This window comes from Chromobacterium sp. LK11, from assembly GCF_001043705.1.
Lineage (GTDB): Bacteria > Pseudomonadota > Gammaproteobacteria > Burkholderiales > Chromobacteriaceae > Chromobacterium > Chromobacterium alkanivorans.
In genome coordinates this window covers 1-57,671 of the sequence record NZ_LDUR01000001.1, presented here as the reverse complement: position 1 = coordinate 57,671, position 57,671 = coordinate 1, and the positions used below count along the sequence as shown (strand labels likewise).

39 protein-coding genes (1 of these 39 running past the window's edge) are annotated in these 57,671 nt (G+C 66.8%); 21 read left to right on the top strand and 18 right to left on the bottom strand.

Annotated elements, in window-relative coordinates; translation table 11 throughout:
- Positions 1-117, top strand: the final stretch of a protein-coding gene (locus VK98_RS00195) for a YceI family protein (RefSeq protein ID WP_048412213.1). It extends 453 nt beyond the left edge of the window; 117 of the gene's 570 nt are visible here — the last part of the coding sequence; its start codon lies off the left edge, out of view; it ends in the stop codon at positions 115-117.
- A 76-nt stretch (positions 118-193) separates the two neighbouring features.
- On the opposite strand, the gene VK98_RS00190 is transcribed toward VK98_RS00195, so the two are convergent.
- From VK98_RS00190 to VK98_RS00170, 5 genes are all read right to left on the bottom strand, one after another.
- Complete coding sequence (locus VK98_RS00190; protein ID WP_048412106.1) at positions 194-763, bottom strand: hypothetical protein; 570 nt, start codon at positions 761-763, stop codon at positions 194-196.
- Positions 760-1,413 (bottom strand): DUF484 family protein, encoded by a 654-nt coding sequence (locus tag VK98_RS00185; protein ID WP_048412105.1) that lies wholly within the window; start codon positions 1,411-1,413, stop codon positions 760-762. The genes VK98_RS00190 and VK98_RS00185 overlap by 4 nt, the downstream gene beginning before the upstream one ends.
- A 70-nt stretch (positions 1,414-1,483) precedes the next feature.
- Positions 1,484-2,314, bottom strand: a complete 831-nt coding sequence (gene dapF, locus VK98_RS00180; protein ID WP_048412104.1) for a diaminopimelate epimerase — start codon at positions 2,312-2,314, stop codon at positions 1,484-1,486.
- Positions 2,315-2,459: 145 nt separating this feature from the next.
- Positions 2,460-2,891, bottom strand: coding sequence for a hypothetical protein (locus VK98_RS00175; protein WP_156187709.1), 432 nt, complete (start codon positions 2,889-2,891; stop codon positions 2,460-2,462).
- 62 nt (positions 2,892-2,953) lie between these two features.
- Complete coding sequence (locus tag VK98_RS00170; RefSeq protein WP_048412102.1) at positions 2,954-3,604, bottom strand: hypothetical protein; 651 nt, start codon at positions 3,602-3,604, stop codon at positions 2,954-2,956.
- Between the two features lie 312 nt (positions 3,605-3,916).
- On the opposite strand from VK98_RS00170, the gene VK98_RS00165 reads away from it, so the two are divergent.
- Positions 3,917-4,777, top strand: coding sequence for a methionyl-tRNA formyltransferase (locus VK98_RS00165; protein ID WP_048412101.1), 861 nt, complete (start codon positions 3,917-3,919; stop codon positions 4,775-4,777).
- Between the two features lie 33 nt (positions 4,778-4,810).
- On the opposite strand, the gene blaCRH is transcribed toward VK98_RS00165, so the two are convergent.
- Positions 4,811-5,683 (bottom strand): CRH family carbapenem-hydrolyzing class A beta-lactamase, encoded by an 873-nt coding sequence (blaCRH, locus tag VK98_RS00160; RefSeq protein WP_048412100.1) that lies wholly within the window; start codon positions 5,681-5,683, stop codon positions 4,811-4,813.
- A gap of 227 nt (positions 5,684-5,910) precedes the next feature.
- Here blaCRH and VK98_RS00155 point away from each other — a divergent pair, with 227 nt between their 5' ends.
- Both VK98_RS00155 and VK98_RS00150 read left to right on the top strand, forming a co-directional pair.
- Positions 5,911-6,321 carry a CesT family type III secretion system chaperone gene (locus VK98_RS00155; RefSeq protein WP_048412099.1) on the top strand — a complete coding sequence of 137 codons (411 nt, stop codon included), beginning with the start codon at positions 5,911-5,913 and terminating at the stop codon, positions 6,319-6,321.
- Between the two features lie 440 nt (positions 6,322-6,761).
- Entirely contained in the window at positions 6,762-7,022 is a 261-nt protein-coding gene (locus tag VK98_RS00150) for a hypothetical protein (RefSeq protein WP_048412098.1), read from the top strand.
- A gap of 809 nt (positions 7,023-7,831) precedes the next feature.
- Here the strand turns inward: VK98_RS00150 and VK98_RS00145 are convergent.
- The 7 genes from VK98_RS00145 to VK98_RS00115 all read right to left on the bottom strand — a co-directional run bounded on the left by VK98_RS00145 (position 7,832) and on the right by VK98_RS00115 (position 21,023).
- The gene (locus VK98_RS00145; RefSeq protein ID WP_231589175.1) at positions 7,832-9,223 is read right to left on the bottom strand and encodes an efflux transporter outer membrane subunit; all 1,392 of its coding nucleotides are present in this window, start codon (positions 9,221-9,223) and stop codon (positions 7,832-7,834) included.
- A gap of 5 nt (positions 9,224-9,228) precedes the next feature.
- Positions 9,229-12,327 carry a multidrug efflux RND transporter permease subunit gene (locus VK98_RS00140; protein WP_048412096.1) on the bottom strand — a complete coding sequence of 1,033 codons (3,099 nt, stop codon included), beginning with the start codon at positions 12,325-12,327 and terminating at the stop codon, positions 9,229-9,231.
- Entirely contained in the window at positions 12,324-15,425 is a 3,102-nt protein-coding gene (locus tag VK98_RS00135) for an MdtB/MuxB family multidrug efflux RND transporter permease subunit (RefSeq protein WP_048412095.1), read from the bottom strand. The genes VK98_RS00140 and VK98_RS00135 overlap by 4 nt, the downstream gene beginning before the upstream one ends.
- A 15-nt stretch (positions 15,426-15,440) precedes the next feature.
- Complete coding sequence (locus VK98_RS00130; RefSeq protein ID WP_231589174.1) at positions 15,441-16,694, bottom strand: MdtA/MuxA family multidrug efflux RND transporter periplasmic adaptor subunit; 1,254 nt, start codon at positions 16,692-16,694, stop codon at positions 15,441-15,443.
- Positions 16,695-16,809: 115 nt separating this feature from the next.
- On the bottom strand, positions 16,810-18,063 hold the full coding sequence (locus tag VK98_RS00125) for a nucleotide disphospho-sugar-binding domain-containing protein (RefSeq protein ID WP_053077149.1): 1,254 nt from the start codon (positions 18,061-18,063) through the stop codon (positions 16,810-16,812).
- Positions 18,064-18,270: 207 nt separating this feature from the next.
- Complete coding sequence (locus VK98_RS00120) at positions 18,271-20,007, bottom strand: L-tyrosine/L-tryptophan isonitrile synthase family protein (RefSeq protein ID WP_048412093.1); 1,737 nt, start codon at positions 20,005-20,007, stop codon at positions 18,271-18,273.
- Between the two features lie 35 nt (positions 20,008-20,042).
- Entirely contained in the window at positions 20,043-21,023 is a 981-nt protein-coding gene (locus tag VK98_RS00115) for an isocyanide synthase family protein (RefSeq protein ID WP_048412092.1), read from the bottom strand.
- Between the two features lie 802 nt (positions 21,024-21,825).
- Here VK98_RS00115 and VK98_RS00110 point away from each other — a divergent pair.
- The 7 genes from VK98_RS00110 (at position 21,826) to VK98_RS00080 (ending at position 28,673) form a co-directional block, all read left to right on the top strand.
- On the top strand, positions 21,826-23,352 hold the full coding sequence (locus tag VK98_RS00110; protein WP_048412091.1) for an amino acid permease: 1,527 nt from the start codon (positions 21,826-21,828) through the stop codon (positions 23,350-23,352).
- 240 nt (positions 23,353-23,592) lie between these two features.
- Positions 23,593-24,312 (top strand): MarC family protein, encoded by a 720-nt coding sequence (locus tag VK98_RS00105; RefSeq protein ID WP_369700237.1) that lies wholly within the window; start codon positions 23,593-23,595, stop codon positions 24,310-24,312.
- 98 nt (positions 24,313-24,410) lie between these two features.
- Entirely contained in the window at positions 24,411-25,541 is a 1,131-nt protein-coding gene (gene yiaY / locus VK98_RS00100; protein ID WP_048412090.1) for an L-threonine dehydrogenase, read from the top strand.
- A 137-nt stretch (positions 25,542-25,678) separates the two neighbouring features.
- Positions 25,679-26,101 carry a DUF488 domain-containing protein gene (locus tag VK98_RS00095; RefSeq protein ID WP_053077148.1) on the top strand — a complete coding sequence of 141 codons (423 nt, stop codon included), beginning with the start codon at positions 25,679-25,681 and terminating at the stop codon, positions 26,099-26,101.
- A 19-nt stretch (positions 26,102-26,120) separates the two neighbouring features.
- A complete protein-coding gene (locus tag VK98_RS00090) occupies positions 26,121-26,549 on the top strand; it encodes a MarR family transcriptional regulator (RefSeq protein ID WP_048412089.1) in 429 nt (142 codons plus the stop codon).
- Positions 26,550-26,619: 70 nt separating this feature from the next.
- Entirely contained in the window at positions 26,620-27,270 is a 651-nt protein-coding gene (locus VK98_RS00085) for a response regulator transcription factor (protein ID WP_048412088.1), read from the top strand.
- On the top strand, positions 27,267-28,673 hold the full coding sequence (locus tag VK98_RS00080; protein WP_048412087.1) for an ATP-binding protein: 1,407 nt from the start codon (positions 27,267-27,269) through the stop codon (positions 28,671-28,673). Before VK98_RS00085 ends, VK98_RS00080 begins: the two co-directional genes overlap by 4 nt.
- 83 nt (positions 28,674-28,756) lie before the next feature.
- Here the strand turns inward: VK98_RS00080 and VK98_RS00075 are convergent, their stop codons facing one another.
- Genes VK98_RS00075 through VK98_RS00060 form a run of 4 tightly spaced genes read right to left on the bottom strand, consistent with a single transcriptional unit; the run spans position 28,757 to position 32,937 of the window.
- Complete coding sequence (locus tag VK98_RS00075; RefSeq protein WP_197082916.1) at positions 28,757-30,154, bottom strand: efflux transporter outer membrane subunit; 1,398 nt, start codon at positions 30,152-30,154, stop codon at positions 28,757-28,759.
- An 8-nt stretch (positions 30,155-30,162) separates the two neighbouring features.
- Positions 30,163-31,083 (bottom strand): HlyD family secretion protein, encoded by a 921-nt coding sequence (locus VK98_RS00070; RefSeq protein WP_048412085.1) that lies wholly within the window; start codon positions 31,081-31,083, stop codon positions 30,163-30,165.
- The gene (locus VK98_RS00065; RefSeq protein ID WP_048412084.1) at positions 31,080-31,799 is read right to left on the bottom strand and encodes an ABC transporter ATP-binding protein; all 720 of its coding nucleotides are present in this window, start codon (positions 31,797-31,799) and stop codon (positions 31,080-31,082) included. Before VK98_RS00065 ends, VK98_RS00070 begins: the two co-directional genes overlap by 4 nt.
- Positions 31,800-31,809: 10 nt before the next feature.
- Complete coding sequence (locus VK98_RS00060; protein ID WP_048412083.1) at positions 31,810-32,937, bottom strand: ABC transporter permease; 1,128 nt, start codon at positions 32,935-32,937, stop codon at positions 31,810-31,812.
- Positions 32,938-33,766: 829 nt separating this feature from the next.
- Between VK98_RS00060 and VK98_RS00055 the strand changes: the two genes are divergently transcribed.
- The 10 genes from VK98_RS00055 to VK98_RS00010 all read left to right on the top strand — a co-directional run bounded on the left by VK98_RS00055 (position 33,767) and on the right by VK98_RS00010 (position 56,572).
- Positions 33,767-40,477 (top strand): type I polyketide synthase, encoded by a 6,711-nt coding sequence (locus tag VK98_RS00055; protein ID WP_048412082.1) that lies wholly within the window; start codon positions 33,767-33,769, stop codon positions 40,475-40,477.
- Between the two features lie 241 nt (positions 40,478-40,718).
- Positions 40,719-45,038, top strand: a complete 4,320-nt coding sequence (locus VK98_RS00050; protein ID WP_048412081.1) for a beta-ketoacyl synthase N-terminal-like domain-containing protein — start codon at positions 40,719-40,721, stop codon at positions 45,036-45,038.
- Positions 45,039-48,131 carry a PfaD family polyunsaturated fatty acid/polyketide biosynthesis protein gene (locus VK98_RS00045; protein ID WP_082158694.1) on the top strand — a complete coding sequence of 1,031 codons (3,093 nt, stop codon included), beginning with the start codon at positions 45,039-45,041 and terminating at the stop codon, positions 48,129-48,131. It begins immediately after the preceding gene.
- Positions 48,128-48,892 (top strand): SDR family NAD(P)-dependent oxidoreductase, encoded by a 765-nt coding sequence (locus VK98_RS00040; protein WP_048412080.1) that lies wholly within the window; start codon positions 48,128-48,130, stop codon positions 48,890-48,892. The genes VK98_RS00045 and VK98_RS00040 overlap by 4 nt, the downstream gene beginning before the upstream one ends.
- Positions 48,893-48,956: 64 nt before the next feature.
- Complete coding sequence (locus tag VK98_RS00035; RefSeq protein ID WP_048412079.1) at positions 48,957-50,213, top strand: thioester reductase domain-containing protein; 1,257 nt, start codon at positions 48,957-48,959, stop codon at positions 50,211-50,213.
- A gap of 211 nt (positions 50,214-50,424) precedes the next feature.
- Complete coding sequence (locus VK98_RS00030; RefSeq protein WP_048412078.1) at positions 50,425-51,057, top strand: hypothetical protein; 633 nt, start codon at positions 50,425-50,427, stop codon at positions 51,055-51,057.
- Positions 51,039-51,818: an amidohydrolase gene (locus VK98_RS00025; RefSeq protein ID WP_043592171.1), complete on the top strand. Its 780-nt coding sequence runs from the start codon at positions 51,039-51,041 to the stop codon at positions 51,816-51,818. The genes VK98_RS00030 and VK98_RS00025 overlap by 19 nt, the downstream gene beginning before the upstream one ends.
- 94 nt (positions 51,819-51,912) lie before the next feature.
- Positions 51,913-52,860, top strand: coding sequence for an ABC transporter ATP-binding protein (locus tag VK98_RS00020; RefSeq protein ID WP_019102765.1), 948 nt, complete (start codon positions 51,913-51,915; stop codon positions 52,858-52,860).
- Positions 52,853-53,962, top strand: coding sequence for an ABC transporter permease (locus VK98_RS00015; RefSeq protein ID WP_048412077.1), 1,110 nt, complete (start codon positions 52,853-52,855; stop codon positions 53,960-53,962). Before VK98_RS00020 ends, VK98_RS00015 begins: the two co-directional genes overlap by 8 nt.
- A 444-nt stretch (positions 53,963-54,406) precedes the next feature.
- Complete coding sequence (locus VK98_RS00010) at positions 54,407-56,572, top strand: penicillin acylase family protein (RefSeq protein WP_156187708.1); 2,166 nt, start codon at positions 54,407-54,409, stop codon at positions 56,570-56,572.
- A 2-nt stretch (positions 56,573-56,574) separates the two neighbouring features.
- On the opposite strand, the gene VK98_RS00005 is transcribed toward VK98_RS00010, so the two are convergent.
- A complete protein-coding gene (locus VK98_RS00005) occupies positions 56,575-57,507 on the bottom strand; it encodes a LysR substrate-binding domain-containing protein (protein WP_048412076.1) in 933 nt (310 codons plus the stop codon).
- Positions 57,508-57,671: the final 164 nt, after the last annotated feature.

The following is a 57,671-nucleotide window of genomic DNA, read 5'->3' as shown; positions in this document are numbered from 1 at the left end:
TGCGGCGCGGACGCCACCGCCACCATCAAGCGCAGCGAATTCGGCGTCGGCGCCTACGCGCCGGCGGTGGGCGACGATCTGCAGCTGAACATCACCATCGAAGCCGGCAAGAAGTAAGCGCATTCTTGCCCGGCGTTAAAAAACCCGAGTCGAAGGACTCGGGTTTTTTCATGGGCGCAGGCGGCGAAGCCTGTCAGGTCAGGCCCAGCACGATGGGGGCCAGCCAGTCGGACAGCCACATCACCAGCAAGGGGCTGATCACGGTCATGCCGCCGAACACCATCCAGGGCAGGCGCGCCTCCGGCTGGCGGCGCATCACGAACCACAGCGCGCGGTAACAGGCGTAGCTGACCACCATGATCAGCGGCGGAGCCATCAGGTAGGACAGCAGCGGTCGCCAGTCCAGCAGCCGCGAAAAGGCGACGATGCCGAGGTGCAGGCTGAGCTGGCTGGCCATCAGCGCCGCCAGCTGCGGCTGGCGTTCGGGGAAGGCCAGGCCCAGCCGGCTGACCTTCAAGCTGCTGGCGGACCACAGCACGGCCGCAATGCCCAGCCAGGCGTAGGCGTAACAGAAGGGCAGCAGCACCGGCGACAGCGCGGTGAGGAAAGGATCAGCGCGGAAGATCAGCGCCAGGATGAAGAACGACGCCGCGAAGCATAGCTGGGCGATGCCGTCGCGGCTGGCGATCAGCCGCCACAGAATGTGCAGGTAGAACAGCGCGACCAAGGCGAGCAGGAACCAACCGGTGGGCGTCGCCGTCATTGAGCCTCCAGTACGCGAACCAGAACGGCGGACACCTGCTCGCCAATCTGGGCCAGGTAATGGGTATGCATGTCGAAGGTGAAGCGTTGCGGATCGTCCGACGCCAGCGCCAGCAGGCCGAAGGCCTGGCCCTTGCCGTCGCGCAGCGCCAGCTGGGCGAAGGACTGCAGCACCGGCGCGGCGGGGAACCAGGCCAGCACGTCGTCGTTGACGTAGGGCCCGCAATAGGGCGCGGACAGATTGCGCGCCAGCGCGGCCACCTCGCTGCGGGCGTCGTAGGCCGGGCCGGCGGACTCCGCCGCCGGGTGCCACAGCCGCAGCGCCACGCGCTTCAGTTTGAAATGTTCGGCGAAGCAGGCCGGCAGCGCGCTCAGCACGTCTTGCAGGCTCAGGCAGGCTTGCAGCGTCAGCGCCAGTTGATGGGCGCTGGCGATGATGCGGTCGTTGGCTTCGCTGTGGCGGATCAACTGCTGCAAACGCGACTCCAGCTGGCGGTTGCGGTCCTTCAGGTCCAGCATTTGGCGTTCCGCCAAGGAGACCACCACGCGGTCCTGCGGCGCGCCGCCCGGCTTCAGGCCGAGGCGCTCGGCGTGATGGGCGAGAAAGTCCGGGTGTTGGTCCAAAAACGCCAGCACATCATCTGTCTGCATGATTTATAGCCCCCTATACGGCTGTGTTGTTGTTGCGAGCCCGCTGCCGTCTTGCGCCGACGGCGGGCCGTTAAATCTCGATTTCGCCCTGGAACACGGTGACGGCGGGGCCGGTCATGGTGACCGCGGCGTCGTCGGCCAGCCATTCCACCGTCAGTTCGCCGCCGCGGGTGTGCACCCGCACGCGCCGGTCCAGCAGGCCGCGGCGAATGCCGGCCACCACCGCCGCGCAGGCGCCGGTGCCGCAGGCCAGCGTTTCGCCGGCGCCGCGTTCGAACACGCGCAGACGGATTTCATCGCGGGCGAGCACCTGCATGAAGCCGGCGTTGACGCGTTCCGGAAAGCGGGGATGGTTTTCGATGGCCGCGCCGACGCGCGTCACCGGAGCCAGGGCTACATCTGCGACTACCTGCACCGCGTGGGGGTTCCCCATCGACACCACGCTGACCGACAAGGTCGCATCCTCGACTTGCAAATCATGGCATACCGCCTCGCGCTCGGCCTGGAACGGAATCTCGTCCGGGGCGAAGCGCGGCCGGCCCATGTCCACCCGCGCCTGGCCGTCGCCCAGGTATTCCGGCGCGATCACGCCCTTGGCGGTTTCCACCCGGATCCGCGATTTGGCGGTCAGGCCGCGGTCGGACACGAATTTGGCGAAACAGCGCGCGCCGTTGCCGCATTGCTCCACCTCGCCGCCGTCGTTATTGAAGATGCGGTAGCGGAAATCGTTGTCCGGAGAATGCGGGGGCTCCACCAGCAACAACTGATCGAAGCCGATGCCGAAATGGCGATCGCCCAGCTGACGGATGCGCTCCGCGCTCAAGGGGATGGTTTGACTCACGCCGTCGACAACCATGAAGTCGTTGCCGAGGCCGTGCATTTTGGTGAAGTGCAATTTCATTGGCGCGCCAGATCCTGCGTAAACAATCGGCCCGCAGCCGGGCCGGCGGTCGGGCGGCGGGCTGCGCGCGCCGAAGCGCGGACGGGGCCCCGCCGCCAATAAGGCAGGTTAGCACAGTGGCGTAGATAGAGGTACAGGCGCGCGCTCAGGCGCTGGTCAGCGGCTTGCCGGGCGCGGCCGCGGCGCCGGCGTAGGCTTGCAGGGCCGCGCTGGACGCGGCTGTTTGCGGCATGGCCTCGTCGCCGGTCTGGACGGAGGCGGCTTGCGCGTCGGAGGCGGCGGACTGGCCGACATCGTCGATCAGCGAGCCGGAGGAAGACGTCGGCGCGTTTTGTCCGGTGGCCAGCTTGAGCGTGTCCTCGGCGGCGTCGCCGGGCTGACTGAGCTTGAGCTGCATTTGCATCAGCAGCAGCCGCACCAGCGCGGCCATGTCCAGGCGCGGGCGGCTGGCTTGAGCGGGTTCCGGCGTCGGCTCCGGGGCGGCCGGCGCAAGCTCGGGGTCGAAGGCGGCGGCGTCCGCCGCGCGGGGTGCTGGGGAATAAGAGGGCGGGTTTATCGGCGTGGAATGGATTTTCATCTCGGCTTAAAAAAGAATGAGCCGGACCCGGCGTCAGCCGCGGTCCGGCGGGGAAGGGGCGTTCAGCCCGCGGAGGCTTGCGCCTGGCCGGCGTCGCCGTTATTGGCCTGGTAAGCGGCCAGCGCCGCCTGAACCTGCGCGCCGCCATGGTGATGGTGGCGATGGTGGGGGGGCTGGCTTTGCGCCGCCGTCTGCAAGCTTTGCTGCAATTGCTGGTAATCCTGTTGCGCCTGGCTGAGATTGCCGCTGCTCAGATCCTGGCCCAGGGTGTTGAACAGCGAGTTGGGCGAGGAGGCCGAGGCGGCGCCGGTCAGCGCGCTCAAGGCGTCGCTCGCGCTGCTATCGCCGGAGCCGCCGAAACTGCTGGCTTGCAACTGACTGAGCATCTGCTGGAACAGCACTGCCAAGTTGTCGCTGGAACTGGTCTGGCTAGAGGCGGCGTCGCTGTCGCCTACGCTGCCGTCGGTCCGCATGGCGTTGACCAGGCTGGCGAAATCCTGCCCGCCGCCGTTCGACGCGCTGGAATCGCCTGCCGTGTTGCCGGACGCCGCGGTCTGCAGGCTGGCGAGCGCCTGCTGCGCGCCGCTCAGATCGCCTTGCCGCACGTCGTCGATCATGGTCTGGAAATCCTGGCGGCGCTGTTGATGAACCGCCCGCCGTTGTTGCCAGGCGTTGCCGCCGGCGTCGATGCTGCTGGTATTGCTGACTGACATGGATGTTCTCCCGCAAAGTCATGATGGAGTTGTCGGTCGTGAGCCTCACGGAGCAGCTCGACTTCCATTGTCGGTCCGGTTCCGGCGCTTTGCCGGCGCGGGCGGCAATCCATGCCGCCGCAGCGGAGGGAATTGCCGTCTGGCGGCGAATTTGGCCTGTTTTCGCGTCAGAACAAGGACTTGACCCGCTGTTAGACGCAAAGGGCGTGCCAGCAAGGCGGGGAGATTCTGTTAATTTCCGTGAGACATTCTGTCGTGTTCAGATGGTCTTGTTATAAACAAGTCAGCCCTCTGAACCGCCGGGATGCCGTCATGCGTTTTGCCATTACCTTGTCCGATCGTTTCAAGCCGGTGCTGGACGTGTTCCTGCACGCCGGCTGGCAGCCGTTGAAGTTGTTCTGCACCCCGGTGGACCATCGCATGCATCACCACAAGGAGTCGCTGGCGGCGGCGGAGCGCCTGGGCGTGCCGGTGCAGCTGTCGCGGATGCGCGAGCGCGACTTGCTGGAGCTGGCGGAGCAGGATTGCGAAGTCTTGCTGGTGGCCAGCTACAACTGGCGGGTGCCGGACTGGGAGCCTTATCTGAATTACGCGGTCAACTTCCACCCGTCGCCGCTGCCCGTCGGCCGCGGACCTTACCCCATGGTGAGGGCGATCCTGGACGGCCATCGGCAATGGGGCTGCAGCTGTCATCAACTGAGCCGGGAAATGGACGCCGGCGATGTGCTGGCGCAGGAGCAGTTTGCGCTGCGCCCGGACGAAACCCATGAATCGCTGGACGCGAAACTGCAACTGGCGCTGTACCGGCTGGCGGGGCGAGTGGCCGGCGACTTCGCCTCCTTGTGGGATCAGGCCCAGCCGCAAGGCGAGAACAGCAGCTATTGGCCGCTGTGGCGGGACGAAGAGCGGATGCTGGACTTCAGCCTGCCGGTGGAGGACCTCATGCGCCGAGTGCGCGCCTTCGGCGATTTCGAATGCCTGGCCGCGGTCAACGGCGTCACCGTGCACGTGCACCGCGCGCAAGCCTGGCGCGAGAGCCACGCCTATCCCCCGGGCTCCTTGATCCTGTCCAATGCGCTGAGCCTGTTGGTGGCCGCCGCCGACGGCATGGTGCTGATCAGCGAATGGAGCCTGAACCCGCCCGGCGGCGTCAGCGGCCGGCTGCGGGGATGAGGCGCGGCGTCTCAGCCGCGCCTGGTTTCTGTCTTACTTCTTCACCTTGAACGCTTCCAGTGCCGCCCGCGCCGCGGCGGCGATCACTTCGTTGCTGTGCTTGGCTTCTTTCTTGGCGTGCTTGGTGTAAACCGCCAGCACGATGGGCGCGCGCTTGGGCGGCCAGATCACCGCGAAGTCGTTGGCGGTGCCGTAGACGCCGCAGGTGCCGGTTTTGTCTCCCACTTCCCAGCCGGCCGGCACCGCGGCGCGGATTCTGGCGTTGCCGGTGGTGTTGCCCTTCAGCCAGTCTGCCAGTTGTTGGCGTTGCGCTTCCGGCAGCGCCTTGCCCAGCGCCAGTTTTTGCATGCTTTCCGCCACCGCCTTGGGGGTGGAGGTGTCGCGCGGGTCGCCGGGGATGGCGGAGTTCAGTTCCGGCTCCAGGCGGTCCAGGCGGAAGCTGGCGTCGCCGATGGAGCGCATGAAGGCGGTCAGGGCGGCGGGGCCGTTGATTTCCTTGAGCAGCAGGTTGGCCGCGCCGTTGTCGCTGTATTGCACGGAGGCGGCGTTGAGCTCGGCCACGGTCATGCCGTTTGCCTGCTGTTTGGTGGTAATCGGGGACCAATTAGGCAGAGCCGTCTTGCTGTAGCGAATGCGCTTGTCCAGCAGGCCGGGTTGTTGTTGGCTTTGCGCCAGCACCCCCGCCGCCAGAAAGCCTTTGAAGGAGCTGCACAGGGGAAAGCGCTCGTTGGGGCGGTTGGCCACGGTGGCGCCGGAGCCGGTGTCGATGGCGTAGACGCCGATGCTGCCGCCAAAATCGCGTTCCAGTTTGGCCAGCTTGTCGGCGGCGACGGCGAGCGGATCGGCCGCCACGGCCTGGGTCAGCGGTGCGGCCAGCGATGCGAATAAAATCAGATGCTTGAACATGGTTTGCTTCCTTCTGCCTGGTTGAGAGTGTGGCGCTATCCTGATGGCGAAGGCTTGGGCTGTAAATCGCGGAAACTGTAACGTCTGTAACTTTTCGCGCCAGAGGCGGCGTTGAAACAGGGTGCCGCCGCCTGGCGTCAGCAGGCGCGCTTGGGCGAATTCTGGAAGTGCGCGGCGGAGGGGCGAGGGTATAAAGCGGCATTCGCCATTTCGCTTGTAGGATCTTCATGCCGGACCTGATCGCCTTTCATCGCTGTGTCGCGGAGCTGTTGCAACACCTGGGTTTTGACGCGCCGGAGCTGGCCGCGGATCAGGAGGTGCTCAGTCTGCAGCTGGAGCAGCGCTTTTCCCTCCATTTTGTTTATCTCGATCAGGATAGCTGGTTCATGCAGGCGGACCTTGGCGACGCCTTGCCGTCTCCCGGTCCCGCTGTGTTGGCGCAGGCTTTGCGCCGCAATCAGCTGGCGCTTCAAGCTTGGCAGCCGGTGGTGAGCCTGGATCAGGACGAGCGGCTGAGTTGCTGGCTGCGGCTGCCGTGCCAGGGTTGCGATTTGCCGTCGATGGCGGCCGCTCTGGACGCGGTGATTGTCTGCGCTGAGGAACTGTTGTCGGCGGAGGACGAGCTTGTCGTCTGTTAAGCCGCTGCTCCGCATATAAGTCCTGAGTGGCGTGCTCCCGCATGGGAAGCACGCCGTTTGGCTTTCTTTCCGCCCGCGACGCCGGCGCCTTGACGCTGCTTGTCCGGCTCAGTACCCTGTGGCTCGCGCTGCGCCCAATCACGCCGCGCCGGGTTTGGAAGCCCAAAATCGTTTTGACCGCAGACAGGAAGTGCCCGCTTTGGCACTTCCACGTCTGCCGCCACGCATGCCCATTCCGGGCGGGCCGTGGCAGGGAGCCTTAACTGGCTACCGGTCTTTGGTCAAACGAACCGGTCTTCCAACCTTGTCACGTGCCTGCTCAAACCTGCTGCACGAGCGGGCCTTCTCTCCGGAAACGACTTGGAGGCCGCGATGCGATTCTTCCTTTTTTTCCTTTCTCTGTCCCTTGATCCGCTGTCCTGGCTACAGGAGGCTTGGCGATGACTTCCTTGTGCGATGTGAACGAGCGGCGGCGCTTGCTGGGCGAGGTGCTGGACGCCAGCCAGCTGGGGCTGGAGGCTTTGGATTTGGTGATCCCCGCGGTGGAGGCGGCGGAGCGCTTGTGCCTGAGCCTGGGCTCCGAGGACGGCGAGCCCATTGCCGGTTTGTGCCGCTTGGTGCGCTGGGCGATGGAGGACTATCACGGCATGCTGGACAATGTTCGCGAGGAAGCGGCCACGGCCTTGAACCATGCGGTTTGACAGAGGCTGCGCTTGCGATCTCGCGACCCAGAGCGAAACAAGGCGCGAAGCACCGAGACCGCTGGCGGGTATCGCCTACGGCTCCTCCCACCCTACGTGTGGCGCCGGTCATGGGTAGGGTGGGAGGAGCGCAGCGATACCTACGCGGAGGTTATTTGCAGGGGTTGGAGCGTCTTGGATGCAGGGCTTGTTTATAGCTGCCAGGTAATCGCAAACCGCGCGCGTCTCCTGTCAGCCGCTCCACGGCCCAGAGCGAAACGGCGGTGCTGGAGCGGGCGAAGTATAGGGATCGCTGGTGGGTATCGCCTACGGCTCCTCCCACCCTACGTGTGGCGCCGGTCATGGGTAGGGTGGGAGGAGCGCAGCGATACCCACGCGGAGGTTGTTTGCAGGGGGTTGGAGCGTCTTGGATGCGGGGCTTGTTTATAGCGGCCAGATAATCGCAAACCGCGCGCGTCGCCTGTCAGCCGCCTCGCGGCTCAGGGTGAAAGAAGGCGTTGCCGGAGCGGGCGAAGCATAGGGATCGCTGGTGGGTATCGCCTACGGCTCCTCCCACCCTACGCGCGGCCGCCGGTCATGGGTAGGGTGGGAGGAGCGCGGCGATACCCACGCGGAGGTTGTTTACAGGTGGGTGGAGTGTCTTGGGTGTGGGGTTTGTTGGCAGCGGCCAGATAATCGCAAACCGCGCGCGTCTCCCGTCAGCCGCTTCGCGGCTCAGGGTGAAAGAAGGCGTTGCCGGAGCGGGCGAAGCACCGAGACCGCTGGCGGGTATCGCCTACGGTTCCTCCCACCCTAAGCGCGGTCGTTCGTCACGGGGCGGGTGTCGCCTCCTGCCAGCCGCCGCCCAGCGCGGCGATCAGTGCCACGCTGGCGGCGTATTGCCGGTTCTTCACGTTCCACAAGGTAGTTTCCGCGTTGATGCGGCTGCTTTGCGCGGTCAGCAGATTGAGGTAGCTGACGGTGCCGGCGCGGTATTGGTTCTGGGTGATGGTTTCCGCGCGCCGGGCGGCGTCCAGCGCGGCTTGTTGCGAGGCGGCTTCTTCGCCCAGCAGCCGCTGCGCGGCCAGGTTGTCTTCCACGCCCTGGAAGGCGGACAGCACGGCCAGGCGGTAGCCGGCGACGCTGGCGTCGTAAGCGGCGATGGCTTGTTCTTTCTGGGCGCTGCGCAGGCCGGCGTCGAACAGGCTGAGCGCCAGCGCCGGGCCCAGCGACCAGACGCGGTTGGGCAGGCTGACCCAGTCTGCGAAGCTGGCGCCGCGGTAGCCGCCGCTGGCGGACAGGGTGAGGGTGGGGAAGAAGGCGGCCTGGGCGACGCCGATTTCGGCGTTGGCCTGCGCCACCGCGCGCTCGGCGGCGGCGATGTCCGGGCGGCGTTCCAGCAGTTGCGAGGGCAGGCCGGCGGGGAGGCTGGGCAGCCGCGGTTCGGCGCCGGCCGCCGGCAGGCTGAAGCTGGCCGGCGTCTGCCCCAGCGCGGCGGCGATGGCGTGTTCCAGCTGGGCGCGGGTCAGCTGCTTGTCCGCCCGTTGCGCCTGGGCGCTTTGCCATTGGCTTTCGGCCTGGGCCACGTTGGCGTCTGAGACGATGCCGGCCTGGTATTGATTGCGGGTCAGCTTCAGCGTTTCCGCCAGCGCTTGTTCATTGGCCTGCAGTTGCCGCAGTTGCAGGTCGGCGACGCTGATTTGCAGATAGGCGGTGGCCAGCTGCGCCTGGGTGCTGAGGCGTATCGCCGCCAGTTGCGCGGCGCTGGCTTGGGCTTTGGCGGAGCCGGCGTCCACCGAGCGGCGCAGCCCGCCCCACAGGTCCAGTTCCCAGCTGGCGTTGGCGCTCAGGTTGTAGCTGGTGGAAGCGGCTTGGCCGGGGGAACTGACGCCGCGGCTTTGGCCGGCGCTGAGGCCCAGGCTGGGGAAGAGCCCGGCTTCGGCCTGTTTCAGCAGCGCCTGGGCCTGGCGGTATTGCGCTTCGGCCTGGGCGATGCCGGGGCTTTGCCGGTTCAGGGTGTCCATCAGCTGGTCCAGCCGCGGGTCTTGGTAGATGCGCCACCAGTCGCCGCGGGGGATAGCGTCTTGCGGCTGGGCGCTTTTCCAGCGGCCGTCTTCTTTGTAGGCGGCCGGCACGTCCAGCTTGGGTTTGGTGTAGTCCGGGCCCAGCGCACAGCCGGCCAGCAAGAACGCGCAGGCCAGCGTAAGGCTTTGTGTTTTCATGGGTTTCATTCCTCGGCTCCGCGGTTCAGCGCGGCGCGCGCGGGCCGCCAGCGGCGGCACCACAGCCGGAAGCGGTCCAGATACAGGTAGACGACGGGGGTGGTGTACAGGGTCAGCAGCTGGCTGAGCAGCAGGCCGCCGACGATGGAGATGCCCAGCGGGGTGCGCAGCTCGGCGCCGTCGCCGCGGCCCAGCGCCAGCGGCAGCGCGCCGAACAGCGCGGCCAGCGTGGTCATCATGATGGGGCGGAAGCGGAGCAGGCAGGCCTGGCGTATCGCCTGTTCCGGCGTCATCTGCTGTTCGCGCTCGGCGTTGAGCGCGAAGTCTATCATCATGATGGCGTTCTTTTTGACGATGCCGATCAAGAGCAGCACGCCTATCAGCGCGATGACGTTGAATTCGCCGCCGGTGGCGATGATGGCGAGCAAGGCGCCGACGCCGGCCGAGGGCAGGGTGGAGAGAATGGTGACCGGGTGCACCACGCTTTCGTACAGCATGCCCAGCACGATGTAGACGGCGATCAGCGCGGCCAGAATCAGCAGCGGCTGGCTGTCCAGCGAGGCCTGGAAGGTCTTGGCGCTGCCCTGGAAGCTGCCGTGGATGCTGCTGGGCAGGCCTACGCCGTCCAGCGCCTGATTGATGGCGTCGGTGGCGTCGGACAGCGCGGCGCCCGGCGGCAGGTTGAAGGAGACGGTGGCGGCGGCGAACTGGCTTTGGTGGTTGACCGACAGCGCGGTGTTGCCGGGCGCCCAGCGCGCGACGGCGGACAGCGGCGTGGGCTGGCCGCCCGGCGTCTGCAGGAAGATACTGTCCAGCCCGTCCGGGCCTTGCCAGTATTGCGGCGCCACTTCCATCACCACGCGGTATTGGTTGAGCGCGTTGTAGATGGTGGACACCTGGCGCTGGCCGAAGGCGTCGTTGAGCGCGGCGTCCACCTGGGCCTGGGTCAGACCCAGCCGCGCCATGGCGTCGCGGTCGAAGACCAGGGTGGTTTGCAGGCCTTTGACTTCCTGGTCGGTGTTGACGTCGGCCAGCATCGGCAGCTTCATCAGCGCTTGCTGCACCTTGGGCGTCCATTCGCGCAGTTCCGCCAGGTCGTCGCCTTGCAGGGTGTACTGGTACTGGGCGTTGCTGGAGCGGCCGCCGATGCGGATGTCCTGCACCGCTTGCAGGAAGAGCTGGGCGCCGGGTTCGCGCGCCAGGGTCTTGCGCAGCCGGGCGATGACCTGGTCCGAGCTTTCCTGGCGTTGGCCCAGCGGCTTGAGGCTGACGAACATATTGGCGCTGTTGCGCTGGCCGCCGCCGGTGAAGCCCAAGACTTTGTCCACCGCCGGGTCCTGGCTGACCACGGTGATGAAGCGCTGCAGCTTTTGCTGCATGGCCTGGAAGGAGATGTTCTGGTCCGCGCGTATCATGCCGCTGAGCCGGCCGGTGTCCTGCTGCGGGAAGAAGCCTTTGGGCACCGCCAGGTAGAGGTAGACGTTGAGGCCTATGGTGGCGGCCAGGATCAGCATCATCAGCGGGCCGTGGCGCAAGGCCCAGTCCAGGCTGCGGCGGTAGCCGTCCAGCATGGCGTCGAAGACGCGCTCACTCCATTGAAACAGCCGGCCGGGCGGCCGTTCTTCGCGCGGCTTGAGCCAGCGCGCGCACAGCATGGGCGTGGTGGTCAGCGAGACCAGCAGCGACACCAGGATGGCCACGGACAGGGTGACGGCGAATTCGCGGAACAGCCGGCCGATGACGCCGCCCATCAGCAGGATGGGAATGAAGACGGCGATCAGCGAGACGCTCATGGACAGCACGGTGAAGCCCACTTCGCGCGCGCCGCGCAAGGCGGCCTGCATCGGCTTCATGCCGTCTTCGATGTGACGGGAGATGTTTTCCAGCACCACGATGGTGTCGTCGACGACGAAGCCGGTGGCGATGGTCAGCGCCATCAGGCTGAGGTTGTTGAGCGAGAAGCCGGCCAGGTACATCACGGCGAAGGCGCCCACCAGGGACACCGGCACGGTGATGGCGGGAATGGCGGTGGCGCGGCCGTTGCGCAGGAACAGGAAGACCACCAGGATGACCAGGGCCACCGAGATCAGCAGCGAGCGCTCCACTTCCTGCAGCGAGGCGCGGATGGTGGGGCTGCGGTCCATCACCACCTGCATGTTGATGGCGGCGGGGATGGAGGCCTGCAGCTGCGGCAGCAGCGTCTTGACCCGGTCTATGGTTTCGATGATGTTGGCGCCGGGCTGGCGGAACAGCATCAGCATCACCGCCGGCTGCCGGCCCAAGAGGCCGGCGTTGCGCAGGTCCACCACCGAGTCCTTGACCTCGGCCACGTCGGCGATGCGCACCGCGGCGCCGTCTTTGTAGCTGACGATCAGCGGCAGGTAGTCGCTGGCCTTGTTGGCCTGGTCGTTGGCCTGCACTTGCCAGTGGCGCTCGTCGTTTTCCAGGAAGCCCTTGGGACGGTTGGCGTTGGTGCCGGCGATGGCGCCGCGCACGGTTTCCATGCCTATGCCGTAGTGGTTGAGCTGGCGCGGGTTCAGCTCCACCCGCACCGCCGGCTGCGCGCCGCCGCCCACGTTGACGTCGCCTATGCCTTCCACCTGGGCCAGCTTCTGGCCGAGTATGGTGTCGGCGGCGTCGTACATCTGGCCGCGGCTCAGGCTGTCCGAGGTCAGCGCGATGATCATGATGGGCGCGTCGGCGGGATTGACCTTGCGGTAGGTGGGGTTGGACGGCATGCCGGTGGGCAGCAGGGAGCGCGCGGCGTTGATGGCCGCCTGCACGTCGCGCGCGGCGCCGTCTATGTCGCGGTCCAGCTCAAACTGCAGGGTGACGCGGGTGGAGCCCAGTGAGCTGGACGAGGTCATTTCGGTGACGCCGGCGATGCGGCCCAGCGCGCGCTCCAGCGGGGTGGCCACGGTGGCGGCCATGGTTTCCGGGCTGGCGCCGGGCAGGCGCGCGCTGACGGAGATGGTGGGGAAGTCCACCTGCGGCAGCGGCGACACCGGCAGCAGCTTGAAGGCCAGCATGCCGGCCAACAGGATGGCCAGGGTCAACAGGGTGGTGGCCACCGGCCGGCGGATGAAGGGGGCGGACGGGATCATGCTTCGCCCTCGGCGCTCAGTTCCGGCTTGGCCTTGCGGCCGAGGCGGCGCGCCAGCCGGTCAAAGGCCAGGTAGATCACCGGGGTGGTGAACAGGGTGAGCACCTGGCTGAGCAGCAGGCCGCCCACCATGGCCACGCCCAGCGGCTGGCGCAGCTCGGAACCCATGCCGCCGCCCAGCATCAGCGGCAGCGCGCCCAGCAGCGCGGCCATGGTGGTCATCAGGATGGGGCGGAAGCGCAGCAGGCAGGCCTGGTAGATGGCGTCGCGCGGGCTCATGCCGCGTTCGCGCTCGGCCTCCAGCGCGAAATCTATCATCATGATGGCGTTTTTCTTGACGATGCCGATCAGCAGGATGATGCCGATGATGGCGATCACCGACAGATCGTTGCCGGACAGGAGCAGGGCCAGCAGCGCGCCGATGCCGGCGGAGGGCAGGGTGGATAAGATCGTAATGGGATGGATATAGCTTTCGTAGAGCACGCCCAAGACGATGTACATGGTGACGATGGCGGCCAGGATCAGCCACAGGGTGTTGGACAGCGAGGCCTGGAAGGCCAGCGCGGCGCCCTGGAACTTGGTGTCTATGCTGGCCGGCAGGCCCAGTTCGGCCTCGGCCTGGCGGATGGCGTCCACCGCCGCGCCCAGCGAGGCGCCTGGGGCCAGATTGAAGGACACGGTGGCGGTGGGGAATTGCCCCAGGTGGTTGATGGCGAGCGCGGTGGGGCGCTCTTCTATGCTGGCCACCGCGTCCAGCGGCACCGGGCCGCCGTTGGCGGTGGGCACGTACAGGCTCTTCAGCGACAGCGGGTCCTGCTGGTGCTGCGGGTCCACTTCCAGCACCACGCGGTACTGGTTGGTCTGGGTGAAGATGGTGGAGATCAGCCGTTGGCCGAAGGCGTCGTAGAGCGCGTTGTCGATGGCGGCGGTGCTGACGCCCAGCCGCGCGGCGGCGTCGCGGTTGATGTTGACGTAGGCTTGCAGGCCCTGGTCCTGCAAGTCGCCGGCCACGTCGGCCAGCTGCGGCAGCCGGCGCAGCTTTTCCACCAGTTTGGGCGTCCAGGCGGACAGGTCCTCGGCGCTGGTGGCCTGCAGCGTGAACTGGTACTGGGTGCGGCTGACGCGGGAGTCTATGGTCAGGTCCTGCACCGGTTGCAGGTAGAGCGCCATGCCGGGCACCGCGTCGGCCTGGCTTTGTAGCCTGGCCAGCACGGTGCGGATGTCGTCGCGCTGGTCCTTGGGCTTGAGGTTGATCAGCAGCCGGCCGTTGTTGAGCGCGGCGTTGTTGCCGTCCACGCCGATGAAGGAGGACAGGCTGTCCACCGCCGGGTCCTTGAGCAGCTGCTGCGCCAGCGCCTCCTGTTTGCGCGCCATGGCGCCGAAGGAGATGGACTGCGAGGCTTCGCTGACGCCCTGGATGGCGCCGGTGTCCTGCAGCGGGAAAAAGCCTTTGGGCATGGCCAGGTAGAGCGCGGCGGTCAGCGCCACGGTGGCCAGCGCCACCAGCAGGGTCAGCGTCTGCCGTTCCAGCTCCCAGCTCAGCATGCGGCCGTAGCGGGCGATCACCCGATCGAAAAAGCGGCCGCTGGCGTGATAGAAGCGGCCTTGCCTGTCTTCCGGCACATGCTTGAGCAGGCGCGCGCACATCATCGGCGTCAGCGTCAGCGAGATGAAGGCGGAGATCAGGATGGACACCGCCAGGGTGACGGCGAATTCGCGGAACAGCCGGCCCACCACGTCGCCCATGAACAAGAGCGGAATCAGCACCGCGATCAGCGAGATGGTCAGCGAGATGATGGTGAAGCCGATCTGCTTGGAGCCCTTGAGCGCCGCGGCCATCGGCGTTTCGCCGTCTTCGATGTAGCGCGCGATGTTTTCTATCATCACGATGGCGTCGTCGACGACGAAGCCGGTGGCGATGGTCAGCGCCATCAAGGTGAGGTTGTTGATGGAGAAGCCGGCCAGGTACATCACGCCGAAGGTGCCCACCAGGGACAGCGGCACCGCCACCGCGGGGATGACGGTGGCCGGCACATTGCGCAGGAAGACGAAGATCACCATCACCACCAGGGCGATGGCCAGCATCAGCTCGAACTCCACGTCCGCCACCGAGGCGCGTATGGTCACGGTGCGGTCGCTCAGCACCTTGACGTCCACCGCGCCGGGCAGGGTGTCGCGCAGCTGCGGCAGCAGGGATTTGATGCGGTCCGCCACCTGGATCACGTTGGCGCCGGGCTGGCGCTGCACATTGAGGATGATGGCCGGCGTGGCGCCGGCCCAGGCGGCCAGGCGGGTGTTTTCCGCCGAATCCACCACCTGGGCCACGTCGGACAGGCGGATGGGCGCGCCGTTGCGGTAGGCGATGACGACGCCGCGGTATTCGTCGGCGGACTTGAGCTGGTCGTTGCCGTCTATGGTAGAGGCCTGGTGCGGGCCGTCGAAGCTGCCCTTGGCCTGGTTGACGTTGGCGCTGGCGATGGCGGTGCGCACGTCTTCCAGGGTCAGGCCCAGCGCCGCCAGCTGGCGCGGATTGGTCTGGATGCGCACCGCCGGGCGCTGGCCGCCGCTGATGCTGACCAGGCCGACGCCGGGCACTTGCGACAGTTTCTGCGCCAGCCGGGTGTCGACCAGGTCTTCCAGCTTGGTCAGCGGCAAGGTGGGCGAGGTGACGGCGATGGTCATGATCGGGGTGTCAGCCGGGTTGACCTTGCTGTACACCGGCGGATTGGGCAGATCGGACGGCAGCAGGTTGCCGGCGGCGTTGATCGCCGCCTGCACTTCCTGCTCGGCCACGTCCAGGCTCAATTCCAGGCCGAACTGCAGGGTGATCACCGAGGCGCCGCCGGAGCTGGTGGACGACATCTGCGACAGGCCGGGCATCTGGCCGAACTGGCGCTCCAAGGGCGCGGTGATGGAGGAGGTGATCACCTCCGGGCTGGCGCCCGGGTATTGGGTCACCACCTGGATGGTGGGGTAGTCCACTTCCGGCAGCGCGGACACCGCCAGCATGCGCCAGGCGGCGAGGCCGGTCAGCAGGATGGCCACCATCAGCAAGGTGGTGGCCACCGGGCGCAGGATGAACAGGCGCGAGGGATTCATGCCGTCTCTCCGCGCTTACTGCGCCGCCGAGGCGCGGCGTTTGCCGGCAGGGCCGCTGCCGTCGCGCTTGTGGCGTCCGTTCTTGCCCGAGCCCTGGGTGGCCTGGCGGCTTTGCGCGGCGCGGTCCACCACGGTGACCTTGGCGCCGTCGCGCAGCTTGTCCAGGCCGTCCACCACCACGCGTTGGCCGGGCTTCAGGCCTTGCTCGACGATGACGATGTCGCCGACGCGCGCGCCGGCGCTCACTGGGTTCAGGCTGACGCTGCTGTCGGCGTTGACGGTGTAGACATAGCTGCCCGCCTTGCCCAGCTGCACGGCGGTGGCCGGCACGGTGACGGCGTTTTCCTGCTCGCCCAGGCTCAGGCGCACATTGACGAATTGATTGGGGAACAGGGCCTCGTCGGCGTTGGCGAAGCGAGCCTTGAGATTGACGGTGCCGGTGCTGGTGTTGAGCTGGTTGTCTATGGCCAGCAGCTTGCCGTCGGCCAGCTTGTTGCGGTTGTCGCGGTCCCAGGCTTCCACCGCGAGGCCGGGTTGGGCGCGGCTGGCCCGCAGCACCTGTCCCAGGCTGACTTCCGGCACCGAGAACAGCACGTTGATGGGCTGGGTCTGGGTGATCACCACCAGGCCGTTGGCGTCGCTGGCGTGGACGATGTTGCCCGGGTCCACCTGGCGCAGGCCGGCGCGGCCGGACACCGGCGCGCTGACGCGGCTGTAGCTGAGCTGCAGTTTGGCGTTGTCCACCGCGCCCTGGTCCAGCTTGACCGTGCCCTGGTACTGGCGCACCAGCGCCGCCTGGGTGTCCACCTGTTGTTTGGCGATGGAGTTCTGCTCCAGCAGCTGGCGGTAGCGGGCCAGGTCCAGCTGGGCGTTTTGCAGCAAGGCCTGGTCGCGCAGCAGCTGGCCTTCGGCCTGGGCCAGAGCGGCCTGGAACGGGCGCGGATCCAGCTCCGCCAGCAACTGTCCCTGTTTGACCGGCTGGCCTTCTTCGAAGTGCAGTTTGTCCAGCTGGCCGTCCACGCGGCTGCGCACGGTGACGGTGTAGGTGGAGTTGACGGTGCCCAGCGCGCTGATCTGCAAGGGCACGTTTTGCAGTTGAGCGGAGGCCACGCCCACGGCCGCCGGCGGCGCGGCGCGGCGTTGGCCCGCGGCGTCCGCGGCCGCGTGCTGTCGCCACCACCAGCCGCCGCCCAGAGCGAGCGCGACGACAAGGCCCCAGCACAGCGGGGAACGGTAAAACGGGCGGCGAGGCGCGGCGGATTGGGTCACGGCGGGGCTCCAGGAATGCGGCGTTGGAGCGGCGCGGGCCGCTCCGGATCGTTCGAAGGCGACCGCCGGCATGGATGGGCGGTTGGGGGCGCCGCAGCAGGCCGATGGTCGATGCTTACGGCATTGTGCGCTCCTTGTTTGAACCGGGTTTTACTTGCGCCGGCGATTGTATGTCGAATTGTTGCAAGACTTGACGGAAGGTAAGATCCGGCCGGGCGGCGGCGAAGTGCCAAGCCAGTTGCTGCGCGCGCTGGCGGTAGGACGGCGTGGCCAGCATGCGCCGCAGCAAGGGCGGCAGCCGCCCGGTTTCGATGTGGTGGCGGCGCAGCGCGACGCCGGCGCCGTAGGCTTCGATATGCCGCATCGCCAGCAGCTGGTCCATATTGGACGGGATGCCTATCACCGGCCGCCCTTGTTGCAGCGCCTGGTAGCTGGTGGGGCTGCCGCCGTTGCAAATGACCAGGTCCGCGCGGGCGGCGGCGGCCTCGCCGGGCAGGAAGTCGGCGCTGAACAGGCCGGAGCGCTGCGGCAGCCGCTGGCGGCTGCCGGTGCTGGCGATCACTTGCAGCCCTTCGCCCAGCAGCTGGTCAATCAGCGTGGGCAGCAGCGCCAGATTGCCGGAGGAGCCCAGCGACAGATAGACGGTGGGGCGGTTTTGCAGCTGCGGCCACCAGTCCGGCAGCGCGCCGCCCGGCGACCAGGTGACCGGGCCCAGGTAGCGGTGGTGGGCGGGCAGCGGGCCCAGCGGCACCAGTTCCGGCGAGTCGTAGTACAGCACTTGATCGCCGTGGCTCCAGGCCTCGAAGCAGTTGGCGAACGGCGCCAGGCCGTAATGGGCGCGGGCGCGGTTGAGCGAGCGGGCCAGCAGCCGGGTGGCCAGCGGGGTGATCCAGCGCATCAGCGAGGGCATGACGGGCAGGCGGTGCAGATTGATCTTGGCCAGTTCCGGCACCGGCAGCGGCGCCGGATGGCGGTGGGGGCTCCAGTAGGCGTTGATCAGATTGACCAGCGGTTTGCCGGCGAGCGCGGCGCTGATGCCCAGCGAGTGGCGGAAGTCGCCGACGATGACGTCCGGGTTCAGGCGTTCGATCAGGCGCAGTTCCTCTTCGACGTAGGCGATGATTTCTTCGCGGCGGTACAGCGCCTTGCCGTTGTCCACCGCGTGGAGGAAGTCTTCGCAGCTCTTGGTGATCAGCGGATGGTAATGGATGTCCTGGCGCTGGTAGAGATAGTCGAAGCGCGGCGCGGCGGCCAGGTGGATGTCGTAGTCCGCGGCGGGCAGCGCGGCGGCCAGGGTGTAGGGGCGGGCGACGTGGGCCAGGGTGACGGCCTCGCCGACGAAGAGAATTTTCTGCTTGCGTGGGTTCATGGCGGCTCAGGGGACGAGAGGTGGGGATGACGCCGTCCGGCGGGGCCGGACGGTGTGGAGCGGTCTTAGAACGTGTTTACGATCTCGTGAGCAAGGGCGAGACAAGGCGTTGCGGCTGAGAAAGCGGAATGTACATACGGTACATGAGCATTTCGAAGATGTTTTCAACGCCGTATCGCCGCAGCGCAGCAGATCGTAAACAGGTTCTTAGCCTTGGTGGACCTGGACGCGCCACAGCTCGCGCCTATGCGAGGCGCGCGTCATCGCGCGGCGGCCGTGCAGGCTGTTGTAGTTGTCTATCAACACCAGGTCGCCGTCGTGCCAGTCGTGCTCGATCAGGTTTTCCGGCGCGTAAGCCCGCTCCAGCAGTTCCTGCACCAGATTGGGGTAGTCGTCGGCGCGTTCTTCCACGTCGACGAAGAACTTCTGCAGTTCGGAGTTGCTGTTTTCCTGGAAGCGCAGCACGGATTCGCCGGTGTCAGGGTGGGTTTCCACCAGCGGATAGACGCGGGCGTCGCCGCCGAAATAGGTGAACTTGGTGTGGTAGCGGATTTCCAGTTTTTCCCATTCGGCCAGCGTGGCCGCCGGCACCTGGCGCAGGATGTTGCGCGCGTCCACCAGCGTGGTCTGGCCTTCGCCGCGCTGCGGCGCGGTCTTGCAATACAGCGCGAACAGGCTGGCGCTGAAGCGCGGGTTCTTGCGCACGAACTCATTGTCGGCCGGCAGCATGCTCAGGTCCCAGTGCAGCGGCAATTCCTCGAAGGAGTGGACGAAGCCGTCGGCGTCCTCTTCCGGCTTGACCTTGTGCACCGCGCCGAACTGCCAGATGTAGGGCGTGCCGAACTGGGCGCTGAAGTCGACCAGATTGTCCTCGTCGGCCACGGCGAAGCCGCGCAGCGCGACGAAGCCGAACAGCTGGGCCAGGCGGGCCAGGGCCGGACGCGGCAGCGACAGGCAGTTGGCGCCGGGGCGGCGGTTCTCGATCAGCAGGCCGAAGCGGCCGGCCAGCATCACCGACAGCTCGCAAGCCTCCCATTCGTCGCCGGCCTGCTCCAGATAGAGCCAGGGCTGGCCGTCGAAGCTCACCGCCTTGGCGCGGCGCGCGTCCAGCGCCTGGCGCCTGGAGACCAGTTCGCCGCGGCCGGCCAGGTTCAGCAGGTAGACGCGGTGCCAGGGCAGCGCCGCCTCGGCCTGGGCCGGCGACAGCCGGATGGGGAATTTGCCGCCGGGCGCGCCGGACTGGTGGATGGTCAGCCGGATGGCGTCCGGGAAATGTTCGGCCAGCATCGCGTCCAGCGCGATGCCGCGCCAGGCCAGGCGCAGCGCGCGCCGCGGCCAGTCTTCGGCCTCCGCGATGCCGCGCGCCGCGTTGTCCTCGCGCAGCAGGCTCAGCCATTGCGGCTGGCGGCCGGCCTGGTTTTCCGGCAGCGCTTGGGCGAAGTCGGCGGCCGCGGCGGGCAGGTAGCGGCGCAGCACGCTTTCGGCGCGGTCGCGCTGGCGGTCGAAGCCGGGCTGAACGCTGGCGTAGTCATGCCAGCGCAGCGCCGGGCTGGAGTAGAGCGCGCGCAGGCGGCGATGGTAGTCGTTGGCGGTGTCGCGCGGGATGTCCAGCAGATCGTGGAAGCTCAGGCCGTCGCTGAACAGTTCCAGCGCGCAGCCGGCCGGGTAGACGCGGCCAATGGCGCGGCACAGCTCGTCCAGCCGCTGCAGCGCCGCGTATTCGGCGTAGTCGGGGCGGTCCGACGCGGTCTTGTCCCGGGTATTGGGCGATTTCAGCGGAAAACCGGGCAGCAGCAGCTGCAGCGGCTGTTGTCGGCGCACGAAGCGCTCCACTTGGGCGCTCAGCGCCTGGCGGTGCGGCTCGCGCTGAGGGTGGTCGGCTTCGCCCTGGAAGGCGTCGAGCAGAATGGAGACGATGGAAGCGACAAGAGGTTCGTTTTGCATGGCGATACTCGAAATGAACGATGAAAGGCGGGGGGTCAGGCGGCGGTGGCGATGAAGTGGCTGGGGCGGCCGTCGACAAAGACCAGCGCGGATTGGTTTTCGTCGATGTCGCTGCGTTTTTTCAGCATCACGCCGTGTTCGTGCTTGATCGCGGCCGCGTGCCAGGGGGTCAGCCAGGCGTCGGCGCTGTCCACCAGCCGCACGCCTATCTTGGCGGATACGCGGAATTGCGGATGGATGGACAGGCGCAGGCTGTCCGGAAACGCGCGCTCCAGCAGCCGGCTCCAGGCGTTGCTGCGCTGGATCACCCGGTAGGCGTTGGCGCGCGCCATTTTCTGCAAGCTGGTCTTGCTGTGGCCGGCGAAGCGCTCCATGCCTTGCGCGTCCTCGAACAGGAAACGGGTAATGCCCTGGTACATCGCGCGCATCGCCGGCTCGTCCTGGCATTGGCGTTTGATTTGTTCGATGGAGTCGCTGTAAAGAATCAGCAGTTCTTCGCGTTGCGAATCCAGGTCGCCGATATAGCTGAAGTGGTCTTTCAAGTCGTAAAAGCTGAAGCTGTCGCCGTGGCGTTGCCGCGCGTAGCGAATCAAGTCGTCCATATAGGCGGCGACTTCGGCGTCCGGGATATACACCACGTCGGAAAAGCAGTAACCGTCCGAGCAAATGGCGACTTGAGCGCCCGGCGGGTAGAGGCTTTGAATGTCTCGGCAGAGTTGGTGCAGATTGTCCAGCGCGTGGCGCTCCGCCAAATCGGGCATCGCGCCCAGGGTTTTATTGCGATTGGGCGATTTGCCGGGGAAGGCCGGCAGAATCATTTGCAGCGGCTGGCGGCGGGCGACGGCGGCTTGAATCCTGGGCAGGTGCGGAGCCATCTCCGCGGCGAGGTCTTCCGGCGCGGCGAGGTCTTCCGGGTGGACGCGGCGCAGTTTGAAAACCCGCTCCAGTATTTGTTTGGCCAGATCCGTATCGGAAACTCCAAAAGGGTGAAAAACAGGATCGACAATAGCGTTCATGGTTTATCTCATTGGGTTGTGTAATCAAAAGCGATGGAATTGCGGCTTGCCCGCGTTCCTGCGCGGGCGGTTCGCTTATCGTTATGTGATGACCAAAATGTAAATAATGGAAAAGCACGATTCGCTTCAGCAAGCGAGGCCATTTTATGGCAGATGTTGGGCAGGGGCGAATAAATTAGCCGCTATAGAGTTATGAGCAATCGTTATATTGATATGGCGAACGGATTTATTGAATAAGCGGCGAGAGGTTTTTATTCGATTGGAGTGGATTTTTATTCAATGGGGAGGTGTGAAAATTGTAAATGCGATTGTGACGGTTTGTGATGTCTTATTTGTTTTAATTTGGATTAAATTTAAATTTCTCTTTGTATGACAAGGTCTTATTTGTCATTTTTGCAAATGAGATTCATTCTTATTTGTAAATGAAGGAAGACCGTCGTCGACTGTGAGTTTTCCCATGCAACCACGGTGCGGCGACGCGGTCGCGCCGGCTGCGCCGAGGCGGGCCGCGGTCGGCGGAGCAGGCGAAAACTGTATGATTCCCGCGACAGTTCCGCCGCGCGGCGCTCGCTAGACCTTGAGCGGGGCCATGGACGCAGTCCAACCGGGTGCGATATTCCTTTGCGAACATGACATTTTCGTTTTTTAAGCTTCAAAGCCATGTTTGACTAGTCAACAGTCGTGGTTGCTGTCATTCTTTTGCGTTTCGATTACGACTGCCTGTCGTAGCGACAACAGGCCGCCGGCTGGCCGCAGCGAGCCGAAGGCCATGTCGCCGAGCAGGCGCACTTGAGACAAAGAGATGGAAAAAAAGCAAGAAAGCCAAGAGCTTAGGCGCACCTTGCAGGCGCGCCACCTGTCGATGATCGCCATCGGCGGCTCTATCGGCACCGGCCTGTTCCTGGCTTCCGGCGCCACCGTGGCTTCGGCCGGCGCCGGCGGGGCCTTGATCGCCTACGCCCTGATCGGCCTGATGGTCTACTTCCTGATGACCAGCCTGGGCGAAATGGCCGCCTTCATGCCGGAGTCCGGTTCCTTCCAGGTATACGGTTCGCGCTTCGTCGATCCGGCCTTCGGCTTCGCCCAGGGCTGGAACTACTGGTACAACTGGGCCATCACCGTGGCGGTGGAACTGGCCGCGGCCGCCATCATCATGCATTACTGGTATCCGGCGGTGCCCGGCATCGTCTGGAGCGCCGGCTTCCTGCTGATCATCTTCGTGCTCAACTATTTCTCGGTGAAGGGCTTCGGCGAGGCGGAGTTCTGGTGCTCCATGCTCAAGGTGGCCACCATCGTCGCCTTCATCGTCATCGGCTTTTTGATGATCTTCGGCATCATGACCGACCCCAACCCGCAGCGCATCGCGCCGGGCTTGTCGGTGATGCAGCAGGGGCAGGGGCCGTTTGTCGGCGGCCTGGCCGCCTTCGTCGGCGTGGCCATGATCGTGGGCTTCTCCTTCCAGGGCACCGAGCTGATCGGCGTCGCCGCCGGCGAGTCCGCCAATCCGGGCAAGACCATTCCGCGCGCGGTGCGGCAGATCTTCTGGCGCATCCTGATGTTCTACATGCTGTCCATCCTGATCATCGGCCTGATCCTGCCGTACAACGATCCGCTGCTGCTGAAGAACGACATGAAGGACGTGGGCGCGAGCCCGTTCACCCTGGTGTTCAACCGCGCCGGTTTCGCCATGGCCGCCAGCCTGATGAACGCGGTGATCCTGTCCGCCATCCTGTCCGCCGGCAACTCCGGCATGTACGCGTCCACCCGCATGCTCTACACCATGGCGCGCAACAAGATGGCGCCCAAGCGCTTCGCCGAGCTGTCCAGCAACGGCGTGCCGCGCAACGCCTTGTACGCCACCAGCGTGATCGCCGCGCTGTGCTTTTTGACCTCCTTGTTTGAAACCAACGCGGTCTATCTGTGGCTGCTGAACTCCTCCGGCATGACCGGCTTCATCGCCTGGCTGGGCGTGGCCATCAGCCACTACCGCTTCCGCCGCGGCTACGTCAAGCAGGGCCACGATCTGGCGGACTTGCCTTACCAGGCCAAGTGGTTCCCGCTGGGGCCGCTGTTCGCCTTCGCGCTGTGCCTGCTGATCATGCTGGGCCAGAACTACGAGGCCTTCATAGGCGGCCATATCGACTGGAGCGCGGTGATCGCCACCTATCTGGGCATCCCGCTGTTCCTGGCGCTGTGGCTGGGCTACAAGTTCAAGCACAAGACCCGGATGGTGGCGCTGGAAGAGATTGATTTCAGCGAGGCCCTGGTCAAGGCCCGCGCCTTGCGCCAAGAGAACCAGGGCAGCAAGCTGGCCGCCGCCACGCGCTGACCCTCTGTGAATTCTGCCAGCCTTGGGCTGGCCGTCCGCTGACAGCCCGGCTTTGCCGGGCTGTTTTTGCGTAAGGGCTTGATTGTTTTGGGCGCGGCGGCGGCGAGGGCCGCGCGCGCGGCGCGCCGGAACCGAGGCGGGGCGCCGCAGTCCGAGCGAGAGCCGGCTTGCAATACTGATGAATTGTGTAATATGGCGGCTGGCGCGGCGCAGCCCGCCGCCGTTCCCGATCTGAATTCGATGGTTTCGGAGTCATTCATGCAGTTGCTGACAATATTCATAACAAAGTTTCTGTTTGTGATGGCTGCCCTGCTGCCTATCATGAACCCTCCGGGACTGGTGCCCATCTTCATCTCGATGACGGCGCGCAATACGCCGCAGCAGCGCCGCTATCTGGCGCGCCGCATCGCCATGTATTGCGCCTTGCTGCTGCTGGGCAGCATGTTCACCGGCGGCTATGTGCTGTCCTTCTTCGGCGTGTCGCTGCCGGTGGTGCAATTGTCCGGCGGCCTGCTGATCACCTTCGCCGCCTGGCGCATGCTCAACGACGCGCCGCCGGAAAGCAGCCCCACCTCCACCGATCAGCCCATCCAGGCGGAGAACCACGATGCGCTGAAGCAGCGCGCCTTCTACCCGCTGACCTTTCCGCTGACGGTGGGGCCGGGTTCGATCTCGGTGGCCATCACCATGGGCGCTTCGCTGACCGACACCGGCAAGGGCATCGTCAAATACGCGATCTCGCCGCTGGCCGGCGGCTGCGCGGTGCTGGTGTGCAGTGTGCTGGTCTATCTGTGCTACCGCCACGCCGACAAGCTGCTGCGCTACCTGGGCCAGACCGGTTCGGTGGTGTTCCTGCGGCTGTCCGCCTTCATCCTGCTGTGCCTGGGGGTGCAGATCATGTGGGACGGCTTCGGCGCCTTGATCGTCCAACTGGCGCAGGACGTGTTGCCGCACAAGTGAGCGGCGCGATTGGACATCTTTTGATGTGAGGCAAATGCCGCATCGGCCAAATTGCGCATACTGCGCTTATGACAAATGTCTTAAGAACAGGAGTTGCCATGGCCACCAGCGCTTTCTTCATCCCCTCCGTCAACCTGATGGGCGCGGGCTGTCTGCAACAAGCCGTTGAAACCATGCGCGGCTACGGCTACCGCAAGGTCTTGATGGTGACCGACACCGGCCTGGTGAAAACCGGGCTGGCCGGCCGCGTCACCGAACTGCTGGGCGACGCGGGCATCGCCAGCGTGCTGTTCGACGGCGTGCACCCCAATCCCACCACCGCCAACGTCGGCGCCGGCCTGGCGCTGCTGCGCGAGCACGGCTGCGATGCCGTGGTGTCGCTGGGCGGCGGCTCGCCGCACGACTGCGCCAAGGGCATCGCCCTGGTGGCCGCCAACGGCGGCAAGATCCAGGACTACGAGGGCGTGGACAAGTCCGCCAAGCCGCAGCTGCCCTTGGTGGCGATCAACACCACCGCCGGCACCGCCTCGGAAATGACCCGCTTCTGCATCATCACCGACGAGTCCCGCCACATCAAAATGGCCATCGTCGACAAGCACACCACGCCGGTGTTGTCGGTCAACGATCCGGAAACCATGGCCGGCATGCCGGCGGGGCTGACCGCGGCCACCGGCATGGACGCGCTGACCCACGCGGTGGAGGCCTATGTCTCCACCATCGCCACCCCCATCACCGACGCCTGCGCCTTGAAGGCGGTGACGCTGATCGCCGGCCATCTGCGCCGCGCGGTGCGCAACGGCCTGGACATGGAGGCGCGCGAGCAGATGGCTTACGCGCAGTTCCTGGCCGGCATGGCCTTCAACAACGCTTCTCTCGGCTATGTGCACGCGATGGCGCATCAGTTGGGCGGCTTCTACGATCTGCCGCACGGGGTGTGCAACGCGGTGCTGCTGCCGCATGTGCAGGTCTTCAACGCCAAGGCCGCCGGCCAGCGGCTGGCCGACGTCGGCGCGGCGCTGGGCGTGGCCGCCAACGCGGAAGCGGCGATCGCCGCCATACGCCAATTGGCGGCCGACGTAGGCATTCCGGCCGGATTGACCCAGCTGGGGGTCAAGGAAGAGGATATCCCTGAGCTGGCCGCCAACGCCCTGAAGGACGCCTGCGGCCTGACCAATCCGATCCAGGCCAGCCACGAAGAGATTTGCGCGATCTTCAAGGCCGCGTTGTAGCGGCACGCGGCCGCGGTGAAGTCACCGCGGCCAAACTGGCGGCCCGGCCGCCTTTTTTTGACCATTAAATATCGTAATGCGATATTTCTGACGACGCCGCACCGCTTCCGCCGCCAGATGAAACCAGGAGTGACGCAATGGACGCAAAAATTCGCCTGTTGCCGGTGAACGAATACCGGCCGGGCCTGGACAACGCATTTTTGATCGAAGAAAACTGGCCCAAGGGCCTGCCGCGCCAGGGGCTGGACGCCGCCCACTGGCTGAAGGGCGTGGCGCCTGCGCCCGGCCTGCTGAAATGGCTGCGCCAGGACGAGCGGCATTGGTCCACGTTCTGCGAGGTGTACTGGGCGGACCTGGCGGCGAACCCGCAGCGCTGGTGGCCGCTGTGGAAAGCCAGCCGGCGCGGCGGCCTGGCCTTGCTGTATGTGCCGCAGGAGGGCGAGCGCCAGCCGGCGCAGGCCCTGGCGCAGTTCCTGGGCGACAAGCTGGACGAGATAGAACGCATCGAGGCGGGGGAGCTGGCTTCGCCGGTGTGCTACCGCGCCTTGCTGGACGGCTGAGCCGGACGAGGAGAGCCGCGTGTCCGAGCCCCCGAGTTTTTCCAAGCAGGATTTTGAACGGCTGGCGGATTTCCGCTACCGCTTGCGCCGCTTCCAGCGTTTCAGCGAGGAGGCGGCGCAGCGCCACGGCATCACCATGCTGCAGTATCTGCTGTTGTTGCAGATCAAGGGCTTCCCCGGCCGCGACTGGGCCACGGTGGCCGAGCTGGCCGAGCGGCTGCAATCGCACCACCACAGCGTGGTGGGCCTGATCAGCCGCTGCGAGCAGCAGCAATTGGTGGCGCGCAGCCCGGGGCGGGAAGACCGCCGCTGCGTGGAAGTGCGGCTGCAGCCCAAGGGGGAGGCGCTGGCGGAGCAGCTGGCGCGCGAGCATCGCGAGGAGTTGCAGGCCCTGCGGCGGCTGGGCGACGTGCTGTCGCTGGATCATCTGTTGCAGGCTCAGGACTGAGGCGGCGCGGTAGCTTTTGCCAGGTCGCTCTGGCATGATTTCGACATCATATCTGCGGCGGGTAAATGTCGTGAACATACTGTTGGTGGAAGACGATCTGGCGCTGGGCGAGGCGCTGGGACAGGCTCTGCGCCAGGCCGGTTTTCGCACCGTCTGGGTGCGGCGGCTGAAGGAGGCGCGCACCTTTCTGGCCGAGGAGCCGCAGGACGCGCTGCTGCTGGATCTGGGCTTGCCGGACGGCGAGGGCCTGCACTTGCTGCAGGAGCTGCGCGGCAACGGATCGACGCTGCCTGTGATCATTCTGACCGCGCGCGACGCGCTGGAGAGCCGGCTGGCCGGCTTGCACAACGGCGCCGACGACTACCTGGTCAAACCCTTCGCCATCCCGGAACTGCTGGCCCGGCTGCAGGCGGTGACCCGGCGCAGCAGCGGCTTCGTGTCGGCTAATTGGCAGATCGGCGATTTGTGCATCAACGCCGACACCCGCGAGCTGTCGATGAGCGGCGCGGTGGTGGCCTTGTCGCCGTCCGAGTTCGCGTTGATGTTTGAACTGGTGCGCAAGGCCGGCAAGGTGGTCAGTCGCGAGCATCTGGTCGAGCACCTGTGCTGCGAGTCCGACAACGCGCTGGAAGTGCATGTCCACAATCTGCGGCGCAAGCTGGGTTCGGACTGGATCCGCACCATACGCGGCGTCGGCTATCTATTGCCCAAGCCGGCATGATCATTCCCTCGCTGGCGCGGCGCTCGCTCTACCGGCGGCTGTTATGGACCAGCCTGAGCACCATACTGGCGGTATGGCTGGTCCTGTTCGCCTGGTTTTACTGGGAGGTGACCCGGGTGGGCTCCGGTTATCTGGACGGGGATCTGCGCGGGCTGGCGCGCACGCTGGCCACCGTCTACAGCGCCGACATCAAGGAGAGCGAGCGCGCCCGCGTCGTCGATCAGCTGATCGGCCAGTTCGGCCACGGCTACAGCGAAAGGCCGCCGGCCAAGAACGAGCTGGCCTATCGCATCGTCGACAAGCGGCAGCGCCTGCTGGCGGTGTCCGGCGCCTGGCCGGAACTGGAGCAGCCGCCCAGCGGCGGCGCGCCGGCCAACCAGGGCCGCTGGCGCATGCTGACGGCGAGCGGGGACGAGGTCCGGGTGCAGTTGGCGATCGCGCGCAGCTTTGTGCAGCGGGTGCAGGCCGAAATCCTGATCTTCTTCTTGCTGCCGCTGATCGCCGCGGTGCCCATCATCATGTTGCTGCTGCGGGTCGGCTACGGCCGCGCCCTGCAGCCCTTGGCGACGCTGGCCACCACCATCACCTCGCGCGACGTGCAGTCGACGGCGCCGCTGGCCTGCGCCGATCCCGAATACCAGGAATTACGGCCGGTGTTCAATTCCGTCAACGAGCTGCTGTCGCGGCTGGCGACCTTCCGCGAAGGCGAGCAACGCTTCTTCGCCGACGCGGCGCACGAGCTGCGCACGCCGCTGGCGGCGATAGGCGCGCAAGTGCACCTGCTGGCGCGCGCGGAATCCGAACAGGAGAGGGCGGCGCTGGCGGCGATGCTGGACGTCAGCATAGGCCGCAGCGGCGAACTGGTGGGCAAGCTGCTGACCTTGTCGCGGCTGGACGCGGAGTCGGCGCGGGTGCTGCCTTTGGCCTTCGACCTGGCGGCGCTGGCGCGCGCGGCCCTGGCGCGGCAGGTGCCGCGCGCGATGGAGCGCGACATCACCCTGGCTTACGACGGCGCGCAGACGGCGGCCTGCTGCGGCGACGCCAGCGCGATGGACAGCTTGCTGGACAATCTGCTGGACAACGCCATCCGCTACTGCCCGGACGGCGCGTCCATCAATGTGGAGGTGAGCGAGAGTTTCTCCAACCTGAGGCTGGCGGTGCTGGACGACGGGCCGGGCATCGCGCCGCAATGGCGCGAGCAGGTGCTGAAACGCTTCGTGCGCCTGCCGGACAATACCGTCACCGGCAGCGGCCTGGGGCTGGCCATCGTCAAGCGGGTGGTGGAGCTGCACGGCGGCAGCCTGTTGCTGACCGACGGCTTGCACGGCAACGGCCTGGGCGTGGAAATCCGGCTGCCGCGCTGCGCCGCGCCGCTGGCGGAGCGCGGGGCGCGGCCGGCCTGAGCCGGCCGGGTTTCTGCCTTGCCGATGCGCGGAGCCCGCTTGCGATCCGGCCGCGTCAGGCGCGGCGCATCGCAAGCGGACGTTCAAGGCGCGGCCTGATCCGCGCCCTCCCAGCCGCCGCCCAGCGCGGCGATCAGATTGGCCGCCGCCAGCAGCTGTTGGCGGCGCGCGCCTTGCACGCCTTGTTCCGCCTGCAGCTCTGCCAGTTGCGCGCGCCATTCCGCCTGGCCGTCGCTGAGGCCCACGCCGCGCGCGTCGCGCTCGGCGCGCAGGCGGCGGCTGGCGTCCAGGTACTGGCGCTGCCTGGCCTCCTGATCCGTTTTGGCGAAATGAGCGGCGGCCGCCGCGTCTTCCACTTCGTACACGGCGCGGGTGACGGCGCCGCGCCAGGCCGCGTATTGCTCGGCGGCGGCGGAGCGCGCGCGCTGGGCCTCGGCCTGGCGCTTGCCGGCGTCGAACAGCGGAATGTCCAGCTGCGGCAGCAGCGACCAGTGCAGCACCTTGTTGCCGCGCAAGCCGGACCAGCTGCCGGCGCTGATGCCCAGGCCGCCGCTCAGGGTCAGCGACGGCCAGCGGGCGGCTTCGGCTTCGTCGATGCGCGCGCGCGCGGCGTCGTAGCGCGCCTGGGCCGCGCCCAGGTCCGGCCTGCGCTGCAGCAGCCGGGCCGGCAGCTCGCCGCCCACTTCCGGCAGCCTGAGCTCGCGCAGCGGCCGCGCCGGCGGCAGCCCGCAGGCGTCCGGCATCCTGGCGGCCAGCTGGCACAGGCTGCGCTCCACCCGCTTCAGCGCGTCGCCTTGCTGGGCGACCAGGCGAGCGGCTTCGCTGGCCTCGCTGTCCGGCTCCAGCAGCTGCTTGCCGCTGGCGAGGCCGACGCGGCGCTTGGCGGCGACGCCGGCCAGCAGGCGCTGGCGCAGCCGCGCGGCTTCCCGGAGCAGTTCGATGTCGGCGGCCAGCTCCGCCCGCGTCAGCCACAGCTCGGCGGTTTGCCGCGCCAGGCTTAGGCCCAGCGCGTCGCGGTCGCCGCCGCTGGCCTTGAGGTCGGCGCGCCCGGCGCGCACCGCGGCGCTGACCCGGCCGCGCAAGTCCACTTCATAGCCCAGCGCCAGCCGCGTGTTGTAGCGGGTGCTGGGGTTGGCGGTGTCTTCGCCGACTTCGCCCAGGTCGAACTTGGACAGCTTGCGCCGTTCCACCGATTGCTCGAAGTCCAGCTTGGGATAACGGTCGGCGTTGAGCACGCCCAGTTCGGCGCGCGCGGCGTCCAGCCGCGCCAGGCTGGCGGCGAGATCGGTGTTGCCCTCGCGCACCGCGGCTATCCACTGGCCGAGGCCGGGGTCGCCGAAGCCGTCCCAGGCCTGGGCGTCCGGGCCGGGGCCGGGCAGGGTCTGGCCGTAGCGCTCCGGCAGCGCCGGCGCCGGGCGCGAGGGTTCCAGCCCGGCGCAGCCGCCGAGCGCCAGGGTCAGCAGCAGGGCGATCGGTCGCATCGCGCGCATCATGGCTTGCCCGCCTTGTCTTGTCGGGCGATGCGCACCAGCACCCGCTGGCCGATGCGGATTTCCGGCGCGTCCACCAGCGCCAGCACGCATTCGATCACCCGCACATCCTGTTTCTCATTGGGGTCGTCGTTGTCCGGACGGTTGCCGAACACCTGGCCCAGCCGCAGCACCTTGGCCTTGTAGACCTTGGTTTCGTCCGCCTCCAGCGTCACCTCGGCCGCCTGTCCCGGCGTCACCGAGCCGACGTAGCGTTCTTCCAGATCCGCGCGGACGATGCGCGGCCCGTTGGGGGCGAACATGAACAGCGGCGTCACGTTCAGCGTGGAAGTGCCGTCGCCGGGGCGGGCCTGGCGGCGGATGATGCGGCCGGCCAGCGGCGCGCGCACCACGTGCTGGTCCACTTCCAGCTTGCTGGCCGCCACTTGCGCGTCGGCGGTGGCCACCGCCGCCTGCTGGCGGGCCAGCTCGGACGCGCTGAGTTTGACCTGGTCGCGGGCATTGTCCTTTTCCTGCTTGGACACCACCTCGTCGCCGCTCAGCGCGGACACGCGCTGCAGTTCGCGCTGGGCGATGGCGTGCTTGACCTGCGTCAGCGCCAACTCCTGCCGCGCCTCGTCGCGTTCCTGCTCGCGCACCTTCATCGCCAGATTGGCCTCGCGGTCGTCGATGCGGGCCAGCACCGCGCCGGGCTTGACCTCGGCGCCTTCCTCCACCGACACCTCGCGGATGATGCCGGCGCGCGGCGCGGCGATATTGATCACCCCGCCTTCTATGCTGACGCGGCCCTTGGCGATGGCGGCCCACGGCGATTGCTGGACCGGCGCCGGAGGCGGCGGCTCGGAGCAGCCGGCCAGCAACAGGCTCAAGGCCAGCAGCGGGCCCAGGCGCAGCGGGGTCTTGGGAATAGGGCTGCTCATGCTACCTCCATCGGCGTGTTATGGACGCGCAGGTCTTTGACCACCTGGCCGTCTTCCAGGGTGATGACGCGGTCGGCGTGCTTGATCAGGCGATTGTCGTGCGACACGCCCAGCACCGTGGTGCCTTGTTCCTGGGCGATCTGGTGCAAGAGATCGATCACCACCTGGCCGTTGTGGCTGTCCAGCGCGCTGGTGGGCTCGTCGGCGAACATCAGCTTGGGCCGCTTGACCAGAGCGCGGGCGATGGCGACCCGCTGTTTTTCGCCGCCGGACAGCTCCATCGGCCGCAGCTTGGCGCGCGGGCCCAGGCCCACCAGCTCCAGGGCTTCCTGCGCGCGTTTTTCGGCTTCGGGCTTGGCGATCTTGGGGCCGTAGTTCAAGGGCAGCAGCACGTTTTCCAGCGCGGTCAGCGAGGCGAACAGATTGAAGCCCTGGAACACGAAGCCGCAATGCTCCAGGCGGAAGCGGCTCAACTCCTCGATGGAGCGCCGGGTCAGTTCCATGCCCAGCGCGGTGACGCGGCCGGAGCTGGGCGGCAGCAGGCCGGAGAGCACGGACAGCAAGGTGCTCTTGCCGGAGCCGGACGGACCGATGATCAGGGTCAGCTCGCCGGGCAGGATGGACAGCGAGATATCGGTGAGCACGGTTTGCTCGGTCTTGCCGTTGCTGAACGAGCGGTTCAGGTTTTCGCCGACGATGGCGGGGGAGGCGGACATGAAAGTCTCCTTATCGCAATAGGGTAGAGGGCTCGGCCTGGTTCAGCGCGCGCAGCGCGGACAGGCCGGACAGCAGAGCGATGCCCAGCACCAGGGTGCCGGTGGCCATGCAGCCCCACACCGGCACTTCCAGCGCGATGTGGGCGTGACGGGCGGCGACCACCAGCAGCGCGCCGACCACGGCGGTGATCACCAGGCCGGCCAGGCCGACCCAGAACGATTGCTCCAGGATCACGGCGCGCAAGGAGGAGGAAGACACTCCCAGCGCCCGCAGGGTGGCGTATTCGCGCAGCGCGGCGACGATGGCGGCCATCAGCGTCTGGCTGGTGATGACGATGCCGACCAGCAGGCCCAGCGCGGAGGAAAACAGGAAGCCGGAGCCGGCGCCGGACTCGAACAGCCAGTACACCTGGGACTGGATGGAGAACTCCTCGGCGGTCCACACCTGGAAGGGCTTGAAGCTGCCCGCCGGCTGCAGCTGGTCGCGCACCAGCTCGGCGCGGCTGGGATCGCGCAGCCGCGCCAGGAAGTAGTCGGTGGCGTCGTTGCGCAGATTGGGGTCGATGCGGCGCGCGGTGTTCAGCGAAGTCAGGATATTGGCGCCGCCCATCGCGCGCATGCCGTTGACGGTGCCGCCGATGCGCACCCGCTTGCCGCTGAGCTCGGCGTAGTCGCCTATCTTGACGCCCAGCTTTTCCAGATCGCTCTCATCCACCAGCACGGTGCTGGGCACCGTCAGCTCCTGGCGCAGCGCCGGGGTCAGCAGGGTGGCGAAGGTCATCGCCTGCGGTCGCGGGTCGATGCCGATCAGCACCGCGCTGAGCTTGCCGCCGCCGGGCCGTTGCCAGTCCGCCATGGTCCAGGTGAAGCGCTCCACCGAGGTGACTTCCGGGTGCGCCCACAGATTGTTCTCGGTCTTGCCGGGAATGGGCCGCGCCAGGTCCACGCTCTGGGTGGCCGGATAGCCGACCCAGAGATCGGCGCTGGAGCGGTCGATGTAGACGCCTACCGAACTGAACATGCCCAAGAGCAGGCTGAGCTGCACCTGGACCAGCAGGCCGGCGAAGGCCACCGCCAGCACCGCGGGCAAGAAGCGGCGCCACTCGTAAATCAGCGAGGCGCGGGCGAGGGAGACCATGGTCAGGCCTCCGCGTCGGCGCCGGGGCGGCGGGGGGGATGGGTGGACTGGGGCATGACTGTCTCCGGGATGAAATGGGGGCAGTATGCCTATTCCTGCTTAGGGTTTTCTGAGCGCGGGGAAGCAGTAATAACAGCGGCCGACAAACCCTTGATGCTGCATTGTGCCGACTTGCCGTACTCAAGTGCCGCCAGCGTCGGCGCGCCTTGCCTCGGCCGTGAAACTGATTTTGTCAGCCGCTTTTAAGGCGACGGCGAGGTACGGGTTTTCCCTAGTATTAATACCACTGGTATTAGTCTGGGCATTGAATTTGAATGCCGCGCCGATAAGGCACTGTTCTTATTGTCTGCTCAGATTCCCCTCAGTTTTCTTTTTTCAGCGCGGAAATTTTATTTTTCAGTAATGGATTTACTAAAAAATAATGACTTTGGCATTGGTGTGTCAATAAGGATACACATTGAAAATCAATGACTTAGTTTGTTCTGTATATATTTTTCTCCAGAACTGTGGAGGTAAATCAGTCAACTGCAAGAAAGCCCTAAGGAAACACTAAGATTTCAACGTCATAATTTTCCAAAACCGGATTTGACAGTTTGAGTTGTAAAGATTTTGTCAACTTTAAAGCGCGGTTTTTGATGTGGTTTGGGTAATAGGCAGCAGGCGCGTGCGGCGGTTTGGCCGGACGCGAATTCGATCCAGGCTTTGCGTGCGGGACCGGATTTAAAGAAAGGCAGTCGACCCTGGCCGTGCGGCCGGCGATTGCGCTTCCCGGTTGGTGCGCGGCGGCAAGCGAATGATGCGAAACAGCAGGTTCACCGCGGGAGGAGCAATGAGCAAGACCGTATCGAGCAGGATAGGACCGGGCACGGTGGATATCGCGATTGTGGGCATGGCCAGCCACTTTCCCGATGCGGCCACCTTGTACGATTTCTGGACCAATATCGTCGACAAGAAGGATTCCCTGACCGACATCGACCAGAAGAACGGCGATGAGTACTGGCGCAAGGAAGACTATTACAGCGCGGACCCGAGCGCCGCGGACAAGACTTACGGCCACCGCGCCGGCTTCGTGCCGGCCATCGATTTCGATCCGGTGGAATTCAAACTGCCGCCGCTGATGCTGGAGTCCATCAGCACCGCGCAGATTTTCGCGCTGCACGTGGCCAAGCAGGCGATGCTGGACGCCAGGCTGGTGGGCGACGACGCGCTGCCGGTGGACAAGGACCGGGTGGGGGTGATCCTGGGCGGCGCCGGCAACGGCAACACCTCCTTCTCGCTGGCCTTCCGCCAGCAGGAACCGTATCTGCGCAAGGTGCTGAACCACGCCGGCCTGCCCGGCGCGGTGGCCGACGAGGTGATAGACCGCGTCAACCATTTATATCTGGAATGGAACGAGGACAGCTTCCCCGGCTTCCTCGGCAATGTCGCCTGCGGCCGCATCGCCAGCTATTTCGATCTGGGCGGCACCTCTTACATGGTGGACGCCGCCTGCGCCAGCAGCCTGGCCGCGATCAAGGCGGCGGTGGGCGAACTGGTGGACGGCAGCTGCGACGTGGTGCTGACCGGCGGCGTCAACCTGGAAAACTCCATCTTCTCCTTCCTGTGCTTCAGCAAGACTCCGGCCCTGTCCAAGAGCAATCTGTCGCGCCCCTTCGACGAATCCTCGGACGGCATGATGCTGGGCGACGGCGTCGGCTTCCTGGTGCTCAAGCGCCTGGAAGACGCCGAGCGCGACGGCGACCGCGTCTACGCGGTGATCAAATCGCTGCAGGCGTCCAGCGACGGCCGCGCCAAGAGCATTTTCGCGCCGCGTCACGAAGGCCAGGTCAAGGCGATGCGCCGCGCCTACGAGCGCGCCGGCATCTCGCCGGCCGAGATCCAGCTGGTGGAGGCGCACGGCACCGGCACCCAGTCCGGCGACGAGACCGAGATCAAGAGCTTGCGCGCGGTGTTCGAAGCCGGCGGCGCTCAGCCCGGCTCGGTGGCCATAGGCAGCGTCAAGTCGCAGATCGGCCATACCCGCTGCGCCGCCGGCGCGGCGGCGATGATGAAGGCCGCGCTCAGCCTGTATCACAAGGTGTTGCCGCCCACCATCAACGTCAGCCAGCCCAGCCGCGAACTGGCGGACAGCGCCAGTCCCTTCTACGTCAACATCGACAGCCGGCCGTGGCTGAGCCCGGTGGGCGGCGCGCCGCGCCGCGCGGCCTTAAGCGCCTACGGCTTCGGCGGCACCAACTACCACGCCATCATGGAAGAGCACCAGGCGCGGCCGCAGGGCGATTTCCGCCTGAATCTGCGCCCGGAAGTGGTGCTGCTGCACGCTGACGGCTCGGAACAGCTGCTGGCGCTGGCCGAGCACAAACTGGCCGCTTTCCGCGCCGAAGACGCCGGCTATCAATTCCGTCTGCATCAAGGCGCCGCGGCGCGCGCGCCGGCCGCCTCCGCGCGGCTGGCCTTCGTCGCCGCCTCCGCCGAACAGGCGGCCGGCCTGCTGGACGAGGCGATCAAGCTGTTGCGCGCGCGCCCGGATCAGGACTGGGAACATCCGCTGGGCATTTACTACAAGCGCGAGGCGGCGCCGCTGGCCGGCCGCGTGGTGGCCTTGTTCCCCGGCCAGGGCGCGCAATACGTGAACATGGGCCGCGACATCGCCAACGATTACCCGGCGATGCGCGAAACCCTGGAAGGCCTGGACGCGGCGGCGCACGCCGACGGCCTGCCGCTGCCGTCCGCGGCCATTTTCCCGCCGCCGGCCTTCGACGCGGAGACGGCGGACCGCCAGATGGCGGAACTGACCCAGACCCGCACCGCGCAACCGGCGATAGGCGCGATCAGCGCCGGCTACTACAAGCTCTTGCGCGGCCTGGGCCTGCGTGCGGACTTCCTGGCCGGCCACAGCTACGGCGAAGTGACCGCCTTGTGGGCCGCCGGCGTGTTGAGCGACGAGGACTTCTACCGGACCTCGCTGGCGCGCGGCGCGGCGGTGGCCAGCCCGGTGCCGGGCGGCGAGCCGGGCGCGATGCTGGCGGCCTCGCTGCCGGAGAGCGAGGCCAGCGCGGTGCTGGAGCGCTTCCCCGAGCTGGTGGTGGCCAATTACAACTCGCAGCAGCAGCTGGTGTTCGGCGGCGCGAGCGACATCATCCGCCAGGCCCATGAATTCCTGAACGAGCGCAAGGTGCGCAGCCAGGTGCTGGCGGTGTCGGCGGCCTTCCACACCGACTTCGTGCGCCACGCCTGCGCGCCCTTCGAGGCCAGCCTGGCCGGCATCCCGTTCCAGGCGCCGCAGGCCGCGGTGTACTCCACCGCCAGCGGCGAGCGTCACGCCGACGACCCGGCCAAGATCAAGCAATCGCTGATCGGCCAACTGGTCAGCCCGGTGCGCTTCCAGCAAACCATAGAACGCATTCATCAGCAGGGCGGCTACCTGTTCATCGAGATCGGCCCCAAGGGCATTCTGGGCAAGCTGGTAGCGGACATCCTCAAGGACAAGCCGCACGCGGTGGTGTCGCTGAACCCCAGCGCCAACGGCGAGGAAGCGCTGCAATTCAAGCGCGCGCTGGCGCGGCTGGCGGTGGAGGGCGTGGAGCTGAGCTCCACCGATCCGCAGGCGGCCCTGCCGCTGGCGGCCGAGCCTAAGAAAAAGGCGCTGACTTACGCAATGAGCGGCGGTTTCTTCTACTCGGAGAAAGCCAAGCAGCGCCGCGCGCACGCCATGCGCAAGGATACGCGCGTCATCGACGCCTTCATCGACGAGCGGCTCGCCGCCAGCTCGCCGCCGCGGGCGCCGGAGACGGAGCGGGATAGTACGGTAGTGGTGGAAACTTTGGTCGACAACAGGGACGACATGATGTGGCTGGCGCCCGTTCATGTCATAAGCGGAGAGGGAATCATGCAACGCAGTAGCTCGGACAACGAAGTATTGAGCGTGTTGGACGCGCAGATCCAGGCGCAGAACATGCTCAGCCAGGTGCACCAGCAGTTCCAGCTGAATCAGAAGGACTACATTCAGCTGCTGGACTCGCTGATGACCAAGCAATACACCTTGCTGGAGAAATTCCAGGGCAGCCAGCAACTGACCGAAGTGGTGGCCAGCCTGGGCCAGAGCCTGCAGCTGCTGGACAAGAACCAGGAGCTCTACCACGTCAACCACGAGCATTACTTCGACAACCAGCAAGCCCTGCTGGGCGGCGACGTCGCCGCTCGCGGCGGCCAGGTGACGGCCCGCCTGCAACAGCGCGCCCCGCTGGAAGTGAGCCTGCCGACGCCGCGCGCCGCGGTGGAACTGCCGGCGGCCGCGCCTCTGGCGCAGCCCGTCGTCGTCGCCGCTCCGGCGGCGCAAGCGGCTGAGGTGCAAGCGCCCAAGCCGACGCTGCAGGAAATCCCGCAAGCCGTGGCTCCGGCAGCCGCGCCGGCCCCGGTCGCCGCCCCCGCCGCTGTAGCCGCCGCGCCCGCCGCCGCCGCGATCAGCGCCGAAGACCAGGCGCTGATCCAGCGCTTCGAAGCCCTGACCGAGGCCGACCTGATCAAGCAGCTGATCGCCATCGTCAGCGATCGCACCGGCTACCCGGCCGACATGATCAATGAGGAAATGGATCTGGAGGCCGACCTGGGCATCGATTCGATCAAGCGCCTGGAAATCTTCGGCGCCATGTTCGACCAGCTGTCCGCCGAAGTGCCGCACTTCCAGGACATGGAAAAGCAGAAGGACATGGAAACCTTCGACATCGACGCCTTCAGCAACATCCGCAAGATGGGCGGCTTCTTCAAGCAGACCATTTCCGAACTGCTGACCGAACTGAAGCAGGGCGGCGCCGCCGCGCCGGCCGCCGAAGCCGCTCCGGTTCCGGCCGCCGCGCCGGCCCCGGTCTCCAGCGAACCGGCCTTGCACGAAACCCCGGCGGCGGAGGCCAAGCCCCTGCGTCAGCTGGGCGTGGTGTCGTCGACCAAGAAACTGGTCGCCGACGTAGCCGTGGAGGACACCGCAGCAAAAAAATCCCTAGCTGAGCCCCGGGAGACGGCATCTGCCCTCGCTCAGCAATCCCCTGTAAGTGATGCCCATACGGTAACCGCGTCCATCCATCGTTTCCAGGCGCGGAAACAGGCCTTGCCCAAGCCGGACCTGTTGGAGCTGGCCGCCGGCCGGCTCTGGCTGCTGACCGACGACGGCAAGGGTTTAAGCGAAGAAGTGGCCAAACAGCTGCTGGCCCACGGCCAGCAGGTGGCGCGGCTGGTGTTCAAGTGGCAGCAGGCCAAGGGCCAGCGCAAGGCGATCAAGCACGTCAACGACTACGTGCTGGAACGCGCCGACGAACTGGCGCTGGAAGACGTGCTGTCGCGCATCGCGGTGGCCGAAGGCCAGGTGGGCGGCTTCATCCATCTGCAAGCGCCGGCCGGCAACGTCAAATCGCTGGCCAACGCCTTCGCCGCGGCCGAGTACGACACCGCTCAGGCCTTGTTCCTGCTGGCCAAGCTGCTGCAGCCCTCGCTGACGCAGCCAGGCCCGGGCCGCGCGTGCTTCTTCGTGGCCAGCCAGCTGGACGGCGAGCTGGGCACCGCCCGGCGCGCCGCCTTCCCGGTGGCCGCCGCCGGCGTCAGCGGCCTGAGCAAGGCGCTGAACATCGAGTGGGAAGACGTGTTCTGCCGCACCGTGGATTTCGATCCCAAATGCGGCAAGGGCGCCATCGCGGCGATGCTGCTGGAAGAGCTGCGCGACGTGCAGTCCGACGTGGCCGAAGTGGGCCGCGGCGTCAAGGGCGAGCGGATGACGCTGGGCTTCGAAGCAGCGCCGACCGACCCTCAGGCCGTGGCCAATATCGACGCCAAGACCGTGTTCCTGGTCACCGGCGGCGCGCGCGGCATCACCGCCGAGTGCGTGATCGCGCTGGCCAAGCGTTATCCGGCCCGCTTCGCGCTGCTGGGCCGCACCCGCATCGACGCGCCGCCGCCGGAATGGGCGGAGGGCGGCGGCGAGCTGGCCGAGCTCAAGGCGCGCGCCATCCGCCATCTGCAACAGCAAGGCGAGACGGTGACCCCGGTCAAGGTGGACGCCTTGCTCAAGGAAGTGCTGCAACTGGCCGAGGTGCGCGCCACCATCGCCGGCATCGAGCAGGCCGGCGGCCAGGCCATCTATCTGGCTTGCGACATCGGCGACGCCAAGGACGTGGCCCGGGCGGCGGCGGAGGCGCAGCGGCAGCTGGGCCCGATCCGCGGCATCATCCACGGCGCCGGCAATCTGGCGGACAAGCGCATCGAGAAAAAGACCCCGGCCGATTTCCGCTCGGTGTTCCACACCAAGGTCAAAGGGCTGGAGAACCTGCTGGCGGCGGTCAAGCCGGATGGTCTGCGCCATCTGGTGCTGTTCTCCTCGGTGTCGGGCTTCTTCGGCAACGCCGGCCAGACCGATTACGCGATGGCCAACGACGCGCTGAACAAGTTCGCCTATCTGTACCAGACCCTGTACCCGAAACAGCAGGTGCGCAGCATCAACTGGGGTCCGTGGGACAGCGGCATGGTCAACGACGTGCTGAAGAAGGCCTACGCCGACCGCGGCCTGGCCATCATCCCCACCTCGGTCGGCGCGCAGTTCTTCGTTGACGAGTTCGCCGCCGGCCTGGTGCCGCAGGTGATCGTGGGCGGCGGCAGCTACAAGGTGGGGCGCAAGCAGAAGACCCTGCCGGCGCTGACCCGGGTGGAGCGCGAGCTGGACCCGGCCGTCAACGGTTTCCTGGCCGACCACGTGGTGGGCGGGCAGCCGGTGCTGCCGGCCACGGCCGCGGCCGGCTGGATGGTGCAGCTGTGCGAAGACCTGCTGCCCGGCTACCGGCTGGAGACGCTGACGGACTTCCGCGTGCTCAAGGGCGTGGTGTTCGACGCCGGCGAGCAAAAGCGCTTCATCGCCGAACTGCGGCCGGTGGCCGAAGCCGGCGGCAACGGCGACCGCCACACGCTGGAGGTGAGCATCTTCAACCAGGTGGACGGCGCCGCGCTGAACCGCTACCAGGCGCGGGTGACCATGAGCCGGCTGGCGGCGGAGCAGCCGGCGGACGGACCGCAAGCGCCCACCGGCGCGCCGCTGGAGCATCCGCCGCTGTACGGCGACATGCGCGACGGCGCCTGGCTGTTCCACGGCCCGGCCTTCCGCGGCGTGCAGACCTTGTTCCGTCTCGACGGCCAGGGCCTGCAAGCCGGCGGGCGGCTGGCCGCCGCGGCCGGACAGGGGCAGTTTCCGGTGAACTCCTTCAACCCCTACCTGGCGGACGTGGCGTTGCAAACGCCGCTGGTCTGGCTGATGTCGCAGTCCGACAAGGCCGGGCTGCCGCTGCAGATCGCCGAGTGGCGGCAGTACGCGCCGCTGGCTTTCGACCAGGCCTTCTATCTGAGCATGGCGGTCACGGCGCAAACCGCGACCACTCTGCTGGCCGACGTCATCGTCCACGGCGCCGACGGCAAGGTGTACAGCAAGCTTTCCGGCTTGCAGTTCACCGTGTCGAAGAAGCTGCGGCAGCTGATGTGCGACCCGGAGGCCAGCGTGGCGGTGTGACGCGAGCAAGGCCGCGCCCGCGGGCGCGGCCGGTCCGGAGCGCGGCGACGCGTTCCGGCCATACAGCCGAGGCGCGGCGGCGGAGCGTTCGCCTGACCGCCGCCGCACTCGAAATCGGCCCGCGCCGGTTCAATCCAGATCCCGCGCCGCCGCCCGCCGCTTCAACAGCGGCCGGCGGCGGAGGGGGACGGTTGCGCCCAAGGTTTGGGAATGTTGGCTCTACTTTAGGCATGAATGCACTATGGAAGAAATCGCCATTATCGGATTAGGCTGCCTGTTTCCAGGCGCCGAAACGCCAGAACAGTACTGGCGCAACCTGCTGGAGCGGCGGGATTGCACCTCGGAATTGAGCCGGGAAGAGCTGGGCGTGGACCCGGCGCTGTATCGCCACCCGGTGCCGGGCACCGCGGACAAGATCGCCTACAACAAGAACGGCCATGTGCGCGGCTTCAAGCTGGACGCCGGCCGCTACCGGCTGCCGGCCGCGCAGCTGGAGGCGCTGGACCCCTTGTTCCAATGGACGCTCTACGCGGCGGAACAGGCGTTGAACGACGCCGGCCAGGGCGCGGCCCACAGTGCCGAGGCGCTGGAGCGCTGCGGCCTGATCATCGGCAATATCGGCATGCCCACGCATGCCGGCAAGAAGCTGCTCAACGGCTTCTACCAAGGCATCCTGGAGCCCTACGTCCAGGAACTGCTGCAACGCGACGATTTCCATTTCCGCCAGCCCTGGCAGGCGGAAGGCTTGTCCGATCTCAATTTGATGACCGGCAGCCACAACGCCACGCTGGCGGCCCAGGCGCTGGGCCTGTCCGGCCCCAGCTTCGCGCTGGACGCGGCCTGCGCCTCGGCGCTGTACGCCATCCGCGTGGCCAGCTACTACCTGCAAAGCGGCAAGGCCGACCTGATGCTGGCCGGCGCGGTCTGCCACGCCGACCACATCTATATCGACCACGGCTTCAACGTGCTGCAGGCCTTCCCGGCTGACGGCCAGTCGGTGCCGTTCGACCGCAACTCCCAGGGCCTGAAGGCCGGCGAGGGCGCCAGCGTGATCGCGCTCAAGCGCTACGCCGACGCGGTGCGCGACAAGGACCGCATCTACGGGGTGATCGAATCCATCGGCCTGTCCAACGACGGCGGAGCCAAGCACATCCTGGTGCCGGACCTCAACGGCCAGCTGCTGTCGCTGAAGCGCGCCTACGACGGCGTGGACAAGAACATCGATTATCTGGAATGTCACGCCACCGGCACCCCGGTGGGCGACCAGGTGGAGCTGGGCTCGGTGGAGACCTTCTTCGCCGACCAGGCGCAACGGCCGCTGATCGGCGCCAACAAGGGCAATATCGGCCACATGCTGACCGCCTCCGGCATGGCCAGCATCCTCAAGGTGCTGCTGGCGATGCGCAGCGGCGTGATCCCGCCGACGCTGAACGTGGAAGACATGGTCAGCACTCCGGGCGGCCAGCTGGACATCCGCCACGTGGTGCGCGACACCACGCCGTGGCCGCAGCGCGGCCAGGCCAAGCGCGCCGGCATCAACGCCTTCGGCTTCGGCGGCGTCAACGGCCACATGGTGCTGCGCGAACACCGCGCCGACGCGCCGGTGACCGCCTGGCCGCAACTGCCGGCCGAACAACAAAGCCTGGCCATCGTCGGCGTCGGCGTGGCGCTGGCCGACACCGAAACCCCGGACGCTCTGCTGCAAACTGTGGCCGAGGGCCGCCGCCATTTCCGCCCGCTGCCGCGTACCCGCTGGCTGGGCCTGGAGCGGCGCGCCGACGTGCTGGGCGCGCGCGGCTACCGCCAGGCGCCGGCCGGCGCCTATATCGAGCAGTTCGACTTCGACTGCAAGCGCTTCAAGCTGCCGCCCAAGGTGGTGGGCAGCCATCTGCTGTCGCACTTATTCCTGATGCCCATCGCCGAACGCGCCTTCTACGACGCCGGCTACCAGCTGGACGGCCACAAGCGCAATATCGCCGTCATCGTCGCCGGCGACGTGGACTACAGCTGCTCGCGTTACCAGGCGCGCAACGAGATGGCCTGGCAAGTGCGCGACAGTCTGGAGCACAGCGGCATCGCGCTGAGCGAGGCGCAGACCGCGGCGCTGGAAACCATAGTCAAGGACAGCCTGTTCCCGGAACCGTATCCGGAAGGCATCACCGGCGGCATCGGCAATGTGGTGGCCAGCCGCATCGCCGCCCACCTGAAGCTGGACGGCCCGGCCTTCTCGCTGTGCGCGCATGAAAACGCCGCCTTCAAGGCGATAGAGCTGGCGCAATTCATGTTGTCCGAGCAATTGGTGGACGCGGTGATCGTCGCCGGCGGCAGCTTCGCCGGCGGCCTGGAAAACGTGTTGTGGGCGCCGCGCCGCGGCGCCGGCCATGTCGACGCGCCGGTGGGCGAGGGCGGCGGCGTGGTGGTGCTCAAGCGCGAGCAGGCGGCGCTGGAAGCCAAGGACCGCGTCTACGCGGTGATGCGAGGCCTGGCCATCGGCCACGCCTGCGGCGACAGCACCGAGTTCCAGCCGGTGGCCGACGCGGTGGCGCGTTCGGCGGCGGCGGCCTTGCGCCAGGCCGGCGCGGACCCGGCGGCGGTGGGCTATCTGGAACTGAGCGGCGGCGCGCTGGCCAGCGACAATCAGGTGGAGATCGACGGCCTGTCCCGGGTGTACCGCGACAGCGGCGTGATCGCCGGCTCGGTGGCCGCCAACTACGGCCAGCTGGCCTCGGCCCAGGGCATCGTCAGCGTGATCAAGGCCGCGCTCTGCCTGCATCGCCGGCAACTGCCCGGCGCGGCGGCGCTGGCCGCCTATCCGCAGGACGCGCTGCGCGCCGTGTTCCGCGCCGGCGAAACCGGCGCGGACTGGCCGACGCCGGCCGGCGGCCTGCGGCTGGCGGCGGTCAACAGCCTGGGCCTGGACCGCGGCTACGCCCACATGATTCTGCAAGAGCCCGGCGAGGCCAACCGTCTGGAAGCCAGAACGCCGGCGCTGCCGCAGACGGGCGGTCCGGCCCTGGTCGCCACCGTGCATACCGGCCGCGAACACACCATCGCCGAGATGATAGTCAACGAGGCCAACCGCGCGCTGTTCGCCGGCGTCAAGCCCTGGCGGCGTCCGCAGCCGGCGGCGGCACCAGCACAGCCGCAGCCGCAGCCGGCCGACAGCGAAGCGCCGGTCTTGCAAAGGCAGCACAGCCGCCAAGCGCAGACCCAGCTCAGCTATCTGCAGGCCGAGCAGCGCTTTTACCAGCGCATCGCGCAATTGCTGGGCGCAGGCGCGCCGGCCGGTCAGCGCCGCGCGGCCAAGCCCAAGGCCGCGGCGCCGGCGCGTCCGCGCCCCTTGTTCGACGAGGCGCAGCTGGTGGAGCTGACCGACGGCTCCATCGCCAAGGTGCTGGGCCCGGATTACGCCGAGGCCGACAGCTACCCGATCCGCACCCGCATGCCGTCGCCGCCGTATATGTTCGCCTCGCGCATCACCGCGCTGTCGGCGCAGCCGGGCAAGCTGGAGCCGTGCTTCATCGAGTGGGAATACGATCTGCACCCCGACGCCTGGTACGTGTCCGACGGCCTGGTGCCGGCCTTCGTGTCGCTGGAAGCCTCGCACGCGATGATCGTGGCCTTCACCTACATCGGCTGCGACCAGTTGTTCAAGGGCCAGTTGCGCTACCGGGCGGTGGACAGCCAGACCACGGTCTACGGCCCGTTGCCCAAGGCTGGCGAGGTGTTGCGCGGCCGCGTCAACATCAAGTCCTTCCTCAAGGTGGGCAAGAACGTGCTGATCGCCTACGAGTACCTGTGCTACGTCGGCGATAGGCTGAGCTTCAAGCTGGAGGCCAATTCCGGCTTCTTCCTGCCCAAGGACATCGAGAAATCCAAGGGGGTCAACACCGCGCCCTATCTGAAGGCCGGCCAGCCGGCGGAGCCGTTCCAGCCGCCGCTGCGCTGCGAGCGCAAGTCCTTCGACAACAGCCATATCGAGGCCTTGCAGCACGGCGATTTCACCGCCTGCTTCGGCGACGCCGCCTACGCCGCGCCGCGCGCGCCGCGCTTGTACGCGCCGGCGGCCAAGATGCTGGACCGGGTGGTGTCCATCTCCGCCGACGGCGGCGCCTTCGGCCTGGGCGAGGCGGTGGCCGAACGCGACATCGACCCCAGCCACTGGGTGTTCCGCGCCCACTTCAAGAACGACCCGGTGATGCCAGGCACCTTCCTGGTGGAAGGCTGCGAGCAACTGGTCAAGTTCTACCTGTGCTACCTGGGGCTGTATTCGCTGCCGGGCATGGTGCCGCACGCGCTCAGCCCGCACAGCTACAGCGCCAAGTTCCGCGGCGAAGTGAAGTGCGAGGCCGACACCCTGAGTTATCGACTCACTTGCAAGTCCATCCACTGCGACTACCAGGCCGACGGCCAGCTGGAGCGGATGGCGCTGGTCTTCCTCGCGGAGATCATTTACCGCGGCAACGTTATCGGCATGTGCGACAACCTAGGCGCCGGCTTCAGCCGCGCGCCGGCAGCGGCGGACGCTTCGGCGCCGGCGCTGACAGCGATAGAGGCATGAATGAACCAAGACAAGCTTTGCGTGGCGCCGCGTTTCGCGGCCCCGGTGTACAAATGGCAGGGCCATGCCGGCAAATTCCAGCAGACGCCGGAACAGGCTCAGGCCCAGCTGCTGGACCTGGCGCGGCCGCTGCACGTGCTGCGCCAGCAGGACGCGGTGTTGCTGGAGCCGGCCGGCGGCCTGGCCGGCAACGGCCAGGTGGATTGCCTGGGCATGGTGCCGGCGATGTTGCCGGAATACTTCGGCGATCCGTCCTTCCTGCGTGACTACGGCGTGCGCTTCGCCTATTACGCCGGGGCCATGGCCGGCGGCATCAACTCCGAGGAGATGGTGATCGCGCTGGGTTCGCGCCGCATCCTCAGCGCCTTCGGCGCCGGCGGCCTGACGCTGGAGCGCGTCAGCAGCGCCATCCGCCGCATCAAGCAGGCGCTGCCCAACGGGCCCTACGCGATCAATCTGCTGCACAACCCCAGCCAGCCGGACTGGGAAATGAACTGCGTCAAGCTGTTCATCGAACAGGACGTCAAGGTGGTGGAGGCCTCGGCCTACGTCAACCTGTCCGCCGCCATCGTCTACTACCGGGTCAAGGGCCTGGAAGCCGGCGACAAGGGCGCGGTGATCCGCCGCAACCGCGTGATCGCCAAGGTGTCGCGCCGCGAAGTGGCGCAGCACTTCCTCAGCCCGGCGCCGGAGAAGATCGTGCGCAAGCTGCTGGCCGACGGCCTGATCAGCGAGCGCCAGGCGGAGCTGGCCAAGAAGGTGCCGATGGCCGACGACATCACCGTGGAAGCGGATTCCGGCGGCCACACCGACAACGGCCTGCTCAGCTGCATCTTCCGCTCCATCGCGGAGCTGCGCGACGACATCGCCGCCAGCCAGAACTACCCGTTCACCGTGCGCGTCGGCGCCGCCGGCGGCATCGGCAGCCCGCACGCCACGCTGGCGGCGTTCTCGCTGGGCGCCGCCTACGTGGTCACCGGCTCCATCAACCAGGCCTGCGTCGAAGCCGGCACCTCGGACCCGGTCAAGCAGCTGCTGGGCAAGGCCAAGATCGCCGACATGGCGATGGCGCCGTCGGCCGACATGTTCGAGCTGGGCGCCAAGGTGCAAGTGCTCAAGGGCGGCAGCATGTACGCGGTGCGCGCGCAGAAGCTGCACGGCCTGTACAAGCAGTACCCCGGCCTGGAGCAGATCCCGGCCGCCGAAGTGGCCAGCCTGGAACAGCAGGTGTTCCGCCAGCCGCTGGCCCAGGTATGGGCCGACACCGAGGCCTTCTTCGCCGGCCGCGGCAATCAGGCGCTGATAGACGCCGCCAACGCCAACCCCAAGAAAAAGATGGCGCTGCTGTTCCAGTGGTATCTGGGCCAGTCCTCGCGCTGGGCGATTTCCGGCGCGGCCGAGCGCGCCGTCGATTACCAGATCTGGTGCGGCGCGGCGATGGGCGCGGCCAACGAGTGGCTGCAGGGCAGCGAACTGGCGCCGGTGGCCAAGCGCAAGGTGGCCGACATCGCGGTGGAGCTGATGGCCGGCGCCGCCTACCTGAGCCGCGTGGCGGCCTTGCGCCAGCTGGGCGTGTTGACGCCGCAGCGGCTGGAGCGTTACCGCCCGCTCAGCGCCCGCATGACGGCGCTGGACGAAGACGACATCGGACCCGAACCCGAATTGAATGACATCCCGTCATCAACCGTAGCACCAACCGTAGCATCACAGGGCAAGCAAGAGGAGAGCAGGAATATGGAAGGCAATACCAAGCTGTCGCTGATCAAGTCCAAGGATTTTTACAAGCAATGCTGGGAGCTGCTGCCGGGCGGCACCCATTACAACTTCGGCGACCCGGAACGGCCGCTGGTGGTGCCGTTCAATCGCGGCCGCAACTCCCGGGTCTGGGATCTGGACGGCAATGAACACCTGGACCTGTTCTGCAAATTCGGCGCGCTCTTCGTCGGCCACCACAACGAGGCTTACAACGAAGCGCTGATCCGCTACATGCAGAAAGTGACCTCGGTGGACACTTGCGACCTGGAGGTCGAAGTCTGCGAACTGATGGTCAAGCACATCCCTTGCGCCGAGATGATCCGCTTCTGCCTGAGCGGCACCGAGGCGGTGCAGAATGCGCTGCGCCTGGCGCGCGGCTTCACCGGCAAGCAGCGCTTCATCCGCTTCCACGGCCACTACCACGGCAACGCCGACAACATCATGGGCGGCCGCAAACGCCAGGACCTGAGCTTCCCGGTGCCGGAAACCTTCAAGGGCGACCTGCTGGACACCCTGGGCCGCGCCGACGGCGCGCTGGAAGACCAGTCCTTCATGCTGCCGTGGAACGACATCCAGGTGCTGGAAGCCACCATCGAGCGCTACCACAATGAAATCGCCGCGGTGCTGATGGAGCCGATCTGCGTCAACGGCGGCGGCATCTTCCCGCGCGAAGGCTATCTGGAGCGCGCCAAGGAGATCTGCGAGAAGTACAACATCGTGCTGATCTTCGACGAGATCATCACCGGCGTGCGTCTGGGCCTGTCCGGCGCCCAGGGCATCCTCGGCGTCACCCCGCACCTGTCCACCTTCGGCAAGGCGCTGGGCGGCGGTTCCATGCCGATCTCCGCCATCGCCGGCCGTCGCGACATCATGGACCTCTACACCCGCGGCAAGGTGATCCACGCCGGCACCTTCAACGGCTACCCGCTGGGCCTGGCCGCGATCAAGAGCACTTTCGAGCTGATCGAACAGGACCCGGGCTGCTACGAGCGCATGGGCCGCTTCACCGAGCAGATCTCGGACACCTTCATCAAGGCCGCTCACGCCAACGATCTGCCGCTGGTGGTGCAGGGCATGCCCACCGCGCTGGTCTACCACTCGCAGGACACCATGGTGGACCGCTCCGAGGGCTACAGCGACAAGGTCAAGTTCTGCGACATCATCATCCGCGAGATTTCCAAGCGCTACGGCATCCAGTTCTCGCCGCTGTCGCGGATCTACTCCAACCTGCTGATGAACCAGGACGACGTGCGCTTCTTCGAAGAACGCATCTTCGACGCCATGGCCAACGCCCGCAAAGTGATCGACATCGCCTTCAAGGAAGGAGAGGTGGCGTGACCCGGCAAGTCGCGGTTGTCACCGGCGCGGCCGGCGGCTTCGGCAGCGCCATCGTCAAGTCGCTGCTGGAGGTGGGCTATGCGGTGGCGGCCACCGATCTGGACGCCGCCGCGCTGGAGCAGCTGGGCAGGGAGCTGGATTGCCCGGACAGCCTGCGCGGCTTCGTGATGGACGTGACCGACCCCGACAGCGTGGACGCCGCCAGCGCCGCCATCGTCGAACGGATGGGGGCCAGCATCACGGTGCTGGTCAACAACGCCGGCGTCATCGGCCGCGGCTACTGCATGGCGGAGAAAAGCGGCGAGCTGGCGCGGCGGGTGTTCGACGTCAACCTCAACGGCGCCTTCAACGCCACCGCGGTGTTCTCCCGCCACATGGCGCGGCTCAAGTACGGTCGCATCATCAACATCGCCTCGGTGGCCGGCATCTGGGGCGCGGCCGGCGGGTCAGCGTACGCGGCGTCCAAGGCCGGCCTGATCAAGGCGTCGGAGTCCTGGGCGCGGGAGCTGGGGCCGCTGAACATCAGCGTCACCGCGATCGCGCCGGGCATCTGCAAGACCAAGATGCTCAACCAGTTCGTCGACCGCCAGATGGTGGAGCAGTCCGACGACGCCATCGTCAAGTCCATCGTGCCGGTGGGACGCTGGGGGCTGCCGGAGGACATCGCCGAAGTGGTCACCTTCCTGGCCACCTGCAAGACCAACTATCTGAACGCCACCGTGATTCCGCTGGATGGAGGCATGAGGGTAGGCACTCTGTAACGCAGACAGGGGGCTGGCCGCGCCGGCCCCCGACTGGAATCAACCCAAATCATAAGGTGAAGTCATGGATTACCGAGCCAAGACCAGCGTCAAGAACATCGTGCTGACCGGTCCCACCGGCGTGCTGGGCGGCCGTTTGCTGCAGGAAATACTGGCCACCACCGACGCCAACGTCTATTGCGTGGTGCGGGCCGAGAACAAGGACGCCGCGCGCGCCCGCATCGAGGACGTGCTGTATTGCTACGACGAGGGCCGCAAGCTGGCCACCGAAACCTGGCGCATCATCCCGGTGCTGGGCGACATCAGCCAGCCGATGCTGGGCCTGGACGCCAGCGCCTACCGCGACCTGGCCCACCTGGCGGACCTGGTGCTGCACTGCGCGGCCAACGTCAGCCTGGTGGCTTCCTACAACAAGATCGCCCCGGTCAACGTGGGCGGCACCGCCAACCTGATCGAGCTGTGCCTGGCCGGCAAGGCGCCGCTGCTGTTCACCTCCAGCTTCAGCATGGTGGGCGACAAGCTGTACCAGCCGGACTTCGTGCTGCGCGAGACCGATCTGGACGTGGGCCAGGGCTTCGTCAACATGGACTACGAACGCTCCAAGTTCACCGCCGAGCGCATGGTGCACGAGGCCGGCGAGCGCGGCCTGGACTGGGTCATCGTGCGCCCGGGCAATATCTGGGGCGACAGCCAGACCGGCTGCTACCCGCTGAAGCAGACCAAGGTCAAGGGCATCTACTACGAAATGATCAAGTCGCTGGTGGAAACCGGGCTCACCTTCGCCTCGGACGAAGCCTTCGACATCTCGCCGGTGGACTATGTGGCCCAGGCCACGCTGTTCGCGGCGATGAATCTGCAATCCAGCAATCGCCGCACCTACAACCTGACCAATCCGCGCCCAATCAACTACGACGGCATCGTCGCCCGCCTGCGCGGCTACGGTTACACCCTGCGCGACGTGCCGTCCAAGGACTACTTCGAAGCGCTGCAGGAAGGCCGCATGCACCGCGGCGGCGCCGGCTACCGCTCCACCTTCACCGATCTGATGGCCATCTTCTACGACGGCAGCGATTGCAAGGAGCACGCCAAGTACGACACCAGCGAAATCCAGGAGCTGCTGGCCAACACCGACATCCGCTGCCCGGATTCCGACCAGGCGCTGTTCGGCCGCTATCTGGACTACGCGTGCAAGGTCGGCTTCCTGAACGCCCCGGCGGCGCAGTCCCCGCTGGCGGAAATCAAGCGTCACACCAGCATGGCCGGCGGCTATATGGAGAGCCTGTACGACGCCGACCTGAGCGACGCGGCGGCGGTGCGCTGAGATGCTGGCCGACGAGGAAGCGCTGATCGAAGCGCCGGGGGAGCTCGAAAAACCGTCGCGAGCGGTTCGAGAGCAAGACGCACCGCGCGCAGCGACCGAGATAGTACAAGGAGTACAGCGAGGGAGCGAGCACGGAGCAACGCAGCTATCGGACGGCGCAGCAGGTTTTTCGAGGTCCCCACCGGTTGCGGAACTGCTGCTGGACTACCAGGTGCTGAGCAACGGCGAGCCGATAGGCCGGCTGCGCACCGAGCGCCGCCGCGGCTGGCTGGACGACCTGCCGGTGCTGCAGGTCAGCAACCGGATGGACCTGCGCTGCAGCGGCCTGTGGTTCGACTACTCGCTGCAATCGGACGAGAGCATGGACTTCGGCGCCGACGGCCTGTGCCGCTACGCCGGCGTCTCCGACGAGGACGGCGACAAGACCGTGATCAAGGGCCGGCTGCGCCAGGGCGTGCTGACCCTGCGCCTGCACGACGGCCAGCTGGAAGTGCGCCGCTTCAAGCTGGGGGATTTCGACGCCAGCAGCGAAGACGCCGCCGAACGCTTCCTCGCCGGCGGCCAGGCCGAGGCCACGCTGCGGGTGCTGGACCTTGAGCACTTCGACATCGACGAAGTCCGCTACCAGCGGCTGCCGGATGAAACGCTGGACCTATTGGGCCAGCCGCGGCAGACGAGGGTGGTGGCCTATCAATCAAAGCGGCGCAAGATCAGCGGCACCGGCTGGTATCTGTCCGACGACGGCGGCGAAGTGCTGGTGCGCCAGAGCAGCCGCGAGCGCGGCGACCACAACGAAGTGATATTGACCGATTGGGAAAGCAAACCATGCCAAATCAAGACTTAGCCGTCACCCTGGTGCAAAGCGACATCGCCTGGGAATCGGTGGATCAGAACCTGCAGCGGATGGAGCGCCACCTGAGCGCGGTGAACGACAGCCAGCTGATCGTGCTGCCGGAAATGTTCACCACCGGCTTCAGCATGCGGCCGGAAAAAATCGCCGAAACCATGGACGGCAAGGCGGTGCAATGGCTGCGCGACACCGCGCGCGCCAAGCGCGCCGATCTGGTGGGCAGCGTGGCGATAGAAGACCAGGGCCGCTACTACAACCGCCTGCTGTGGGCCAAGGCCGACGGCAGCCTGTTCAGCTACGACAAGAAGCATCTGTTCAGCTTCGCCGGCGAGCACGAGCACTACACCGCCGGCGACGCGCCGCTGATCGTCAAGGTGGACGGCTGGTCGGTGGCCGCCTTCGTCTGCTACGACCTGCGTTTCCCGGTCTGGTCGCGCAACAACAAGAGCCAGTACGACCTGGCGCTCTACATCGCCAGCTGGCCGGAGCGCCGCGCCAAGCACTGGCAGACGCTGCTGCCTGCGCGGGCGATCGAAAACCAGGCCTTCGTCATCGGCGTCAACCGCGTGGGCGTGGACGGCAACGACATCCGCTACAGCGGCGACTCCATGCTGATAGACCCGCTGGGCGACACCCTGTACCACGGCCGCCAGCTGGAAAGCGTGTATCAGGCCCGACTGTCGCGCGCGCAGCTGGACGATGTGCGCGCCCAGTTTCCTTTCCTGAAGGACGCGGACCGTTATCAACTCGTTTGACAGCGCCGCGGCAATGGAAAGAGGCGGACGACTCCTGCGGCTGCGCGGAGTTTTCCGCTGTTTCGGTTCTCCTTCGGCTTCTACGGAAAGTGAAATGCACCAAGCCACAACAAGAGAAAAAGTCATCGAATTCCAGTCGGTGACCAAGCGCTTCAACGACTACACCGCGGTCAACGACGTGTCGCTGGACATCCACCGCGGCGAATTCGTCGCCCTGCTGGGGCCCAACGGCGCCGGCAAGACCACCCTGGTGGAAATGCTGGAGGGACTGAAACAGCCGGAGGCCGGCACGATACGCATCCTGGGGCGCAGCTGGCAGAAAGACGAAAGCTATCTGCGCCACCGGCTGGCCGGGGTGTTGCAGGAGTCGCTGTTCATCAACAAGCTGCGGGTGGACGAAACCGTCAACCTGTTCGCCAGCTTCTACGGCAGGCCACGCAGCCGCGCCGACGAGGTGCTGGAGCTGGTGGAACTGATCCCCAAGCGCAAGGTGATGGTGGAAGGGCTGTCCGGCGGCCAGCGCCAGCGGCTGGCCCTGGCCATCTCCATCCTCAACCAGCCGGAAATCCTGATCCTGGACGAACCCACCACCGGCCTGGACCCGCAAGTGCGGCGCGGCACCTGGGACATCCTGCGCAAGCTCAACAAGGAGCTGGGCTCCACCATGTTGCTGACCACCCACTACATGGAAGAAGCCGAATACCTGTGCGACCGCATCTGCATCATGCACCAGGGCCGCATCCTGACCCAGGGCACGCTGGACGAGCTGCTGGCGGCGCACGAGCCGGGCGAAGTGGTGGAATACCGGGTCAAGAGCGGCGCCGGCGGCGCCGAGCCCAAACACAAGGACAACATCATCAGCTACAGCTACGACCAGGCGTCCGCCAAGGCGCGGCTGCTGGTGCGCAACGGCTCGGCCTTCCTGTTCCGCCTGTCCGAGTTCATCCGCGAACAACAAATCGACATCGACGAAATCATCGTGCGCAAGAAAACGCTGGACGATTTATTCCTGTCACTGGCCGGCCGAGGTTTCCATGAATAACGCCCTGCTCAATCTGATCATCACTCAATTCCGCCAATACCTGCGCGAGCCGCAAATCCTGTTCTGGTCCTTCGGCTTCCCGCTGCTGCTGGTGTGGCTGCTGGGCGTGTCCTTCTCCGGCGGCGAAATCAAGGAACGGACCATAGGCGTGGTGCTGCCGCCCAGCCTGCAGGAGCAGGCCGCGGTCAAGGCCTGGATCAGCAAGGTGGAGGCCCGCAACCAGCCGCTGTCCAGCGTCATCAACGCCGACGAAATCAAGCGCGACCACCTGATCCGGATGAAATACCGCTTTCAGTACTACCCGGACCGCGAATCGGTGTTGCGCGGCCTCAAGCGCGGCGACGTGCAAGTGTTCATGGAGCCCAGCGCCGACAGCGGCAAGCGCATCTACTACCTGGACCCGCAAAACAACGAGGCGCTGCTGACTTACTTCTTCCTCGGCGACGATCCGGAGGCGCTGAGCCGGGCGGTGGACAAGAATATGTCGGTGCTGGACAGCCCCGGCCTGCGCTATATCGACTTCCTGGTGCCCGGCCTGGTGGCGATGGCGGTGATGGAGACCTGCCTGATCGCCGTCGGCTGGTCGCTGATCGAAAAACGCGCCACCCGCGTCACCCGGCAGATGCGCATCACCCCGATGCGCAAGACCGACTTCCTGCTGGCCCATGTGTTGGCCTGCCTGGTGTTCAGCCTGCTGGAGACCCTGGTGCTATACCTGTTCGCCAGCAGTTATTTCGACGTGCACGCCCAGGGCGGGGCGCTGCCCTTCATCGTGCTGCTGCTGGCCGGCAACGTCTGCTTCGCCGGCATCGCCATCCTGGCCGCCTCGCGCGCCACCAAGGCGCAGACCGCCAACGGCCTGCTGGAAATGACCATTCTGTTCCTGGTGATCTTCTCCGGCATCTTCTTCAGCTACAAGCACTTCCCGGACTGGATGGTGGCGGTGATCGAGGTGTTGCCGCTGACGATACTGGCCGACGGCATGCGCATGATTTTCGTCGAGGGCGCCGGGGTGCTGGAAATCGCCCGTTCCGCGGTGGTGCTCACGCTGATCGGCATCGCCGGCTTCGTCAGCGGAGCGCGGGTGTTCCGCTGGTACTAGGGGGAGTAGGGAACTGACGTTGGAGTTTAGCCAAGCTGGTGGGGCGAGAAGCGCGTTTCCGATGCGCCCCTGGTCCCTTCAAGCCTGCCGACGGGTGGCAGGCCCGAGGTCTTAAGCGGCTGCCCTGTTTGAGCGATTTGACGCTAGCAAATCGCGAGTTCAGCCGCGCCTCGGGCCTGACGGGAACCGGCGGGAAGCCGTAGGCCAGGCTTGCAGGGCGGCCTTTGGGGTGAAGGGGAATTTGGCCGCGCAAATTCCCCTTCCTGCCCGCCGGGCAGCCCCGGCAATGTAAATCATCAATCCGCGCAGCGGATTCAACACCAGATCGGGCGCAAGCGTTAAGCGCACCGGTTTGCGATGCATTAGCAAGCCGTTCACCCGCCGGTTGACGCAGGGAAACCATGCGCAACAGTGGCCGTGAGCGGCGCGAAAGGAGAAAGGGTAGTGAAACGCTTGATCCTCGCCCTATTGGGCATCGCCATGCTGTCCTTGCTGACGGCCTGCGAACTGGACGAAGACGGCAAGCCGCGCGGCAGCCAGGTGCTGTGGGACCGCAGCGGCGTGCCGCACATCTACGCCGCGCGCGCCGACAGCCTGGCCTACGCCTTCGGCCGCGCCCAGATGCAGGCGCATCCGGAACTGCTGCTGCGGCTGTACGCCCAGGGCCGCGGCCGCGGCGCCGAATACTACGGCGCGGTGTTCGAGGCCGGCGAACCCTTTCCCAGCAATATGGCGGAAGTGGACCGCCTGGTGCGCGCGATGGGCTTCCCCGAACGCTCCAAACAATGGCTGCAACAGCAAAGCCCGCGCATGCGCGCCTACCTGGACGCCTTCGTCGCCGGGATCAACGACCAGGCCGCCGCCAGCGGAAGCCTGAGCCCGGCGGCGCGCGCGGTGCTGCCGGTGCGCAGCGAGGACGTGCTGGCCCACACCCTGCGCATCTTCTTCGGTTATCTGAGCGGCTCCACCGCCACCGGCGCGGCCAATTGCTCGCTGATCTACCCGGACGCGGTGACCACGCCCATCAATCTGATCGGCGGCTCCAACGGCTGGGCGCTGGGGCCGGCCAAGAGCCGCTCCGGCAACGCCATGCTGCTGGCCAACCCGCATCTGTTGTGGGGCGGCAGCCACACCTGGTTCGAAGCCCAGTTCAAGAGCCCGGAATACGATATTTACGGCGCCACCCTGGTGGGCCTGCCGGTGATGCGCATCGGCTTCAACCAGCGGCTGGGCTGGGTGCACACCGTCAACACCCAGGACGGCTGCGACCTGTACCAACTCAAGCTCAGCGGCAAGCAATACCTGCTGGACGGTGTGGCGCGCGATTTCGAAACCAGGCGCGAAACCCTGTACATCCGCCAGCCGGACGGCAGCCTGCAAGCCGAACAGCTGACGCTGCGCCGCGCCGAGCAGGGCCCGGTGTTCGACAAGGACGGCCAGAGCTACGCGCTGCGCATCGTCGGCGTCGACCAGCTGCAGACCCCTGGCGTGCTGGAGCAATGGTGGGACATGGCGCAGGCGCCCAATTTCCAGGCCTTCCGCAACACCGTGGCGCGCTTGCGCAACCCCTACCACAACATCATCTACGCCGACGCCCAGCGCAATATCTGGGCGGCCTTCGGCGGCCTGACCCCGCGCCGCGCCGGCGGCGACGCCGCCTTCTGGGCGCAGCCGGTGGACGGCAGCCGCAGCGATCTGATCTGGCGCCAGGCGCTACGGCTGGACGAGTTGCCGCAGGTGGCCAACCCGGCCAGCGGCTGGGTGCAGAACTCCAACAGCGTGCCCTGGTATATGAGCAAGCCGGCGCTGGACCCGGCCGCCTACGCAGCTTATCTATCACCGCGGGCGTCGCCGCTGCTGCGAGAACAGCGCGGCATCGAGCTGATCGAACAGGCGCCGGCCTTCACCCTGGACACGCTGCTCAGCGCCAAGCACGACACCCGGCTGCTGCTGGCGGACCGGGTGCTGGACGATTTGATCGCCTATGCGCGCGCCTCCGGCGATGCCGGCCTGATCGCCGCGGCGCAAGTGCTGGCCCAATGGGACCGGCGCAGCGACGCCGCCAGCAAGGGCGCGGTGCTGTTCGCCGCCTGGGTGGCGGCCTCCGGCGGCGAAGAGGCCTTGCGCTACCGCCGGGAAGCGGACCCGGCGCAGCCCTACAGTACGCCGGCCGGCCTGCGCGACGCCGGCTTCGCGCTGAGCAAGCTGGGCGCGGCCGCCCAGGGGCTGCAACAGGCCGGCGTGCCGCTGGATGTCGCCTTCGGCGAAGTCTACCGGCTGCGGCGCGGCCCCGCCGGCGGCGCGGCGCGGCTGGACCAGCCTGCCAGCGGCGGCGCCGAGGGCCTGGGCGCCTTCCGCACCTTCAGCTATGTCGGCGACAGCGACGGCCGCCAGCGAGCCATCTTCGGCGACACCTTCACCGCGCTGGTGGAGTTCGGCCGGCCGCTGCGCGCCAAGGTGATCAACACCTACGGCAACAGCAGCCAGCCGCAATCGCCTTACTACGGCGATCAGATGGCGCTGGCGTCGCGGAACGAGATGCGCGACGCCTTGCTCAAGCGCGAGCAGGTGGAGGCGGAGCTGGCCAAGCGCGAGTGGTTCCGTTACTAGCGCTAGCGTTGCGGCCGCGCTCGAGGCGGCGAAGCCTCGCCGCGGCCGTCCGCCTCCAGCATCGCGATCAAGTGGCGGGCGAATAGCGGCAGACTGTCCAGTTCGCGCACGCAGATCAGCAGATTGCGGGCGGCCCAGTCATTGCTCAGCCGCACCAGGCGGATGTCCAGGCTGGCCGCGTGCCGCCGCGCGGCGGACTCCGGCAGGATGCCGATGCCTACGTCGGCGGCTATCATCCGGCACACCGCCTCGAAGCTGCTGACCTGGGTGCGGATTTTCAGCGGCCGGCGCAGTTGGGCGGCCGCCTGCGCCAGGAAGGAGTGGATCGCGCTGCCCTCGTGCAGCGCGACGTAGTCGTAGTCCAGCGTGGCGGCGAAATCCAGCGCGCGCTTGCGCGCCAGCGGATGGCGCGCCGAAGCCGCCAGCACCAGCCGGTCCTGACGGTAGGGCATGGCCTGCAGGCCGGCGGTGTCCACGCTGTCGGCGACGATGCCGATGTCGGCGGTGCCCTCGTTGACCGCGCGCACGATGTCGTGGCTCAGCCGCTCGCGCAGATCGGTGTTCACGTCCGGGTGACTGAGCAGAAAGGCGCTCAGCACCGGCGGGATGAACTCGGTGATCGCCGTGGTGTTGGCCTGCACCCGCACATGGCCCTTGACGCCCTCGGCGTACTCCTGCAAATCCCCGCGCAAGCTCTCCAGCTGGCCCAGCACCTTGCGGGCGTGATGCAGCAGCGTCCGCCCCGGCGGCCGCAAGGACACGCCCTGGCTCTCCCGGTTCAGCAGCTTGACGCCTATGGCTTGTTCCAGATGCTTGACGCGCATGCTGGCGGCCGGCAAGGACAGATGCGCGCGCGCGGCGGCGCGGGTCAGGTTGCTTTCCTCGGCGATGAAGACGAACAGCCTCAAGTCCACCAAATCAAAATGCAAAGCCATGGCAGGGCATTCCTCCTTGTGCTGGTATCGGCCCCCGCCGCTTGGCGGGGCCCGCGGTTAGAACCTGTTCAAGGTCTGCTGCGCTTCATGAAGCGTTACACGGCGAGTGCCAGCTCAAAATGCTCATGTACCCCTCGTGCATTCCGCTTTCTCAGCGGTTTTCG

Excerpts from the sequence above, each read along its gene's own strand:
- VK98_RS00055 (WP_048412082.1), top strand. The coding sequence starts at position 33,767 with ATGAGCAAGACCGTATCGAGCAGGATAGGACCGGGCACGGTGGATATC.
- VK98_RS00050 (WP_048412081.1), top strand. The coding sequence starts at position 40,719 with ATGGAAGAAATCGCCATTATCGGATTAGGCTGCCTGTTTCCAGGCGCC.
- VK98_RS00045 (WP_082158694.1), top strand. The coding sequence starts at position 45,039 with ATGAACCAAGACAAGCTTTGCGTGGCGCCGCGTTTCGCGGCCCCGGTG.
- VK98_RS00065 (WP_048412084.1), bottom strand. The coding sequence starts at position 31,799 with ATGTCCGCCTCCCCCGCCATCGTCGGCGAAAACCTGAACCGCTCGTTC.
- VK98_RS00170 (WP_048412102.1), bottom strand. The coding sequence starts at position 3,604 with ATGTCAGTCAGCAATACCAGCAGCATCGACGCCGGCGGCAACGCCTGG.
- VK98_RS00135 (WP_048412095.1), bottom strand. The coding sequence starts at position 15,425 with ATGAATCCCTCGCGCCTGTTCATCCTGCGCCCGGTGGCCACCACCTTG.
- VK98_RS00190 (WP_048412106.1), bottom strand. The coding sequence starts at position 763 with ATGACGGCGACGCCCACCGGTTGGTTCCTGCTCGCCTTGGTCGCGCTG.
- VK98_RS00015 (WP_048412077.1), top strand. The coding sequence starts at position 52,853 with ATGAATAACGCCCTGCTCAATCTGATCATCACTCAATTCCGCCAATAC.
- VK98_RS00020 (WP_019102765.1), top strand. The coding sequence starts at position 51,913 with ATGCACCAAGCCACAACAAGAGAAAAAGTCATCGAATTCCAGTCGGTG.
- VK98_RS00175 (WP_156187709.1), bottom strand. The coding sequence starts at position 2,891 with ATGAAAATCCATTCCACGCCGATAAACCCGCCCTCTTATTCCCCAGCA.
- dapF (WP_048412104.1), bottom strand. The coding sequence starts at position 2,314 with ATGAAATTGCACTTCACCAAAATGCACGGCCTCGGCAACGACTTCATG.
- VK98_RS00095 (WP_053077148.1), top strand. The coding sequence starts at position 25,679 with ATGGACGCAAAAATTCGCCTGTTGCCGGTGAACGAATACCGGCCGGGC.
- VK98_RS00115 (WP_048412092.1), bottom strand. The coding sequence starts at position 21,023 with ATGAACGCTATTGTCGATCCTGTTTTTCACCCTTTTGGAGTTTCCGAT.
- VK98_RS00110 (WP_048412091.1), top strand. The coding sequence starts at position 21,826 with ATGGAAAAAAAGCAAGAAAGCCAAGAGCTTAGGCGCACCTTGCAGGCG.
- VK98_RS00120 (WP_048412093.1), bottom strand. The coding sequence starts at position 20,007 with ATGCAAAACGAACCTCTTGTCGCTTCCATCGTCTCCATTCTGCTCGAC.
- VK98_RS00075 (WP_197082916.1), bottom strand. The coding sequence starts at position 30,154 with ATGCGACCGATCGCCCTGCTGCTGACCCTGGCGCTCGGCGGCTGCGCC.
- VK98_RS00005 (WP_048412076.1), bottom strand. The coding sequence starts at position 57,507 with ATGGCTTTGCATTTTGATTTGGTGGACTTGAGGCTGTTCGTCTTCATC.
- yiaY (WP_048412090.1), top strand. The coding sequence starts at position 24,411 with ATGGCCACCAGCGCTTTCTTCATCCCCTCCGTCAACCTGATGGGCGCG.
- VK98_RS00185 (WP_048412105.1), bottom strand. The coding sequence starts at position 1,413 with ATGCAGACAGATGATGTGCTGGCGTTTTTGGACCAACACCCGGACTTT.
- VK98_RS00140 (WP_048412096.1), bottom strand. The coding sequence starts at position 12,327 with ATGATCCCGTCCGCCCCCTTCATCCGCCGGCCGGTGGCCACCACCCTG.
- VK98_RS00155 (WP_048412099.1), top strand. The coding sequence starts at position 5,911 with ATGCCGGACCTGATCGCCTTTCATCGCTGTGTCGCGGAGCTGTTGCAA.
- VK98_RS00125 (WP_053077149.1), bottom strand. The coding sequence starts at position 18,063 with ATGAACCCACGCAAGCAGAAAATTCTCTTCGTCGGCGAGGCCGTCACC.
- VK98_RS00025 (WP_043592171.1), top strand. The coding sequence starts at position 51,039 with ATGCCAAATCAAGACTTAGCCGTCACCCTGGTGCAAAGCGACATCGCC.
- blaCRH (WP_048412100.1), bottom strand. The coding sequence starts at position 5,683 with ATGTTCAAGCATCTGATTTTATTCGCATCGCTGGCCGCACCGCTGACC.
- VK98_RS00105 (WP_369700237.1), top strand. The coding sequence starts at position 23,593 with ATGGTTTCGGAGTCATTCATGCAGTTGCTGACAATATTCATAACAAAG.
- VK98_RS00060 (WP_048412083.1), bottom strand. The coding sequence starts at position 32,937 with ATGGTCTCCCTCGCCCGCGCCTCGCTGATTTACGAGTGGCGCCGCTTC.
- VK98_RS00150 (WP_048412098.1), top strand. The coding sequence starts at position 6,762 with ATGACTTCCTTGTGCGATGTGAACGAGCGGCGGCGCTTGCTGGGCGAG.
- VK98_RS00070 (WP_048412085.1), bottom strand. The coding sequence starts at position 31,083 with ATGAGCAGCCCTATTCCCAAGACCCCGCTGCGCCTGGGCCCGCTGCTG.
- VK98_RS00165 (WP_048412101.1), top strand. The coding sequence starts at position 3,917 with ATGCGTTTTGCCATTACCTTGTCCGATCGTTTCAAGCCGGTGCTGGAC.
- VK98_RS00035 (WP_048412079.1), top strand. The coding sequence starts at position 48,957 with ATGGATTACCGAGCCAAGACCAGCGTCAAGAACATCGTGCTGACCGGT.
- VK98_RS00145 (WP_231589175.1), bottom strand. The coding sequence starts at position 9,223 with ATGAAAACACAAAGCCTTACGCTGGCCTGCGCGTTCTTGCTGGCCGGC.
- VK98_RS00080 (WP_048412087.1), top strand. The coding sequence starts at position 27,267 with ATGATCATTCCCTCGCTGGCGCGGCGCTCGCTCTACCGGCGGCTGTTA.